Here is a 57,154-nt window from a genome sequence, read left to right on the forward strand (position 1 = left end):
GCTGTGATTTCTGAGTGCTGCAATTTAGTTCGAGAGGCTGTGGCATTGTGAGTATTGTCGCCCATATAACGGGCCCATTTCGGTTAGAGACCGACCAAGGCATTGATCTTACGCCCAGATCGGCGAAGGTCTGTGGCCTTTTGCTGCTGCTGCTCACTTCTCCTAATGGAAGTCGCGAAAGGGTGTGGCTGCAAGACAAATTGTGGAGTGACCGGGGCAAAAATCAGGGCGCAGGTAGTCTTCGTCAGGCGGTATATCAGTGCAAAAAGTCGCTTGGCGCTCAAGCAGCGCTTGTGACTTCGACAAAGCTCAGAGTGTCTTTGAACCTTAACGAAATACGGATCGATGACAGCAATTTCGGAGAGTTCGCTGAAGGGATTGATATACGTGATCCCGAATTCGAAAACTGGCTTTCATTGGAACGGTCGAGCCGCTCAGTCGATCAAAATGTGGTTCCATTGCGGCCGGCGAGCGCTCCTGAACCATCGGTGAAGCCACCTACAATCACTTTAGCCATCGAAACACTGCCCGGCCCAAACCCGTTGGCCGATTGGTTCACCGAGGTGACGGCGGACCAATGCTCTACAATGCTACATCAAGTTATCGGTGCAAATGTCATTGGACCAGAAACCGAAACTCAGTATGAGCCGGAGTTTCAACTGACGTTGAGCGCTGTTCAGAGCGACAATGGCTGGGTTTTCATGCGCGCCAGGCTGCGCGAAGCACCGTTTGGGCTGCAAATCTGGTCGGGACATCGGATCATCAAGTCCCTTCTGGAAAATCCGTTACAAAACAAAGATATGTCGCAAATGGTTTTCGAAATCACAGAGACCATTCGACATCGATTTAGTCAGCGTCGCGACGACAATAATGCTGGATCTCCTTTGATGAGCTCAAAGGCGATTTCAAGTATGTTTGCAATGACCGAACAGGGCGCGGATTACGCTGACCGCCTGTTGGCCTCTGCGTATGACAATGATCCCCACGCCACGCACCTTGCCTGGCGAGCGCAGGTTCGTGTTATCCAGTTCTTCGAACGCTACAAAAACGGGAATGCAAATATTCTTGAAGAAAGCCGCGAACTCGCGTCCCAAGCGCTCGAGAAAGAGCCCAACAACTCAATGGTTCTTGCGTTAGTTTCGAACAGTTTAAACTACCTTGAAGGTCGATTTCACGATGCGTTGTCCCACGCCGCACGTGCCGTCGAATTGAACCCTGGAAACCCTTTCGCCTGGTGGACACTTGCTGCTGCACAACTAAACAATCACGAGTTGGAATTAGCTTATGAGTCCTCTCAAAGATCAAGAGAACTGTTACGCGGTTCAACACTCGAGTTTTTGCCCGAAGCGCTGTTAGGCGGGTCTGCTTTGGCGCTGGGTATGGAACAAGTTGCCCTTCGGCATTTTGAGCGTTCGCTGAGTTTCAGACCAACCTTCAAACCTTCTCTTCGATATGCAATTGGCCTTAACGCCAAACACGGAAACTTGGACCGGGCGCGAAAGCTCGTTATTTCGTTGAGCAATCAGGAAGAGGGGTTCAAACCTGACCAACTCGTGGAGGATGGAAAGTATCCCACTTCATTGCTCAGGCGGGATGAGAGCGTTGATTTTCAAGTTTTCCGAGACTTGTCCTGACTTTTCCTGCAAGGCCATTCGCAGGAGCCATGAGGCAGGGGACCCGACCCATCACAAATTGTATGTTCACAATGGCCCCCTGAAACACAGCACAAAACCTTAGAAATCAAGATTCATCAATTCCGCCATGTCCGGCGTCCATGTTCCGGTTGCAAAGCCAATGGTGTCATTTTGAGCACTGGCGAGCAGTTCTTTGGTTCGCGGGCCAAATTTGCCGTCGCTTAACGCATCGATTTGTTGCTGAAGCTTTGCCACCACCTCACCCTGCGAGCCATGTCGCAAGCAGGCCAAACGCGGCCAGTCAACCGGATTGGTGAGTGAATAGGCTGCTGCCTCGTGCCCGGTCAGCAACATCACATCATAACGTGACCCGTGTCGTTCCCCATCAAACCCGGCGGCCTTGCGGAACCGGCGCCATTCTCCTGTCCCGGTCGTATGGGATGAACCGCTGCCATGTTGGGTGCCCGGCAACGTGAGACATCCTTGCGACGAAAAGCTGACTGACAGGAATGCTGGATGGATATTGTCACCGGGTTTGGTCCGGTCCCAATAGTCTTGAGTTCCATAGGCCAAGTCATTGTGTGTGCGCAATGTCGTGACAGTGCTGGAATTGACTGGAAGCGGCCCGTTTCCCTGGCGCAAAACGAATTTTACCTCGCCATTCACCGTGGAAAAATGTGAGCCGACACAATATTCGTAACACCCGGTCGGCAGCATATTGCACAATACTTTCGATGTGCCGAAATTCACGCGGTTATAGTATTTGAGCATCTGCGTTCTGCGCGGCACGGTCGAGGCCGAGTACAGCGACAAAACACCCGTTACGACATCCGCGACGCCGATCACGCAGCGAAAGTTCTCATGATCAGGCGAGATCGGTTGAAGCTGTGCTTCGGTGACGCCTTCAAGGCGGGACCCACCATTACGAAGCTTGCATCCGCGCAACCCAAAAATCAGCTTATTATGACCATCTGTCACTGGCGCAAACCCGTTGATTTCGGCCAAGCCTTTCAGGGTCGCCAAGGTGAGCTCGAAGGGGTGATCCGCAAACTCTTCCGGAAGATGCCAGGTATCCGGAGCGTTTCGCGGCGACGAGGGCCAATAGGCGTCATGGGCCGACAATTTCGGTCGTGCCACTTGTGTCTCAAAGGCGCTGGGCAAAAGGATGGTCGTATCAATATTCTCCATCCATGCGTCTTCATCCATACGTTCCGCTGGCGTGAGGGGACCAATCGAAGCGGCCGAAACCGGAGCATTCAAAGGCAATGGATCTGATCCGTTCCTGGCTTGCAACAGCACTTGATCGACCTCAGCCGCCATGGCGCTGCCTACATTTCGTTTGTTCAGGATGTCTTTGAGAATTTCGCTGACACGTATACCCCGATTGGCCACGAACTGGCCTGGATTTGCCGGATCGGGCACCGCCATGTGATGCAGAGCAACTAACTGAAATTCTTCATTAAAGACTGGCGCTCCGGAAGATCCCGGTTCAGTGTCTGTGACATAATACAGAAACTGCCGCCGCCGCCCGAGAACCAGGTTTTCCCGCAGCGCAACTTTCTTCAGGTCCCCACGCGGATGTTGAATGATATTGACGTATTCGCGTTTCAAGGCCTTGCCGGACCGGGGCAACATTTCGATGTGGCCGAACTCTGAAAGGCTGCGGCCATTGCTGGATGTCGGCTCAACACTCACAATTGTATAATCGTGCGACACTGACGTCAGGAAGACTTCCTCTGTCATGCGAAACGTCGCCGGTTCGTTGAGCGTGCCATCTATGTCGAACTCATGCCCAAAGGTCACCTGAGAACTCCGCGCCAGACTTGGGTCGCCCAGTACATGGTTGTTTGTCAAAAGCAGATTGCCGCCAATCAAAAAGCCGGTTCCAAAGCTGGACCCGAACCCTGGCGAGCGTACAAATAGTCGTGCAACGGCGTTGCCCATCAGCGCACCGCGTGAAAGAACATAAAACTCGTCAAGGTTTCGGTCACCGATGACACGCTCATACGCGGAGGCTGCGTTTGGAAGGCGGTAATCCTGCCGTGCCCGTACGAGCTCCGGGTCGTCCGGCAGGTGTATTTCCTGCTCCAACTCCTTGAGATCAGCATGAGCAGCGGCCACGTTCTCAGAGCAAAGCGCAAATTCTGCGTCGGCATTTTTTGGATGTGGCACAGATTGTTGCTTGAGCCGATCATACAACGCGTTGCTAACTATGGCTTCCGGCTGTGGCGTGCCAAAACCAGGAATTGAGGCAGAATGACCTGCCAAACCTGAAATCGATAACCGCGTGCCAAGATTGCCAAGAACCAACAAGACTTTGTTTGCAACACGCTCGAATCCGGGGTTGCGCGGGTGAATCTCATCATACCAACTGGAAACGTTGCCTCCGACTGAGGTTCGCACATCGACATAACGCACGTTACCGGCAAAACCGGACGCAAACGCTGCCAGCGCGTCATTAAAACGCCCGACGATCAGCTCTACGATTTCACGTCCAATGCCGAGCGGGATACCTTTTTTATCCAATGGCTTGCCCAACCACTTACCGTTGTTCTGCGGCAAGGCGTTATCGTAACCGTGAACCAATACGACAAGCGAAGGCTTTGTGGCCAACGCGCTGTCGACCATGTCGCGGTAACTGTCCATTACTGTCTTCAGTGCCGAGTTGAATGCGTTTTCGTTCAACAGCGCTTTGGCGGTAGATCCGGGTTGATATGGTTTCAGAAGCTTTACAAATCGACCGTCGCCCAACAAATCATTCCCACCCATCGACAACATGAAAATGTCCGGATCCAGCTCGTGAATTTTATCTACGTGCTCGGATGCCAGCGCCATATTCGATGCAAGATCACTTGGCGCAGACAGCGAATAGGTCGGAAAAATCCGAGACACATTGTCGATCACGTCCCGAAGAAAGACAGGGTATTGGTGCCAGCTGTCCCCCTCTTCCAAGATGCGCAGCTTGTTCGGATGTTGCGCGATCATCCTTTTGTATTGTCCGTTTCGAATTCGACGCGCCCATTTCGTCACAACGCCAATCAGATCAACGCCTTCAAGCAGCTGATCTTCGAAATCTAACCCCTTCAATGTGACGGCGGCAGAGTAGGGCTGAATTTGATCTTCGGGTGCCAGCTCTTTGACATGTTCAGCCAGTAGCGCTTCGGCTTCTTCGAATTTTTCTGCATTAATAAGGTCTGACAGTTTCTTTTCGAACTCAGTGAGTTTCATAGGAATACCTTTTTTAACAGCATCAGTTCTGCGCAATTGGATCTTTTGAAAGCGCGAACGGCGTTCTGAATTGGTCACAAAAACCTCGACAGCCCAGCGAGGGACTGCGCCAGCTACCGTGTGTTTACCCTTGCCGATCGCGGAAAAAAAAATCAGTGGTTCTATTGGAAAGACGCATTAGACGCGAGATCCGCAGCATTGCGTATCGGGTCGATGAGAAAATCCACCAGCAATCGGGTTTTGACACGTTTCGCGCGCTTTTGTTGCAGGCGCAAACCCTCATCAAAACGCGTGTTGGGGACTCACTCGTATGCACAACTCCACTGGTCACCGTAATCTCCTATCCCACACAGATTTCGCAATGACCACGATTCTAGGGACAGGCCGTCAGCGCAGCGTCAAACTGGCGTTAAAACGCCATTCGCTGACCCAAAGGGTTGAATTTTTGTTCAGCTAGATGTGAAAAGCCCTTTGCCTATGCCGCACTTTTCGTTGGGCATTCAGATAAATGAGGCCGATCATCACGGCCTTCTCGTCGACGTACTCGGCTGTCACACCGACCGTCATCCACGCGGGGCTTACCCTGGGACTTGAAAAAAGATTGAGAGTCGCGTCATTTGCGCGTCTCTCAACCAGAAAAGATCATACATGTGCACCGCTTGTTTTAGACGCGAAGACTCATGTGGTACGGCGAAGAACAATGGGTCCTTAACCTAGTTCTCCGGAGTATACCAAATCGGGGAAGTATACGCTCGTTCCTGCGTAGACGTGGGAACGTCATTCGGAATCTCATCGCCAAACCGGACTGCCTCATAGACTGTCCATCTTGGCGTTGGGATTTCCAGAACCCGCGCGTAGTAGAAAGCCTTTTGTTCGGGATCAAATTCCGGGTCGGTCCAGACGATTATCAATTCCGGCGCTCCGATAGAGTTCGTGAACGTGCCTGTCTCAACGTCTACGGTGTTGCCAACAGATGGTAACTTACCAGCGTCGTCGATAACGCGGTCATCAGACCAAACGACGTTAAACACTTGCTCCTGCGTCTCGCCGTCAGCCGTTAGCCAGCCCTTGACGATCTGAATTCTATCAAGATTGCCAGAATATGGATCCTTGAGGGCAGCGACGAGAAAGGACGGCGCAGAGGCATCGTCTGGCGCTGCTTGCAGATCTCCTCCCATTGGCACGCCTTTTTCATAGCCAATTTTCGCGGGAAGCCGGGATTGAGCATCAGACGCGTCGAAGTCCCATCCGCCAAAGAAACGTACGGTAATACGGCTGCCGGTTGTGCCGTATACTTCCTTGCGCTCCATTGCGTCAAAAATAGAATCCCGCGTGTTCTCCTGGGCCCAAACAGCTGCATAACCCGACGCCGCCATCTGCCAGCCTAAAATTCGCGTCGCTTCAAATTCGCCGACCACATGTTGCCAGCGGCCCGGTTCCGGCTCTACCCCCGAGTGTTTGCCGAAAAAGTTGTCTTCCTGCGCCGTGGCCAATGCAGTGTGGCTATCAGTCGATCCAACGACACCAAATTTGTAAGGGTTTGTCCCAAGCTGCTGTTCCAGTTTCAAACCATTCTTGAACGCTTCGCGCGCATATTCATACTGCAACATCCAGTCTTCCTTTGGCACAGGGCCAAGGTTCGCGACGTCCCAGGTTTCGTAATCTGCAAACTCATCGTTGGGACTCAGAAACGGATGGGCTTCACCGTCACCCTTTATCTGTGTGATCTCATAGAGAGGCTCCCATTTGGCACGCCGTTCCGCATAATCTCCTGTCAGCGGTTCCCCGGTGTCTGGATTTGTCTCGACCGGAAACATCAGACCGTTCGAGACATTCCCATTGTGCGCCAGCGCCAATACACGGCCGCCGGTCTCTTCTTCGTACCGCTCCATCCAATCCCACAGGTCTTCCGGATTGAAGGTTTCTGCTGTGGTGAACGGCAGCATTTGGCGGGCTCGAATTGCATCGTCGCGATAGATGACATTGCGGTGGAGGTTGTTACCGCCCTCGGTCGACGTCCATTCATACCCGATAAAGGCTGTGAAAGAGCCGGGATCATCAAACGCGTCAGCGGTTTTGGTAAAGTCATCCCAAACCGATTGCACAAAACGGCGGTCCGCTATTGCTTCTGGCAATGCACCACCGGATATGCCCGCAAAAGTCTCGATAACTTCCATGGTTGCACCCAAAGCGACGTCGCCGCCCTGATTCAACCGGTCATTCCAATCACGCAAAGTCGGATCACGCATGAGTGTGGCGTTACCAGCCACGATTTCATTCATCGCACCCATGGCGTCGGAATGGTCAGAGACCACGAGCCAATCAAGCGGACGGGATAATTTCGCCTGCAACCCGTGCGATGTTGTCACTTCTTCGCCGCGGGCAAAACGAAACGCGTCGGCAGGCGACAACAACACCCCAAAGGCACGCGCATCCAGCGAAAGTGAGGTGTGCAGATGTGTGTCACCCCAAAGCGGTCGGGTCGGGAAATCCCGCCCGGCATAAGGTGAAAATGTATCCGCTGCCTGCGCGCGCATGTCGGATTTCGAAATCGTCATCTCACCAACTTGTCCACCTTCTACGGCGTCCTGCGCGAGAATGGATGTTGCGGACATGAAGAAGCTAAAAACTGTGGTCGTGCTATACAGGATTCTCATAACGATATTCCTATCTTTGCAAATGATACCTGATGCGACCATTTTGAAACCGCTGCTGTCAAGTTAGTATCGTGTGCGCAACTCGGGCGCACGCTATCAGTGTGTGCGATCCTACTCGCGGGGTCTTCCAAGCTCGCTATGGTGTTTCAAACCGTGATCTTAAGGAAATCATGGATGGTGTTATATTTTGACTGAATCGCTGGGTGACAAGATATTCAGGCACAATCGCTGAGGCAGGGCATGCCACCTTTGGCCCGCAGGCCCGGATAAATTGCAAGTCGCTACCGCGCCGAACGACTGAGATTGTCTCAGTCAGAAGACTGCCCATAGCTTTGACTGTTCATCTTCTCAATCACAGCCGCCATTTCCTTGTCTGACAGAACAGGCGGTTCCCCCAAAGCCAATGCGTTAATGTAGATTTGCGAAAGTGTCTCGACCTCTGTGGCAAGCCACAAAGCAGCGCTCAGGCTTTTGCCGATTGCGATTTGCCCGTGTTGCCCAAGCAGACAGGCACGACGCCCCTCTAACGCGGTCAGAGCTTTGTCCGATAACTCTTGCGTTCCGAAGGTGGCATAGCCCGCACATTTGATATCGGTGCCTCCGGCAACTGCAGTCATATAGTGAAAACTTGGAATACTTCTGTGATGGCAAGCCAGCGCCGTCGCGTGGACAGAGTGGCAATGCACCACGGCATTTGCATCGGTTCGTGCCTCAAGAATGTCCCGATGAAAGCGCCATTCAGACGACGGCCTGGGACCCTGATAAGATCCGTCAAAAGCCATGTCCACGATGTCTTCCGGTGTCATCGTGTCATAAGGCATACCCGAAGGTGTAATCAGAAAACCGTCCCCAGCGCGTACAGACACGTTGCCAGACGTGCCCTGATTTATTCCGCTCGCGTTCATGGCGCGGCAGGTTGCGATCAGAGCCGTGCGCAGTTCAAGGTTTTCCACGTAAAAACTCCCGATGAATTTACCCAGCCACGTTTCCAGAGCAAATCCAACATTTTTTGGTACAAGATGGCAATCGTCTTTCCTGTATGAGCTTATAGCTTGATGCCGGTCATTATCTGTCACCTGCACTTCGTCAAAGACTTAGCATCTGCAGGCCGTGCATTACGCAACATATCAAGGCTTCGCTGGATTTCAGGCCGGTTTAGGTTTCGGCCTATCAAAACGATGCGGGTACGCCGGTCTTTGCCGGTCCAATTCTTCAACGGGACCGGCGGGTCAAATACGTGCTGGACGCCATGGAAAGCAAACGGCGATTCAATTCCCTCGAGAAACAAAATACCTTTCACACGCAGGATATCCCGGCCCTTGTAGGCAATCAAAGTGTCGAACCACTTATCAAAGACTGCATCATGCAACGCCTCGTCCAGAACAATCGAAACAGACGAGATATCTGTATCATGGCGTCGAAACTCGGAAGTGGTCCCAGGTTTTGTGTTTGAGGTTGACATGAGCCCTGAAAGGTTGCCCAGAGGATCATTTGCAACCTTGGGCGTCGTCCAGGAAATAGCATCCTGTTGACGGGCGTTTTCGCGCATGCTCGTCAGGTTCCGCAAGCTTTTCGGGCCAAAATCATGATCAGATGGGCGAACAATGTCGGCTGTTGGATTGAGACCGCGCAGCCGTTCGGTCACAGCTTTATTAGATGCTTCAGATACTAGGTCCGTTTTGGTTAGGACGATCAGATCGGCCACCGCGACCTGCGAAACGGCCTCGAACTGGGCATCCAATGTTGCAGGCCCATTCACCGCGTCCACCACCGTCACGACGCCATCCATTCGCGTATTTCGCGCGAGAAAAGGATCGACAAGCAGCGTCTGAAGGATTGGCCCCGGATCTGCGAGACCAGTGGTCTCGATCACAATGCGGCCAAAGTTGAGCATGCCTTCGTCGCGCCGTGCGAGCAACTTGACAAAGGTGTCCGAAAGGTCTCCGCGGATTGAACAACACAAACAACCTGACGACATCAGCATCACATCGCCGTCCACCTTTTCAATCAGGTCATGGTCCAGACCCACTTCGCCGAACTCGTTCACAATGACGGCAGTTGGCTCAGAAGTTGGAACGGCCAGCAATTGGTTCAGCAAGGTGGTCTTACCCGCCCCCAGAAATCCGGTTAGCAGCGTTACAGGTATGCTCGGGTCATCAACCTTTTCTGACCGGTTTTTTGAGGCATGGGCCATGAACATCACAAGCTCAGTTTTGAAATAACATTACATCAGTATGGTGAATCAATTGGGCTGTCCAGTTAAGCTGCGCCGTTACATTCCTTCTGCCATATGTTCACCACCCGACCAGTTACAAAACAAGGGTTAACGCCCTGATGCAAATCTTCGACTGCGCGTTCCATTTTAACCAAGAAGTCCGACAGGGTTGGTATTCCCTGCGTACCGGCGTGCCGTTCCAAATCCTGACCTTGTTGTCACTGCGAAAGGCGAAATGTGCGGCAATCAGAACCCTAAAGAACTAACAAAAAACCTGTTTCTTAGAACCTAGGAAAGAATTTCAAAAATGAGGTTGCAAACCTACCTATTGATAGGTAGAGTTCGCATATTGCAATCCCAAACGGAGGCATTCCAATGAAGATTTATGATGTCGAGGGTTTCCCGAATCCCGCCCGCATTCGCATCGCGCTGGCCGAAAAAGGCGTTTCAGATAAAGTGGAATTCATACCGGTGGATGTGATGGGCGGCGAACATCGCACGCCCGAATTCAAGGCCAAGAACCCCGATGCGGCTGTGCCCTGCCTGGAACTGGAAGACGGATCACATATTGCTCAGTGCAACGCGATCACCGAATATATCGATGCAATGTTCGACGGCCCTTCGCTGACAGGTGTGACCGCACAGGAACGCGCACGCATCTCAATGATGAACCTGCGTGCGGAAAACGGTCTACTGAATGCGGTTGGAACCTATTTTCACCATGCCACACCTGGCTTGGGCCCGGATCTTGAAACCTATCAATGCGCCGAATGGGGCAATAAGCAGAAAGAGGTCGCCGAGAATACCATGGCGTATCTGGACTCTGTTCTGGCCGAAAACGACTACTTGGCCGGTGACACATTCTCGGTGGCTGACATAACAGCCTTTGCAGGATTGGCGTTCGCCGATTTTGCCAAGGTTGAAATTCCCGAAAGCCTGACCAAACTCAGGGCTTGGCGTGCGAAAATAGCGACCCGCCCGTCTATTGCAGCCTAAGCGAAACCTGACATTTAAGTCGAAAGGACCTTTCCCCATGGAACTCAACTCGGATTTCACGTCCCGTGTCGTTGTTCACTCCGACCAAATTGAGTGGCAGGCCTCGCCTATGAAGGGTGTGGACCGGCGCATGCTGGACAGGATCGGTGGCGAAGTCGCCCGCGCCACCACCATTGTGCGTTATGCACCGGGCAGCAAATTTTCGGCCCACACCCATACAGGCGGTGAGGAATTCATAGTCTTGGACGGCGTCTTTCAAGACGAACACGGCGACTATCCCGCCGGCACCTATGTGCGAAATCCTCCGACCACGGAACACACACCAGGCTCGGAACCCGGATGCACCATCTTCGTCAAACTCTGGCAGTTCAACATGGAAGATCGCACCCAATTCCGCAAAACCATGACTGAAGAGTTGGCTTCACCAGTGAACGGTGTCGCAAGCGCAACCCTGCACAGGGACGACCGCGAGATCGTAACGTACAGCCATCTTGACCCAGCTGCGACCTTGGCTTCGGACGCGACGGGAGGGATCGAGCTTTTGGTCATCGACGGCTCAATCACAACCGGGGGTGACGTTTTGGGGAAAAACGGTTGGTTGCGCCTACCCGAGGGTGAAGCTCTTTCCGCCGTAGCTGGACCAGAAGGCGCAAAGGTCTGGATGAAAACCGGGCACCTTCCCTTTGCCCAACCACCGGCGGTGTAGCATATGAAATCCGCTAATCCACTGGCGCTTGTCGCAGGTGCTGGGGCTGGCCTCGGCCAGTCTCTCCTTTCCCGATTTCAAGCTGGCGGCATGACCGCCGTTGGCCTCGGCCGAAGTCGACCGGAAAGCCCAGTCGGCACTTTTCATGAACTTGATCTGAGCGACCCTGAGGCTGTCGGCCCAACCATCGCGGATCTGATAGCGACCTATGGCCCGCCAAAAATCGTGGTCCACAATACTGCTGAACTGGTGATCGCACCCTTTCCCGAAACCACATTAAAGGATTATCAGCGGGCTTGGACATCAATGGTGCAATCGCTAGTGGTCCTTGGGCAATGCGTGCTGCAACCCATGGTGCGTGGCGGCGGTGGTACGCTGATCGTGTCTGGAGCGACTGCATCGCTGCGGGGTGGCCCGCGTTTTTCGGCTTTCGCGTCCGCCAAGTTCGCTTTGCGCGGGCTGACGCAATCACTCGCGCGAGAATATCAACCAGCCGGCGTGCATGTCGCTCATGTGATAGTGGACGGTATCATCGATACACCTCGTTCTCGTGATTTGCATAGTCTCGATCCGGCGAAAATGATCAAACCCGGCGAGATTGCCGAGGCGTACTGGCAACTTGCACATCAGCCGCAATCGACCTGGACACATGAGCTGGACCTACGACCTGCTTCGGAGGGGTTTTGACATATGCAAACTGAGACGTTGATCATTGGCGCTGGCCTGTCGGGCTTGTCGCTCGCGGTGCGGATGGCCGAAGAGGGTCGCGACTTTTTGCTTGTCGAGGCGCGGGACCGACCCGGCGGACGCATTCTAACCCAACGGGTCGGCAAAGGTTACTTCGATGTAGGACCCGCCTGGTTTTGGCCCGGCCAACCCCGGATTGCGGCGCTGATCAGCCAGTTGGGGTTGACGCTGTTCGAACAATACTCCATGGGCGCGCTCAGCTTTGAAGATGAAAATGGACGCGTCGAGCGCGGTCGAGGCTTTGCGTCTATGGAAGGGTCATATCGTCTCAAGGGCGGTTTGAGTGCACTGACCGACGCGTTGGCAGCCCAACTGCCCAAGGCCCGCGTGGTTTTGTCCTCACCCGTTGTGTCGCTGGCGCAGACCCACAAGGGAATAACGGCAAACACAGAGTCGGGGCAGGAATTCCAGGCCAAAAAGGTGGTATTGGCCCTGCCGCCCCGTGTGGCCAGCCAGATCACCTATTCCCCTTCTCTACCGCGGGAAACGCTTACCGCGATGAAGGACGTTCCCACGTGGATGGCAGGCCAGGCAAAGGCTATTGCCATCTATGACCGACCATTCTGGCGCGAAGCCGGCTTGTCCGGCGACACCATGAGCCGCCGTGGGCCAATGGTCGAGATACACGATGCTTCGCCTGACGAAAGCGGCCCGTATGCCCTGTTTGGTTTTATCGGAATACCACCTCACGCCCGCCGGGATCAGCGCCGCTTGCGACAAGCCGTGCAAGACCAATTGACCAACCTGTTCGGACCCAACGCCGCAAAACCGGAAACACTGCTGATCAAGGACTGGGCCTATGATCGCTTCACCTCTACCGAAGAGGATCAACTACCGCTATACGCACATCCGTCATATGGATTGCCACAGGCTTTGACGCAGATTTGGGGAAATCGCCTGATATTCGCCGGAACCGAGGTGGCGTCGCATTTCGGAGGCTATATCGAGGGTGCCCTGGAAGCAGCGGAAAACGCGTTTGCCCTGATCAACGCGTTTGCCCTGATCGCTGAAGAAAAGGTTTGAAAGCATGTCGGATACCAAAACTGCGTTACTGGATTTTGCTGAACATGCAGCACGCGCGCGAGGGTTTGACGGGTTTAGCTATGCTGACCTGGCAGAAGCAGTTGGTATTCGCAAAGCTTCGATTCACTATCACTTTCCTACTAAGGCCAATCTGTCCGCAGCGTTGATGGACCGCTATCACACTGTACTTGAACGCGAATGCCAGAAGATTGAGGATAAGTATGAAACTGGATCTGAACGCCTTCAGGCTCTTGTCCAGCTTTACCGGGATGCACTCAACGATGGTAAAACACTTTGCCTGTGTGTCTCGCTGATCAGTAGTCGCGAAAGCCTGTCTGATGAAGTTATCGAAAAAATCCGAGCTTTCAGGGCCATGATGGTCCAGCGGATTCAGTCGATCTTTGAACTTGGCCAGAAGGATAAAACGATCTCGGGCGTGACCAACCCGGCATCCGAGGCCCGCGCCGCTCTGGCATTGCTCGAGGGCGCGCATCTCACCGCCCGGGCGGAGGAAAACATCAAAACTTTTGATGAAGCCATAGGTATTTTGAAGTCCCGTTGTTGACCCAACGTTCCACCTGAGCGATCGCCAAGGCCGTCGGCGGAATGCTAGGTAATGAGTGTCTGCCGATACACCAGAAATCTATGAGTGGAAGACCACACCGGAAGAGTGACAGTGAGTCTGGCTTGGCCGCAATTTCTTCCTCTCTGTCTGAAGTGGGGTCCACATTTTGATGCCGTCATGAATTTCGGCCTTCAGCAATTCGAGAACCGCATCATGTTCAGCGGTAGATGGCAGGTGGGTCATTCGGGGCCGGGTTCCGGGCTCGCCGACAGTTCGTTCAGCAAAGCTTGGGCATGTGAAGCGAGAAAGGCATCTTCGCGCGCGCAAAGTGGCCGGCTTTGCCGCCGAGCATAGAGAAGAGAAAACAGTCATGATTGACGCGACATCAGTTCCTCCACTCTCACCCTTCTAAAGTTGGGCCGCAGTATGGGGTGTGGATCAGAACACCCATCACCACGCCTGAAAGGTTCTGAGCAATTGGATTTCCATGCCACCTTTTCTAAATTCGGAAACTGGAAAATCAAAACCCTGCGTTGGCAACCCAACTCTCAAGGTCAACCCCGGAGAACAGCCGAGTAGTGGTTTCGATGTTGTTGCCCCCTTCAGGTATCGAATTCTAGATGGAAATGGCCGGGGAACCCGGCGATACCTGGTTGGATCTGTCCGGCAGCGCCGGGCGCACGGCGCAGGTTTTTTTGGATCAGAAGCGGTTTCAAGATGGCAGGGATGACCGCCTGATTGATGGTATCACCAAAGCAGCGGTGCATGCCGTAACCCCAGATGATGTAATCCTTCCATGGGCGGTCAGTGCGGAACTCGTTGGGGGCTGGTATGTCAAGGCGGTCAAAACAGGCTGATGCGTTCGCGGCGAAAACGATCTGGCCTTTGCGGATTTTGGCGCGACGCAGGGTAGACGGTGCGATCTCGGTATCGTGCAAGGCTCGGCGGTAGATCACTGGGTTGAACGGATTGAAGCGTAGTGCCTCCCAAATGTGTTGGGCAAGAAGCGCGTCGTCGTCAGCGCGTGCGGCGCGTCGGGCTGAGACGAGCACTTCGGGTCGGTTAAGTAGCTCATCGAGTGCGAGACAGCTGGCCTTTGAGATGGTGGGAATGGCACCGATCAAAAGGCCGAGTAGGTTGTTGCGGATGCCCAGATCGCTCATCCCCGGCGTATCCGAGGATTGTAGCGCAAGGCAACGATTGAGGATGTCCGGAGTTTCGGTAGGGTTGGCCTTGCGTTCCGCGATATGTGCATCAAGGTAGGCACGCAGGAGATCGGCTTGTGCCAGCGCACGAGCTTCACCCGCAGCGTCAGCTCCAAGGTCCTGGAACAGGTACCAGAACAGGTTGGATGTCCATTCCTGCATTTGCGCGGGCTTTGCACCGCAGCCAAAATAGGTTTCAGTCATGTCCCAAGGCACTTCGAGCGTGAGGGATGGGACGATGTCGATCTTGCCCTTGCATTGTGCGATGATACGGTTGGCAAGATCTGCGGCGCGGGGTTGCACGATCTCAGCCACATCGCTCATCCGCGCGGCAAGGCGCATGGCGGACGTGTCGCGGGTATAGTCCCAGCCCGGCTGCATCCCGAGAAAGAAGTTTTCGCCTTCGGTCAGTTTACGCATGCGCGAACCGTAAACGACTTCAAAATCTTCGTTGCGGTTCAGCACATCAAGACAATCGGCGCGGCGGGTGACAATAGCAGTGCCGGTGTTTTCGTAGCATTTCATCAGCACGCGGTTGAACGTAAGATTAGGCCAGAAGGCGCGCAATACGGCAAAGACGCGGCGCTGGGACGCTGGCTTTTGTAGGTAAACGCCGATTCCGCCGGACATAAGCGATCCAAGGCAGCCCGGCAGTAGGCAGGCGAAGGAAAGAAGCCCCTCGCCCCACAAGACGAGGCGTTGAAGGATGCTGAGGAAGATGTTGGCAATGGCGGTAATCATGCACTGATGCTCCGATCAGGTGGGATCAACAATGCCCATGGCCATCATTCGCAGCGCGGTCATGGAAGGCACAAAGAAATAGTCACCTCCGCGGCATTCCACGAAGGTTTTGAGCTTACTCATAACATAAGGCGGTTTGTTGGAACTCGGGTCGGACGGAATCGTGTGGCGTGTGTGGTGGTCGTGATTTCCAAGAAGTGGACAAGTGTTGTTGCCCTGATGGAAATCGAGCCCGTATTGAATCCACTGTTGCTGTATGAACTCGAACTGCCGGAACAAGCTGGCCCCCATGATGATCATGATCACGCCTTGTTCGGTATCATCGTCCTTATGTTCAAAATTATGTGGCCCATAAGGCAGACCGCGCCGCAGAATGCGGCGGCGTTTGTTGAGAGCGCTGGTGGCTTCGGGGTTTTCGAAAGGTTTGCCCGTGGTTTCGTCAATGCCGCCCTTGTTCAGCGGGTCGAGATAGTCGCGGGTGTTCATGCGGCGCATATGGGCACCGCCTGGGCATTTGAAGCCCGTCATGTCATCGCCGTAGCGGAAATCCCGTGCCTCTGGAGACGCAATATAGGCGAGGTTTTTCTTGTAACCTTCGATCGGGTCGACACCCTCACCCCGGAAGCCCATCTTTTCGCCAAAGGCGACCCATTCGTCATAGGTGGGCACCTTCGAGAGCGGTACGCCATCGGACCACCGCCCGCACATTTTGGCGCGTAGGGTTTCCTTGGCTTCTTCGATGGGAACGTTCATCACCTTGGCATATTGTTCGGCCTCCTCGGCGACGACGGCATCGAAAGAACCGACATTTTCGTGCAATTTTCGAAAGGCGAAGAACGTGCCATTTCGCATGAATTCAGGAGGTGTGGCGGTGGGGGCAAGTTCCTGGCTTTCGTCTGGATGGCCAAGGATAAACTCTCCGGTGGCCAATGGTTCCCAGCCATTTCCCATCAACTTACCGCGCCCGATGACGGCAGATTTTTCGTCCTCGGCGCGCAGTTGGCCTTCGAAGACCGGATTGCCAATACCGTCGGTGAAACCAAAATGTTCCTTTGGGGTGGGAAGGATCGCGCCACCGATCTCTTCAAAGACGGCTGAGGCATCCTGATAAGGCTGGTCGCCCTCGGCACCGACACCGGTCAGGTGAGTTACGCCGCATTTTTTGGCGGCCTTGAGCAACCAATCTGTGCGCTCTTCCAGCTCAGGATGTGGGGTTGCAAGGTCGGTTTTGCTTTTGCTCTGCACATTCAGAGTGACCAGCACATGTACGTCGTCATCGCCAAAACCCAAAGTGCCAGGGGCGCGGCTTTTCTGCCAGATCGGGTCCCAGTGCTTTAACCAACTTTGGTCTTTGGCATCTTCGACCTTGGTCTGGTCGCGGTCACCAAGAATAAACGCCCGCTGGCGCATGCCCTCGATGAATTCGGCTGGCATTGCCTGCAGTGTGCGCACGGGCAATTGCAGGGCAAGCATTCCGGGAAAGGTAAGGGCGATATTTGTGGTGCAGGTCGGCTTTAGGTTTTTTTCATTCCAGCGGACAGCGGTTGTGACCTTTTGGCGAACTTCTTCAAGGAATGCGCGCCCGGCCGCGGGGTTGGGGAAATGAAAAAATACATAGCGGGCAAAGGGGAAGGAATGGCGGCCATAGGCGCGGATGACGTTCCCCTGAATGTCATTGAGATTAAGATTGCGTGTCATGTCGTGCTCATGTCTTTAAGAATTCACATTGCCGGGGTGGGTCGAGGAAATGACGCCTGGTTTTTGCGTTTTGACTCTGGTGTTCAGAGGTTCGTGCTCTGACATGAAGTCGCCAAAAGCCGCGTACAGATCTGTATCGGACTTGGCCTGGTTTTCGACAAAGAAGTCAGCGAATTTCTGTTGTAAATAGAGCGCCTTCAGAACTGAAGGTAGATCGTCATACTTGGCCGGGGCTAAGGGTTTTTCACCGTTTTGGATGGCGTAGCGAATGAAGATCACTGCAAGAACAAGTCCAAGCAGAATCGCGAAGAGACCAGTGGCAAGGCTGGAAAGACCCAAGAATGGCACGGTTGCGATACCGAAGAGCCAGAGCACTAGCGAGAACAGACCGATCGCCAGCGGGGCAACCGCGCCGATGATCAGTTGCGTAAGTGGCAGATTGTGGAATTCTGGCAGCTCCAGGTAGTAATCATGGAACGGCATCGTAGTTTCGACATGGCATTTGTCGAGGTAATCCCCGAACTGCTCTGCCGAATTGACGTGTTCGAAGCCGTAGCAGTTAGAGTACACCGCACGAAGCTCTTCTTCCATTGTTCTCCAGAGCTCGCCTGCATATGAAGCGCGCACTTCGCGTTGTTGTTCGGCGCTCAGAGTGGTGGGTAGCCGATCGCCATCTTTCAAAACCGCGTCCACATCCGCGCAGAATACCAAATAGGGCGTTTTCAGTTCATCCACATGCTGGGGAATGATCGGGGGAGGGCTACGCCTAAGGCGGGCGACCAACGTATTTTGCGTGTTGCGTCCGTTATAGACCACATCGCTAAGCACAAACATACGCGCCAAGTGGTTGCGGGTGTTACGGGCAAAGGGGCTGTTGAATTTGGTATGTTCGGTGGCCGGTGACTGATGAGCTGTGGGCAATTCGGCAAGCGCGATGCGAGCGCGTTGCTCGAAAGAGGTTTGAGGATCGTCCTTTGGGGCACCGGGTTTGATCGGGGCAAGCGTGGTCAGGAAAATATGGCCGGAATCGAGGTCGGGCATCAGCGATCTCCCTGTGGCTTTGGAGCGGCTTTGGCTGAAGCGCGTAGGGTGTCAAAGCCGGATTGTGCCTTGTTGACGAATTTCTCACGATTAACGTCCGCACGTTCGGTATCGAGGCTCGCGACGGGTCCGAAGCCAGGATCACCAAGGCCCTTTTGCATAACATAAGCGGCGTCGCGGTAGGCATCGGCGAATTCTTCGGGGGAAGATCTTCCATGTTTTTCAGTAAGGTCGCGCAGTTGGTCATAGATCAGCAGGCTGGTCTTGATGTCACGTTGGGCAGAGCCGGGCGTGGCGTTGTAGTAATAGTCGGTATCGATCTGGTTGTAGGTGATGTAGTTCTTGAACGGCGTAATCGGGATCGACTTGGGGTACTTGATCGAGGAAAACCAGAACAGGTCAAGACCTGACGGGATACCGTCGGAAAAGGCATCGATATACTGGTCCCATGTTCCGTTGAAGTTTGAGCAGAAAAGCACATAGTCGTCTTCTACCTGCTCTTTACCTTGGCCGAGATCGGGCCAGTCCTTGGGTTTGATGATTACCCAGCGGGCGAAGTGAATAAGTGACAGCCCTAGCAGTCCAAGCAAATTTGATGGAACTCCGCGTGCCGCCATGAACAGCAAGCGGTTGATCCAGGTTATTCTTGGATTGCTGGGCGTGACCACATTCATTGCATAGGCTTTACCGGCAATATTCGACATGGCGATCCCTTTCGTTAGCAAATTGATTTTAAAAATTGCGCATGCATAGCGATCCTAATTGAACGTTATCACTGCTGTAGAATGAGTCGAGGAATAATGGCGGTAGCTGAAGATGCTAGGTTCAGGACTCATAACGCGTAAATAACAACTGCTGCGTGGACGATTGCTTAAGGATGTGTCGCAAACTTTGGGCCTGGATTAACGAGCATATAGATTTCGATCTTTGGTGTCCGCGTATTGTTCTCCAACAGGTTTCAGCATGATTTCCTTGAAAGGCTGTCATTTTCCAAAGGATGCAGTTTTGTGCGCCGTTTACTTCTACCTGCGGCACACGGTTTCTTATCGTGACTTGAAAGAGATCATGGCGCATGGACGAAACCAATATTCGTGTGCGCGGGAAGTGGATGTATCTCTATCGAGCGGTCGACGAAGTGGAAAACACTCTTGATTTCACGCTGTCTGAGCGGCGAAATCGTCCAGAAGCCACCAGGTTCTTTGCCAAAGCACTGTCGTCAAACGGAATCCCAAACAAAATCGTTATAGACAAGAGTGGTGCAAATGCAGCCGGCAGTCGAGAAGTGAACAGAATCCTGAAGCGGTTCGGATGCTCTGCCAAAGTACAAGCGATCAGGTCCAAATATCTAAACAAAATGATCGAGTAGGATCACAGTTTCATCAAACGACACGTGCGGCACATGTGCGGGTTCAAGCCGTTCAGATCCGCCTCGGCTACTCTGGACGGCATTGAGGTCGCCAACACGATCCGCAAGCAGCAATTTCCCAGCACTACCACGTCGGGCTTTCTGCAATTTGTCGAGATCGCAGGATAGTCGTGTCCGGCAGGTCGCTGGCACGGGCCGTTCTAAAAGTTTGCGACACATCCATGCTCCTGACCCTAGATAGGATCTGTTGCAAACTTTTTGTCATTGACGCTCAAGAACACAGAGAGTGAATAGCGGCCGGTGTAATTCAGCCGAAAGCCAGCTCATGATCTCCTTTAAAGGCGCTCAATATCCCAAGGATGTGATCCTCTTTGCTGTGTTCTTCTACCTTCGATACGGCGTGTCATATCGGGATCTGGAAGAAATCATGTCCGAGCGCGGCGTTGCGGTAGATCACACGACGCTGAACCGTTGGGTGACGAAATACGCTAGTGCAATTGCCGATGTTGCGCGCAGACGAAAGGGACTGTGCGACCGTTCTTGGAGAATGGAGGAGACTTACATCAAGGTAATAGGCAACTGGGTCTATCTCTATCGAGCCGTCGACAAGCACGGCAAGACGCTTGATTTCATGCTTTCCCCGCGACGAAACAAACCGGCTGCGACAAAGTTCTTCTCCAGGATGCTGGAGATCAACGGGCTTCCGAGGAAGATTGTCATCGACAATAGCGGAGCTAGCACGGCCGGCATCAAAGCCATAAACAAGATGCTGAAAGGCTTTGGTTGTCCGATCCCAATCGAAATGGTCAGGCGGAAGTATCTGAATAACATCGTGGAACAGGACCATCGCTTCATCAAGAGACGCACTCGGCCGATGTTAGGGGTCAAAGCCTTCGCTTCAGCGGCGGCTACACTGGACGGGATCGAAGTGGCACACATGATCCGCAAAGGCCAAATCAAGCCCGGAATCTGCCCGTTTCGTCAATTTGCAGAACTGGCGGCATAAGCCGCGGGTTCGGTGTCAACTCTTCGGTCAGTAAGAAACTTTGCAACAGATCCGTAGCGGTTATTCGCTGCACTCGGCATAAACGACCGCTCTGCGGACAAAGCTGCCGATTAGTCAGTTTGCCGGGATGTGTGACAACGGCCCAGAGCCGACTTTGAGCACTTCGTTGGATTTCGCAGCCGCAGCCCGCATTCCGGCCATTCGCTGCACGCGCGAAATCTAAAAAGCCCGCCGACGGGGATCGCGTAAGAGATTAGACAAATGGCCCCTGGTTGTGAATGCCGATTGCATTTGTACATTCTAAATTGGTCGTCGAGTTTGACTATCCCGAGAAATATTAAAGTACTCACAGAAGAGCTCTTTCATTTAGTCAGAACGACGAAGGAGTGCAGGCGCTGATCACTTTACATGGCGTATCACCGGCATTCCGAAACCTGTGTGGCAGTATGCTTGAGAAATAGTACGCGTCCCCTGGACCTAATACCCTGGACTGCCCATCTACCGTCACTTCAAGACGGCCCTCTATCACAACCGCACATTCCTCTCCTTCGTGCGACAGTTCAGATCGACCCGAGTCGGCACCAACCTCGTACTCTTCTATGAGCATCTGGAGTTTTCTGTCTCGGCGCTCACCTGCGACAAGTAAATAGGAGACACCGGGCGATCCTAGGTCGCGCATTCTTTCGTGCGGGTAAAAAAACGACTCCTCGTTTTGCAACTCAAAACTGAAGAAGAAGCCCAAATTGACGTCTACCGAGGCAAGGATCTTCTTTAGCAACGCCACAGATGGTTGAGTCGAACCGCTTTCGATTTGAGAAATCGTCCCGCTACCCACTCCCGCGCGTTTGGCCATTTCACGTTGACTGAGGCCTTTGGTCGTCCGAATCAACTTTAGACGACGGGCTGTTTCGAGATCTGATGACAAAACCGTTACTCTAGTGCTTTCTTGCTTTGGATCGAAAGCATTCTAGGGGTGCAATGATTTTTTTCAATAACTTACAGATTAAAATAAAACTGGATGTGCTGAAGGTCTGAACTCTGCAAGGATTTGTCATCAAATGAAAATCTGTTTCACGAGGAATGAACGTGCTCGATCAACCCAACGCAATGTCATCGTTTTGGATGCCGTTTTCGGCCAATCGTGATTTCCTTCGCGAGCCCCGAATGATCCAAGCAGCCGAGGGGATGTACTACACCAGTTCTGATGGTCGGAAGGTCATGGATGGCACCGCCGGACTGTGGTGCGTCAATGCGGGTCACCGTGATCCGCTGATCGTTGAAGCCGTGCAAAAACAGGTGCACAAGCTGGATTACGCACCAAACTTCCAGTTCTCCCACCCTCAGGCATTTGAGTTGTCGGCCAAGCTGACCGCGATGATGCCTGAGGGAATGAACCACGCATTCTTCACTAACTCTGGCTCCGAGTCCGTCGATACGGCACTAAAGATCGCGCTTCACTACCATCGAATGCGCGGCGATGGGGCGCGTACGCGTTTGATCGGGCGCGAGCGTGGTTACCATGGCACAGGGTTTGGTGGCATCTCGGTTGGCGGTATCGTGAAGAACCGCATGCATTTCGGCACGCTTCTGACCGGCGTTGATCACCTGCGCCATACGCATGATCCAGAGAAAAATGCCTTTTCCCGCGGTTGCCCGGAACACGGCGCGGAACTGGCGGATGATCTGGAACGATTGGTCGCGCTTCATGATGCCTCGACCATTGCGGCTGTGATCGTTGAGCCGATGGCCGGGTCCACCGGTGTTCTCCTGCCGCCGAAAGGATACCTAAAACGACTGCGTGAGATCTGCGACCGCCATGGCATTCTGCTGATCTTCGACGAAGTTATCACTGCATTCGGTCGCTTGGGGGCAGCGACGGCGTCAGTGTATTTTGATGTAAAGCCAGACATCATCACAACCGCCAAAGGCCTGACCAACGGAGTCATCCCGATGGGTGCGGTCATTGTATCCGACAAGATCTATGACTCGGCGATGGAAAACGCCGATGCGCCGATTGAGCTGTTCCACGGTTATACCTATTCTGCCAATCCGGTGTCTTGTGCTGCCGCGCTGGCAACGCTGGAGAGTTACAGGGAGAACGATCTGTTCCGCCGCGCTGCATTGCTGTCGCAGCCCTGGGAGGATCAGCTTCACAGCCTCAAAGGTCTGCCGAACGTCATCGATATCCGCAGTCTGGGATTGGTAGGCGCGGTCGAGCTTGCACCACGAGATGGCGCGCCTGGGGCGCGGGGTTATGATGCAATGAAACGAGCCTGGGACGCCGGAATAATGATCCGTGTCACAGGTGACATCATCGCCTTGTCTCCACCTCTGATCATCTCGGAACCTGAAATAACGACACTTTGTCAAACACTTGGAGAGGTATTGGCGGATCTGCCATAACCCCTGACTTCTAAACCCAAAAAGGACTGACATCATGAAAGATGCATCCCCGATCGCGTTGATCGGCCACTACATTAATGGCCAAATCACTGTTCCTTCCGGCGAAAATACGCAGCCGGTTTTCAATCCCGCAACCGGTGCGCAAACCGGAGAGGTGTCACTGGCGAACGTCCAGACTGTCGACGACGCAGTGGCCGCTGCCAAAGCCGCGTTCCCGAAGTGGTCAAACACACCGCCAATCCGCCGCGCCCGCCTTATGAACAACTTTCTGGCCCTGGTACGCGAGCATAAGGACGATCTGGCGCGCGCCATCACGGTTGAGCATGGCAAGGTGTTCACCGACGCCCAAGGCGAAGTTGAGCGCGGTATTGATATTATCGAGTTTGCCTGCGGCATTCCACAACTCCTCAAGGGCGATTACACGGAGCAGGTCTCCACTGGCATGGACAACTGGACAACCCGTCAGGCTTTGGGCGTTGTCGCCGGGATCACTCCCTTCAACTTCCCGGTCATGGTGCCGATGTGGATGTTCCCGATCGCCATCGCCGCAGGCAATACCTTTATCCTGAAGCCGTCGCCGACCGACCCGTCCGCTGCGCTGCTGTACGCGGATCTGATGCAGAAGGCCGGTTTCCCCGATGGCGTATTCAACGTCGTACAAGGTGACAAGGTCGCCGTGGACGCGTTGTTGGAGAATGACGACGTAAAGGCTGTGTCCTTTGTCGGTTCGACCCCGATTGCGAATTACATCTACGAGGTTGGTGCGCGGCATGGCAAACGCGTTCAGGCTCTGGGTGGCGCGAAGAACCACATGCTGGTGATGCCCGATGCCGACATGAACAAGGCCGCGGACGCATTGATCGGCGCAGCCTTTGGCTCGGCAGGCGAACGCTGCATGGCAATCTCGGTTGCTCTGCTGGTTGGTGATGCTGCCGATAAACTCATGCCGGTCCTGAAAGAGCGCGCCGAAACTCTGAAGATCAAGAATGGCCTTGAACTGGACGCCGAGATGGGCCCGATTGTCACCGCCGCTGCGCGTGATCGGATTAAAGGCTACATCGACTCTGGCGTCGATGAAGGCGCTGACCTGTTGGTCGACGGTCGAGACTACACCGTCGCAGGGCACGAGGCAGGCTATTTCCTGGGCGGCACCCTGTTCGACAACGTCACCCCCGACATGAAGATCTACAAGGAAGAGATCTTTGGCCCGGTTTTGTCCTGCGTCCGCGTCTCGAACTTCGCCGAAGGTCTGCAACTGATCAACGACCACGAGTTTGGTAACGGCGTATCACTGTTCACCCGTGACGGCAACGTAGCTCGTGAATTTGGTAAACAGGTTCAGGTCGGCATGGTCGGCGTCAACGTTCCGATCCCGGTTCCAATGGCTTGGCACGGTTTTGGCGGCTGGAAGAAAAGCCTGTTCGGCGACATGCACGCCTATGGCGAAGAAGGCGTTCGTTTCTACACCAAGCAGAAATCCATCATGCAGCGCTGGCCCGAAAGCATCTCGGAAGGTGCCGAGTTTGTCATGCCAACGGCAAAATGATCATCCGATCCAAGGAGTGAAGAACATGTTCATTGGTGTTCCCAAGGAAATCAAGAACCATGAATATCGGGTCGGCCTGACCCCCGAGAGCGTCGCGGAACTGGTTTCTCATGGTCATAACGTCATCGTGGAAACCAATGCCGGCACTGGCATCGGGGCTGATGATGATGCCTATCGTGCCGCTGGCGCAGAGATTGCCGAAACCGCAGCCGATATCTTTGCCAATGCAGAGATGATCGTGAAGGTTAAGGAACCTCAGGCCGTGGAACGCGCCATGCTGCGCGAAGGTCAGATCCTTTACACGTATCTGCATCTGGCCCCCGACCCGGAACAGACTAAAGATTTGGTCGACTCGGGCGCTGTCTGCATCGCTTATGAGACCGTCACCGATGATAATGGCGGTCTTCCCTTGTTGAAACCGATGAGCCAGGTCGCCGGTCGCATGTCGATCCAGGCGGGTGCCAGCGCGTTGGAGAAAGCAAAGGGCGGTCTGGGCGTATTGCTGGGCGGTGTGCCCGGCGTGAAGCCCGGCAAGGTTGTGGTCATCGGTGGAGGCGTCGTTGGTTTCAACGCGGCTCAAATGGCTGTTGGATTGCACGCGGACGTGACCATTCTGGACCGCAATCCGGCAGTGCTTGAGAAGCTGGAGAACCATTTCGAAGCGTCCGCCAAGGTTGTCTATTCGACCAAAGCCGCGCTGGAGGAAGAAGTCACCAATGCCGATCTGGTTGTCGGTGCTGTTCTGATCCCAGGTGCTGCTGCGCCCAAGCTGGTCACACGCGAACTGATCTCAAAAATGAAACCCGGTGCGGTCGTCGTGGACGTGGCGATTGACCAGGGCGGTTGCTTTGAAACGTCCAAAGCCACCACTCACGCCGAGCCCACATATATTGTCGACGATGTTGTTCATTATTGCGTCGCCAATATGCCGGGCGCAGTCGCCCGAACGTCAACCTATGCACTGAACAACGTCACGCTGCCGCACGCTCTGGCTATAGCCAATAATGGATGGAAGCAGGCGCTCGCAGACAATCGTCACCTGATGAACGGCCTGAACGTGGCCGACGGGAAGGTGACGTACAAGGCTGTGGCCGATGACCTTGGAAACGAGTTCGTCGCCCCGGAACTTTGCTGATTTGAAGCAAAGAAATGTCCCGCCGCGCGTAATGCGGCGGGACACCCACCACTGAGGAGGAAACCTTAATGATTACGAAAATTAACCGCCGCGCCCTCGGCGCGATGGGTGGCGCTGTATTGCTTGCTGCAACCACACTCTCAACAGCAGCCGCAGCGGAAGACATGACACTGCGCTTTGCCGGCGTGTTCCCGATTGACCATCAGGGCACGAAAATGATGGAGCAGGTCGCAGCGGATGTCGCTGCAGCAGACGTCGGCCTGAAGATCGAAGTATTCCCGGCAAACCAACTGGGTTCTGGTGAAGCTCTGTTCGAAGATGTTGCACGCGGCAACATCGATCTGGCTTCAGCGTTTATCTATGCCGATACCGATCCACGCCTGGAATTCCTGTCAATGCCATTCCTGCTGGGCGGCTGGGATGACATGGAAAGCACGCTTCTCAACATGGATTCCGAGTTCAACACCATCCTACAGGAAATCACGGACGAATATGGTGTGCGCGTTATGGCGCAGAATCCGGAAGGGTTCATCGGCATCGTTTCGTCGCAAGAGCCCGAGAACTGGAATACCTTTGACGACAAGGGCATGAACATTCGCGTCTGGTCGTCCAGCGTCGTGAAATCAATGGTTGAAGAACTAGGGTATCAAGCGACTACCATGGCATGGGGCGACATCTTCCCCGCACTTCAGGCCGGCATTGTCGACGGAGCAATCTGCTGCACGAAGACCGCGACTTACTCGATCTTCGCCAAGTCGGATGTTGGCACCCACTTTGTCGAATACAATTCGATCTCAGAGCTGACAACTTTCTACGCGTCGCAGCGGACACTCGACAAGTTGACCGACGAACAGCGGGCCGCGCTGCAAGCCGCGATGACCAAGGCGTCCGAAGACTTCTTTGCCTACAACCGTGAGAATGACGAAGTATTCGGTCAGAAATTGCTCGACAAAGGCTACACCATCCTGCGCCTGAGCGACGAAGAACAAGCTGCGATGGCCGCTCATGTCCAGGAAACGGTCTGGCCCGCGATGGCACAAAACGTCGGTCAGGACATCATCGACCGCCTGCTGGCAGCCAAAGAACAGCAATAAACACTGAGAAAGGGCCAGCTAATCAGTTGGCCCTTTTTGCGTCTCTAGCTCAACAAAGGGAGGGAGAAAGATGTCTAGCACTGAAGCTGAGCGTCCGTTGGTCGTCGAAAGTGCAGAAAAGAAGAGCTCGCAAAAAATCACTGACGAGTTGCCAGTCATTATTGGGTATCCGCTGAAAGCAGTGGCTTTTGTCATGAGGCAGATCGTTATGTTTGCCGGTTTCCTTATGGCTTTCACATTTGGGGCAGTTGTTGTCATCCGGTATGGATTTGGCGGTGATCTGTTTGCCTACGAAGAGTGGCTTTTGGGAATCAGCATCATCGGCTTTTTTGCAGGTGCTGTTCTGGCCTCTGCCCGCAACCTGCACATCAACGCGGATATTCTTGGCATCGTGATCCAAAATCCTCGGTTGGTTTGGTGGCGCGGCTTTGTCGTCCTGACCGTTGAGGTGCTGGTGATCCTATTCCTCATGTACGCCTGTTATGTCTCGCTGCTTGATGACTTCTCATTCCCCCGGCTGCGCGCAACCCCGGTGCTGCGCATTCCGTTTGTGACCTGGCGGATTGCGATCATGATTGCCTTTGGCCTCATGGCGACGTTCACGGCGGCATATCTGTACGTGCATATCCGCAAGGGGCTCGGGCTTCCCTTGAGATCAGAAATGCAAAAAGGAGAAACCCAATGATCATCGGAGGAAGTCTCCTAATCGTCTGCTTTATGCTGCTGTTGGGCGTCAGCGTTTATGTAGCATTCGGATCGGTTTTGATTTTCATCGCCCTTGTTGGAGATCAATCCATCACCGGCTACTTGCCCACCGGCTCTACAGGTATCCGCTCACTTGTACTTCTGGCGATCCCACTCTTCATGATCGCCGGAGGCATCATGGAGAAAGGTAAAATCGCGGCCCCTCTTGTCTCTCTGGCTGAAATGTTCATTGGCCATATCAAAGGAGGTTTGAGCGCGGCTGGAGTTCTGGCCTGCGGTGTGTTCGGCTCCATTTCCGGTAGCGCCAATGCAACGCTGACCTGTATCGGCGGCATCATGATGCCCCACCTTAAAAAGGCCAACTATCCGGGTGGGCAATCGGCGGCTTTGATCGTAGCGGCCAGCCCCTTAGGTCTGTTGATCCCACCGAGTTCGTCGCACATCCTTTATGGCTGGGTCGCACAGCAGCATGTACTAAAGTGCTTCTTGTCCACGGTCATTCCGGCGATCATCCTGATCACGCTATTGATAATCGTTAATCAGTTCATGCTGCGGAAGTATGACGACATCAACCTGACGGAACGTCCTAAGCCGTTCCTGCCGACATTCGGAGTTCAGGCGCGCCTGGCCGGACCTGCGCTTATGATGCCGTTGATCATCCTTGGCGGTATCTATGGCGGTATCATGACACCGACCGAAGCCGCCGGTATCGCAGTGGTCTACTCGATCCCAATCGCGATCTACTTCTATCGTGGCCTGACCTGGAAAACTCTGGCCCAGACGATCCAGAATTCCGGTGTTACGATTGGTGTGGTCATGGTCATGATCTTCATGGTTCTGATCGTGTCGGACAACCTGATCTCGCAGGGTGCACCTCAGTTGGCCAAAGATCTGGTCTATTCCGTTTCGGACAATCCGGTCGTCATCCTTCTGATGATCAACGTCGTGATGATCCTGATCGGGATGCTGATGGACGATATCTCGGGTTTGCTGCTGGCGACACCGATCTTGCTGCCCATCGCGCAGAGCACTGGAATGGATCCGATCCATTTCGCGGCCGTAATTGGTGTGAACCTGGGTATGGCGAACATCACTCCACCAACTGCGCCGCTACTTTATCTCGGTGCTCAGGTCTTTGATGAACCGGTTTCGCGCATGTTGTGGCCGACTTTGATCTTCATTGTCTTTGCATGGCTTCCGACGCTGATGCTGACGACTTTTGTCCCAGAGTTGGCCCTGTTCCTGCCTGATCTCCTGCTCAGCCGGTAGTGGCAAGAAAGCGCAAAAGCCCGAGACGAAATAGCACGCACCCCAACCTTACGGCTGGGGTGTCTCAGCGCCCTCCTAAAGATGAAGTGGGAGAGGCCAGTTCGCAGAAGAAAACTGAAAACCTAAATACGGAGGTTTAAAATGTACAAAAATATTCTAGTCGCGCTGTCTCTGGAGCATGGCATCAGTGAACACGCGCTTGCGGCGGCACATGCCCTTGTATCCGAAGGTGGAAAAATCACTGCCGCGCATATCCATGAGCCCCCAAATAGACAGATAATGTACTATATGGATGAAGGGATCGCAGAAAAATCTCTCCAAAAAGCAAAGGCGCGCTTGGCCGAGCGCCTAACAAGTGAGACCGACGTGTCGTCTATCTTGCTCGAGAGCCAATCGGCAGGTCGCGCAATCACCGAATACGCCAACAAACATGGCATCGACTGTATCGTCCTCGCTTCACATAAACCTGGGATGAAAGAGTTCTTTTTGGGTTCCACGGCTGCTCTCGTTGTTCGCCATGCTCAGTGTTCGGTGCATGTACTCCGTCTGTGACGCTGGTACCCGCAACATGTTAGCAACTTTGCCCTGTGAAATCTGGGGTGATAAGCACGTCTCATGGCAATCTAGGTCTAATTTTGGCGTACCAAAAGAGTTTCATTTTGCGGCATTTGGGAGGTAGGACTCGCAGCCGACCTCGGCGGCAACGCGCCATCCTGTGATACCCTCTTTCGTCAACGTCGGGTTGTCGTTGTGGGCGGGAATGGCGGAAAGGAGGATCAGTTATGGAAACACCAAATTTACCTGCCATTCGCGCGCTTCGCCCTGCTTGGAACAAGGGACGCATCGTCGGTCAAAAACGGCCGTTAAAACCCAAACACGTCTGGGCAATTCGAGTAAGATTGGAGCTCGCAGAGAACCATCGCGACCTCGCTCTCTTCAATATGGCCATCGACAGCAAGTTGCGCGGCTGCGACTTGGTTAAGATGAAAGTCGTTGACATCATGGCCTCTGGTCAGATCAAGGAGCGGGCTTCCGTGCTGCAAAGTAAAACTCAGAAACCCGTCCGCTTCGAAATTTCTGAAGGAACTCGGGCCTCTGTCGAGAAGTGGATGGAAGACGAGCTCATGGTTGGGTCCGAATACCTTTGGCCAGGGCGTTTCCATGAGCGTTTGCACATTTCAACGCGCCAGTATGCCCGGATCGTGCGTGATTGGGTCACGTCTATAGGTTTGGAAGCAAGCGCTTATGGCACACATTCAATGCGTCGAACCAAGGTCACCCAAATTTACAAGAAGACGGGCAATCTGCGCGCGGTGCAGCTCTTACTCGGACATACTAAGATGGACAGCACCGTTCGGTATCTCGGTGTTGAGCTTGAGGACGCACTTGCCATAGCGGAGGCCATTGAAATCTGAATACTACGGGCCGCTTTCGTTGGCGGCCCATATCAGTCGTTCAAGAACCCTGTGGCGAACGGCCGGTTTGGCCCGAAATATTCGATCTTGTATTCTTTCGGCATTGCCCGCAGTCACAGAAACCAACCCACAAAAAAGCTATCCACAACAGCAGTCCCCTAACTGGATAGGCGGACACGGAACGGTAGCGTAAGAGCAAAAGACACAGCAATCGCCTTCTAAAGGCTTCAAAACTGACTTGCATGATTTGCATTCATAAAACCACTGGCACGAGTCAGTTGGCATTTTCTCGGTTTCAACATGCCCACACCGAGGGCAGGTCAAAGTGCTATCCAGCACCACAGTTTGTTTTGTCATTGTCTCACATCTGCATGATTAGATAATCGTTGATTTGAGCCTCATTGAACACGATGACCCATGCCAGTGCGGTGATCGCCGTGCTTCCGACAAGCCACCATTTCAGGTTTGCCAACGTCCCGTCTCGATGCGCTACGAACCACGAAACCGCGATCAGCGCTGTTGAGATGGCGAGAACATAGTAGCTTGCTGCCGCTATTTTTCCGAATATCGCCAACCAACTGCCACCCAAGCCGAGCAACATCATGGCCATTGGAAGAACACAGCATGTCGCAACTCCCAGAGCGGAAACCGATCCCAGGTAGCTGAGGGTCAAGTACTTCTTCATCTTTCGCTCCCTGGGTACTCGATTTGAATGTGTTGAGGCACCGGCATTCAGAGCGTATAACTCCTGTAGTAACTACAGGATCAAGCGGAGGCACTTCACATGATTGCGATAGGTGAGGCTTCTCGGCAAAGCGGGGTTGGAATAGAAACTATCCGCTACTACGAACGCGAAGGTATCGTACCAAGACCCGCACGAGCTCTGAACAATCGTCGCCTCTATTCAGCAAACGATGTGGGTAGACTTCGGTTTTTGAAGAAATGCCGCGACCTGGGGTTTCCTCTATCTGACGCAAAGGCGCTTTTGGAGCTGTCAGAAGGGAGTACCGAAGACTGCCGATCAGTGAAAGAACTGGCCGAGGCACACATTGCCAGCGTTCGAAGCAAGATTGATGAGCTCAGACGTTTGGAGCGCGCCTTGAGTGAGCTTACGGCCAATTGTGATAGCGGAAACGTTCAATGCCCGATGCTGCAAAGACTTAGAACGATGGATGATATCTGACTCTGGCCGCTGGGCGGAATCAAAGAGTCTGAGATTTAGCCAGATCGCGTCAGACCAAGGTCTGTGGTGCGGTAACAGATTGTAGTTCATAGTCGATTTCACGATGAGAGTGAAAGTAGCTGACCTGACGATTGGCAATTGGTCGTTGTCGCGAGTGTTTCTTGCGGCCAGCATCGTTGTGATGGGCACTGCTACTGCAATCGTCGGGGTGTGGGTGTCAAATCGAATCCAGAACGCAGTCGTGCAAAACTCCGCTAACTCTGCGGCTCTATATATGGAAAGCGTAGTATCCCCGCTCAGCCAGGAATTGGCACATGGCGATCGCCTTTCAGAGCAAGCGAGCCTGGCGCTGGACGAGATTTTTATGACCCAACCAATGCGTGACCGCATCGTTTCCTACAAATTCTGGAAGCAAGGCGGTGTGATTGCGCATGCCTCGGATACAGACATCATTGGAAACAGTTTCAATCCAACAGATGACTTAAGGCGGGCGTGGAGCGGTGATATCTCCGGCTCTTTCGAAGAGCTTGATCATGCCGAAAGCGCCGCAGAGGCGGCATTGGGAATACCATTACTTGAAGTTTACAGCCCCATCCGCGAACTCTGGTCCGGCGAAATCATCGCAGTTGCTGAGTTCTACGAAAGAGCTGATCAGCTTGAGTTAGACTTAGCCCAGGCCAGGCGAACAAGTTGGTTGGTCGTCGGTTCCGCATTTCTGGCATGTACGATTGTTCTGTATTCCATCGTTGCAATTGGCGACAAAACAATTCGACGACAGGGGGCTCTTCTTAAACAGCGCCTGACAGAAAGTGAGAGGATGGCTGAGCAGAATGCGCTGCTGCGGTCGCGTGTGGTCGAGGCGTCAGAAAGATATGCCACGCAAACAGATCGGTTCCTCAAGAATCTTGGAGCTGAGCTACATGATGGCCCTGCGCAATACCTGTCGCTCGCCGCCCTTAGACTGGAGGCGGCGTTTTCCAAAGGGTCCGAAAGACCTAAAGAGGCAGAGGAAATTCAGCAATCCCTGCAAAAATCTCTTGCTGAAATTCGTGCAATATCGCGAGGGCTGTCCGCGCCAGATATCGACAGCCTGTCATTCGCCGATGTTGTGAAGAGAGCAGTGGAGGATCACGCCGAACACAGCCCGTTGCGACCGGAGATTTCGTTCTTGGGTAGCCAGGCCCCAGAGTTGTCATTGTCCGACAAGCTGTGCATTTTTCGGTTCCTTCAGGAAACGCTTTCCAATGCCGCGAGGTATGCCCCAGATTCCAACTGCACTGTTACTTCTGAGGTGCAAACCGACCGCATAATTATAAAGGTCAAAGACGACGGGCCTGGATTTAGAAAGTCAGAAGAATCCGCATTGCGTGACGATGGAGGCCAGGGGCTTATGGGCTTGCGAGATCGAGTCGAGAGCATTGGCGGCAAGTTTGAAGTCGTATCGAGACCGGGCGAAGGCACCACCATTGCTATGACACTCTTTCCCAGAAAGTTAGGCACATCATGACTACATCCGTCGTAATAGCTGATGATCACCCGATATTCAGGGATGGTTTGCGACGCACACTAGATGAAGCTGATGGTTTCAAAGTTTTGGCTGCCGGTTCCAATGCTGAAGAGGCAGTGTCGCTGGTCGGCACGCATCAGCCGGACATAGCTATTCTTGACCTCTCGATGCCCGGTGGCGGGATAAGCGCGACACGTAAAATTGCGGCAATGGAAAATCCACCCGTCATTGCAATCTTGACGGTCTCAGAGAACAGCAGCGATGTCGCGGACGCCTTGGAGGCGGGCGCTATTGGGTACATTGTGAAGGGAGTAACCGCGAGCGAACTAACCGCTTCCTTACGCAGCATCGCCGCAGGTGAAGGGTTCGTTTCTCCGGGCTTGGCCTCGCGGGTATTGCTGCAAATCAATGCTGACACCGGCATGTCTATTAACAGCAGCATTCTCGATGACCTTACGCATCGTGAGGAAGAAATACTTCGACGCGTGGCCAAAGGACTGAGCAATCGTGAAATCGCTGACGAGTTAGACCTTCAGGAAAAGACCGTGAAGCACTACATGACGGCAATCCTGTCCAAGCTTCATGCGCGAAATCGGGTAGAGGCTGCAATCATCGCCCATGATGTATGGAACAAAGCAGAATAACTTCTTTTTCTTTCAAGACGATGGCGGCCCTCACCAAGAGAAGCCGCCAACGAATCTTCGACTGGAGTTGCTGTTCAGTTAGCAACCGCCTGTAGCCTCCGGCGATCAGATGCCGTTGCGTTTCTCTCAACAACAGTCCGGTTGTACGGGTCTTTCAACTCGTAGCGCCCGAACTCGATCTCTTCCTTCCAACCATTGGCATAGTTAACTTCGATGTTGTTGCCTTGGATTTCCACTTTCGTGGGCCGACTTCCGGCAGTGCCGCCTTGCCCAGAGGAACGCACGCTGTCGATTGAGATACCATTCGCTAGAGACCGAAGCCTAGAGACGTCAGCGCCAGTCGCGGGGCGCTCCTCAACGGTTCGGTTCTGAGCATTCTTTCTCTCATACCGACCGTTTTCGATCTCTTCCTTGGTTCCGTCGGCGTAACGCACTTCAATGCCGTTAGCGCTTGTTTCGACCTTCGTTATCCCCGCCGAACCCGACGGTTTGCCCCCTGCTTGAGACCGATCCTTCTTTCCGCTAGCTTCATTGGAACGTTTGGAGTCATCATCGTCATCATCATCGTCATCATCATCGTCGTCGCGACCACTTTTTCCTGACCCCGAATTGTCATCACGGTCATCATCTCTGTCGTCGTCGCGATCATCATCTCTATCGTCATCACGATCATCATCCCGGTCATCGTCTCGGCCGCTGCTACCGGACCCTGAGTTGTCGTCTCGGTCATCATCTCTGTCGTCGCGACCATCCCCGTCGCTTCCCCTGCCGCTCTTGGCAAAGGCATATGACGGTTCAAAGTGTAGGCGACCATCGGCATCAAACGCTGGCACATAAGGCGTCGCCGCAATCAACGAAGCCAACGCCGCTGTACTAAGAAGTTGACCCAGCTTTCTTTGAATTTTCATTTTCGCCTCCAATTCTGAGCATCACGTTTCGTGACGTTGGAGACAGGTTACTTCTGGTTCGGCTGTCCCACATCGGGCTTAAGTCTGACGAATTTCAAGCCGAACGTCTTAATCAGATCAGTCAAGCCGATAGTGTTTTTGTAGAGCCAAATGACCAGTTTAGTGGGATCTAACTCCGTCACCCTTCAATTCGTCATCAGGTTCGAGATGAATGACAAAGACCGAACCCGGGTACAAACGCTCCAATTCTTCCTCGATGTCGTTGCATATATCGTGTGCCGCGCTGACTGGCATCGTGCCGTCCACAACAAGATGAAACTCCACGAAGATGACATTTGCGGACCTGCGCCCTTTGAGGTCGTGGTACTCTAAGGCTGCGCCGAGATTTGCTTCGATTGCATTAGAAACGGTCTGCAAGTCATGATCCGAAAGGGTCGCATCCATGAGGCCATCGACGGACGCCCGAATAACTTTCCAGCCCTCCCACAAGATGTTCAGCGCAACAAGAATTGCCAAGATTGGGTCGAGGATCAACCAGCCGGTGGCAAGCGCCAGTATCAGACCTGCGACGACACCAACTGAAGTCATGACATCTGTAAAAATGTGCCGGGAGCTTGCCTCCAATGCAGGCGAACCCTCGCGCCTGCCGATTTTGAGCAATAGGCAGGCCCATGCGCCATTCACGCCCGTTGCAACGACGTTGACGACGATTCCAAGAAGCGGCGCATCCTCAAGATGCGGGTTTGGGAGTGCCAATACAGCTTCTCTGATGATCAAGAACGCCGCCAGCACAATCAGTACGCCCTCGACGACAGCGGAAAGATACTCGGCCTTTTTGTGACCAAAGGGGTGGTTTTCATCAGGGGGTTTATTGGCAACCCGAACCGCAAAGTATGCCAGCAACGCCGCAACGACATTCACGGTAGATTCCATTGCGTCCGACAACAACGCGACCGAGCCTGTCAGCCACCAAGCGAGAAGTTTCAGAGCCAGTACGGCAATGGATATCGGAATGGACCAAAGAGCGATTTTTTGTGTCATTTGGCCACGACCCTCAGTCAATCATGAACAGAAACTCGGTTGTTTGGTGAGCTCCGACGTTCAAAACCTAAAACAGGTGTTTGATGAAAAGGGAATAGGCCTTACGGCTTCCTACCGGCGACAGCATCAGATCCCCGCGGCATGGCGCCAAACGACTGTTACTCAGATGGAAGCCGCGTCGACGAAACGGGAACAGCTTTGAGATACGCGGCAATCGCCAAACGATCCTCATCCGTGAGGCGTGATGTGTTCTCGATGACCTCCACCATCTCGCCACCTGCGCTGTCATAGTCCGGCGTGAAGCCGGATTTCAAGTACTCGGCGATGTCAGCCTCGGACCAATCAAGCTGGTCTGAGGTAAGGCCGGGGATGCGACCTTTCCCGTTTGGATTTGGTGCACCTGTCAGCCAAAGGTCTCGTTTCAGACCACCTAAGCCATTTCGCGGCGTGTGGCATTCGGCGCAGTGACCCAACGCCTCCACCAGATACCGGCCTTGCCTTTGTTGGTTGGTCAGATCACCTTGGACTACCCAACCTGGCGACATGAACAAAAGCTTCCATCCCCCCAGTCCGCGTCGAATGTTGAAGGGAAAGTGAACCTCATGCGGAACGCTTGCAGTTGTGGCTGGTGGCAGAGTGCTGAGGAATGCTTGAAGCGAAACGATGTCATCCGCTGACATGTTGGTGTAAGATGTGTAGGGAAACGCTGGAAAATAGTGCTGCCCTTCGGCTCCGGTCCCATGGATCAAGGCGTTGGCCAGATCAAGGGCAGACCAGAACCCAATACCAACTTCTGGGTGACTGGAAATGTTGGGGGCGATGAACGTGCCAAACTCCGTCTCAAACCGGCGACCACCAGAGAGCATGAGCTTTTCTTCACCAACCGCGTCCGGCGCTGAATGACAGGATGCGCATCCTGCGGCGTGGAAAACGATTTCACCTCTGGCGAGATCTGGGTTCAAACCGTCAAGTTGAGATCGATCCATTCTTTGTGGTCGGGTCAGCACCAAACCGGCCAACCCAACCAAAAGTGCAACGAAAGCAGTGAAAAGGAAAAACCGTTTCACAACTATCTGCCAATTAGTCTTTCGGTGCTCTGTACGCTTTGTGACATGCCGAACAGCTTCCGCCCAGATTGCCCATCGCAGCTTTCAGGGCATCAACATCTTGTCCGGCCGCAGCCTGCATCGCAACAGCTGCGTCTGCCATGGCTTGCCCTTTCGCACCAACGTCAGGGAAGTTTTCCCAGATTGCCGGCAGCGCTCGGGTGGACGGATCGGACACATTGTCAGATCCCTGGGGCCACATCGCGGATTGGTCGATCTGCGTTAGCACAACAAGGTTGTTTGCAGCCCGTGTTGCGGCCTTGGCGTCATAATCCACCTCGCCTTTGGCCATGCCGCCAAGCGTACCAAGATTGAAGGCATAGAGCTGCATGATTGAGGTTCGAGCTTTCACAGCCGGGTTTTCACTTTCGTGGGCGATGGCTGTGCCAATTGCGGTCAATGACAAAAGACCCGCTGCGAAGATTGAGAACTGCTTCATCATGATGTGTCTCCCTGTTCAATGCTCCGAATGTTAGCTTGAACGAATTTTCTTGTAATTGTTTGTTATTGGTCGTCTCTTGTTAATTTATGAACAACGAAAACTGGGACGACATTCGATACGCGCTGGCGGTAAGCAAATACGGCTCACTTAATGCAGCCGCAACGGTCATGGGCGTCACGCACGCCACAGTCTTGCGCAGAGTGGCCGCTTTCGAAGAGCGCAATGGCTGCCGGATTTTTCAAAAAAACCCGTCAGGATATTCCGTTCTGCCCGAAGCTAGTGCGATCTTTTCTGCAATGGAAAGCGTCGAAGACGCAGTGCTGTCGGTGGAGCGAGCGGTTGTCGGGGCAAACCGGTCTCCTATAGGTCACGTGCGAATTACGTCTACCGATAGTCTTTGTCAGATTGTTCTCCCTAGAATACTCAACGAAATCTCACGCCTTTACCCAGGTTTGAACCTGACTCTGCTAAGCCAGAACAGCCACCATGATCTTTCCCGACTGACAGCAGACATTGCTGTGCGCCCTTCGATAAAGCTCGGGGAAGGGCTGATCGGGGAGCGTGCAGGAACGCTGTCCTTCGGTGTCTTTGACGATGGTAGCCCCAATCGCAGGTGGATGAGGCTAGACGGGGCGTTGAGTCGTTCACTTCCTGCCAAATGGCTGGCGCAGAATGTAAGCGCCGACGAAATGACCAATGGAGCAGACAGTTTTCTGGTGCTACAGCAGATGGCGGCCTCGGGAGCTGGTAAAACCTTTCTGCCGTCATTTTTTGGCGACGTGGATACCCGCCTTAAACGGTCACAGGACGTGAATCCTAAGATCGAGGTTCCGCTGTGGGTCGCAACGTTAGAAGAAATCTCGAAAACTCCAAGGTTTGCTGTAGTTCAGAAGGCACTAGTCGAACGCATATCGGAAGCGCTAGCTAAGTGATTTTGGGCAACTGAGACTTTCGAGTTCCTAAATTTTTGACTTTCCAAGTTTGCAAAGCCCAGTCGGAAACGTTCGCATTAGGCTACTCCAATCAACTATGATTGCTACGGAGAACGGCAAAACTGAGCCCAAACTGCACACGAGAAGAATCTAAGGCGATCCGGCTTGAATTGATCGATTCACAAGTTTCTAATCTTCGGGAATTTGGGAGATTTGCGAGAATGAGTATCCTCCGCAGTTTTGCCGCGTCACGGGGCGCAACAGTCTTTCAACCAGGTCAAGCATGTCCAGGCTTCATCATTCTGTCAGAGGGATCAATTCGTGTAACGCTTACAGGCCCGAGCGGACGCGAAGTGGTCCTTTATCGTGTCACGCCGGGCGATGTATGCCTCCAGACTTTGTCATGCCTGATAAAGGACGAGGCCTACGGCGCCGAAGGTGTTGCAGAGACCGACCTGACCGGGCAACTCGTGCTAGCGCACGAGTTTCGAAAAAAGCTCGCCGAGGACGCTGAGTTCCGAGATATGATTATGTTGTCCGTTTCCTCGCGGTTTTCGGAGTACCAGCAGTTGATTGAAGATGTGGCGCTTACGAACTTCGATGCGCGGCTCGCCAAGGCGTTGATAAGGCTTGCCTCTTCAGACAGCAGGGTGAAGGCAACCCACTCCGAACTCGCAAGCGAAACAGCCTCAGGTCGCGCCTACGTTACTCGCAGATTGGCGGCGTTCGCAAAGAAAGGCTGGGTAAAGCAGCATGAGGACGGCATCGCCATACTTGATCGCAAGGAACTGGAACATGTTGCCGCAAGTTAACGGTGACTCTGTCACCGTCTGTCGACGACGCAAAAGGTTAGAATTGGGCATCAATCAACCAAGGAGGATTTAATGATGTCCAGAAATGAAGGAACACTTGATCGCTCACTGCGTATCATTCTCGGCCTTGTGCTGCTGTCTTTGATCTTTGTCGGTCCTCAGACGATGTGGGGGCTTATTGGCATCATCCCACTCATCACAGGTCTATTTGGCGTTTGCCCGATCTACTCCGCTCTAGGGATCAAAACGTGCAGCGTGAAAACGAACTAATGGAAGCTGCATATCTCGGTATTGGGGGCGATGTCACGCCCTCATAGATTCTCAAGTTGAAGCCCAGTTCACCTTGGCGTTGTCGATCCCAACTGGACTGAGGGCGATCTCAGAATCTTGCGAACCTCGTAAGTCCGCTTCGTCCCGCGAAGCCACATTCGCAGGGTCTTGTTTTGAATGTCCGCTTCGGGCTGCGAACAGTCATAGGCGCGGGAAGCAGCGAAGGTCGAATGCGAGCCCAAAGTGCCGGATGCTGCGGTTCGCACAAATGTCCGAAACGCGCTTTGAAGCGGCTATTAAACTTTGCTTTGTAGTCTTTCCAGTAATGGATGCTGACGATTGTGTCGTATTTTCACTTGATTACAGAGACGCGTGTGTAGCTTGTGTTCATTGATTGTTGTGCTGGTGCAAACTTCAGCTAGGCTGACCAGCGTCGCTCGTTGACGCTCATCCACTACCGCTCCTTAATCGTCGGCGTGGCCTGCGTCGCCATCAATTGCCATTGGGTGTCGGCGGCTGAGGCAAAGCTTGCTCGATCAATGCCGAAGTCCGGATCATCCTTGTTGCAAATAGTGGGCTGTTGTTCACCTAGGGCAGCGGTTCGTCGCGCAGCGCGAAATTCGGCACCAAGTCCGAGGCACACCCAGCGTTAACTGCAGTGTCAGGTTGATCGAAGAAAGCGCCAGCTACATCTCTTGCACATTGCGAGAACAAGGTTGCACCGTGTCCTGTATTCGGGAAGCGCACGAACTGTGATCCGACCAGATTGTCGGCGGCCTGTTCCGACCAGGACGTCGCGGTCTGGATGTCGTTCGTTCCGGTGAAAACCATGGCAGGAAGGGACCCATCGCCGGTGACCGGTGCATGGAAGTCCTCTCCAAGGGTGCCAGTCGGAAACCCGTCACAGGCACCGAGCTCGTAGGCCATCGTGCGCGCCTCCCGCACTGTCAGCCCCGGGATGCGATAGCTTTCGATGCGCTCGCGGACGCGTTCCGCGCTGTTGAAGGGGACAGAGTCATTGCAGGTGAACATGCGCAGTGCGAAGGCCAGTTCGTGGAGCTGCTCGCTGAAGCGGTCCAGATTCCGCAGTCGGCGAAAGATCTCGGAAATGTCGTCCGGCGTCATTTGCCCCACGAGCGATGTCAGGATCTCTGCATCGATCCCGGAGAAGTGTCGGCCCACGAACTGCCCGAGTTCGACGGGCGTTGCGGGGCGCAGGGGCAACGCGACGCGGTCTGCTGCATAGGTGTCATCGAGTGTTGTGCTGTACGGAACATCCTCGAGCTCGCTGAGTGTACGCAGGAACACCGCCGCCAGTGACTCGTCGGCCTCGCTTGCCATGTCCTGGGCCTGCCGGGCCAGAGTCTCGGCGCTTTGCCGGAGTGCATCGCTTTGAGATACAAGTGCGTTGGCCCGATTGAGCATCAGGCGCGCCGGAATACTTGACACGTCTAGTTGAAATGCTGGCGGGGAAGCAGTTTCCGCTTCTGCATAACGCATGAGGGAAAGGGCTTCGAAGAGCGCAGGGTCGCCTTGCGCTAGGTCGTGGATCATGCGCGGCAGGTACCGAACCCGCCACTCACCACCCGCTTGGTTGGCCGACGAAAGGATCAACTGTTCCAGGCTCGCTGCTGTGACCGGTAATCCGCTCTCGGTGGTCAATGGCTGTGCGGAAAGGGCCGTGAATACTCCGTTGAGCGTTTCAACGAGATCGGGATAAGCCTCGGCGCAGGTTGGATCGGAAAGACACATCCCGTAGATGCCGAGGAACGCTTCCTCATTGGTTTCGGGAAGTCGCTCGCGCCAGGCCACATCTGTCGGCAGCACAGAGTCGAGGAGGATCGCGCGCAGACCCGGCGGGTTCTGCCGCAGAACCTCCAGCCCAAGACGTGTGCCGTAGGAATGACCGTAGAGGTTGAAACTGTCGAACCCCAGCGCCTCGGCCACGTGGACGACATCGCGGGCATTGGTGACCGTGTTGTACTGCGACAGGTCCACGCCTTGTTCATTAAGGTGAGCCGCGCACAGGGGGATAAGGTACTCGCCAGCCGCGGCGCCCGGGTTCATCCCCGATGCTTCGGCAATTTCTCCGGCGGCGGCGAAGGCCGCATCGCTGTTGGCTGCGAAAACCTCGTTGCACTCGATCTCCCCCGGGGAGAAGCCCGATCCGCGCTGATCGAAGACAACGATATCGCGTCGGGCGCGCAAGGTTGCCAGTCGTTCCGCGAGCGTGTTCGTCAAACTGGCCAGTTCACCGCCGCCGGGTCCACCATGCAGGTAGATGATCGGATCGGCTGCGGGTGACAGGCTGGTCGACCGCAAAACTCCGTACATCAACTCGATCTGACTGCCGTCCGGGTTATCATAGTCGGCGGGCACGCGAACGATGCCGCAATCGAAGGTTTCGCCTTCAATCTCGGTCACAGTCTGGGTGATGACGTCCGGGCAGGGAACGGGCTCTGGGCGCACCGACGACGTTTGCGCGTTGGCCGCGCCATGGCAGCAGACCTCAGCCATCAGAGCGATAAGTGTAATCGTCGCCCCACGGCGAAACGAACCGCTACAAAGTACAACCAAACTATTGGTTGAATGACCACTCCATTTAAGGATGCCTTGCGAGATGTTTACAAGTTGAAACAAGTAACTCTTATTCCTGCGTTATACGCTAAGCGGTTGGTGGCTTTGCGCAGCCTAGACTGGTCACCTCATTGACTCCCCTAATTTGCAGTAAAGCAATTTCGCAGTTTTTTTTCGCTACTGTTCACTCCCAAGGAAGCTCTCGGGCAATGCCTTTTCGCAAATGAAGGAGCCGGATCCCCGTGCGCCCTCAACCTTTATGGGAGCTTCCCGAGCGTTCACCACCATGAAGACGCCCTCCATGCCATACACGGCCTGGCCACTGGTAAGGTCGGCTTGATAACGCAGCCGAAGCACATTTGTGGTGACGGCCGCGCGAACGGTCGCGTGAGCCATGCAGACACCGTCGACGCAAGCCCAGACATCTTCACTCGTGAAATCTTCCTCGCTCAGGAACAGGGCTACGTTTGCCGCGTCGTCAGCGTCCCGCACCGCGAGGCGCATGGGCTCGACACGAGTGGCGCTATTGTCATCCTCGGTCCATGCAATAGCACCGGTGCAGGTCGTGAAGGGGCCTCCGAGTGCGTCTTCTATCAACTCGTTGCCCGATGCAGTCGTCGCCAGAGTTGTCGCCGCGAAGAGTGCGCCGATACGCAGGGGGGAAAACAATGATTTCATTTCGTACTCACTCTCTCAGATTCTAAAGAACCTTGGCGCAATTATCTTCGCCGCCAACGACCTCGCCAGGTGCGTCAGTGTCAAAGATCGCTGCCGCATTCGCCGCAGTTTGCGTCAGGCTCTGATCGATTTCTTGGCGCGTCAGTGGCCCCTTGTCTTCGGTTGCCTGTACTGTCATGCAGATGCCCGCCGATGCCCCTGTCGCGATACCGATCCCGGCCGCCGTGCCGCCGATCAGCGATCCATCGAAAATCGCGCCACCGATAAAGCCGATGATCAAGCCAACAATTCCAATAATCACCTTACCCAAATCTTCTCTCCCTGCTAGAACGCGACGGCTTTCAGGGCCAAACCAAGTTAAGGATGAACACGGCCGCACCTATTCCGAAGAACAGCGGCCAACTCCATCTTGGGCCACCCTCCTTGTGCGGCACGTAGAGACCAGCTTTGTGCATGCCGATCATCACGACAAATATGAGAACTCCCGTTAAGAGCGCATGTGCAAGATCAAAGTGCATCTGACCCTCCCTTGTCTGGTTTTGTTTTTTGAGCTTTGTCGCTTCTAAAGTAGCGACAAAGCAATGTCAGGATAAGAATATTGAGCAGCGGCACAAAGGCCGCCAGCGACGGCAACAAAACGTCCGGAACGCCATCTGACCACAGGAGCCATGGCAAACCTAACGGCAACAAGAAGATGCCTGAAAGCGGATCCTGCTCCTGACCGAAGAGTCCGAAGGTTCCGATCAGAAGCAACGCCAAGGCCACGAGGTACAATACCCCGACGATCCGAATGACCCAATTGCATAGCCCGGCCATCTATTCGTCAGTTCGCAAACTGAGAGAACGCCGTGAAAATGCCGTTGTCTTCCTCCCGGCACCCCCAGCTTTCACCATCGACCATCATGCCGACGAAAACACGATTATCCGGTCCGGCTGTGATCACCTCACGGATTGAAATAGTTGCATATGGTCGTCCGACCCTGATCTGTCGAGTGCACTCTTCAACCATGCCCGATGGTGCCACGATATCTTCGTTGCTCTGCGATATCTCAACGCATCCTGTTATGGACATGGCTATCGCAGACGCAACGAAGGCTCGCTTCGTCAGTTGCACGCAGGATAGTTGGCGCGATCCGCTTCCGTCACATCTACCGGGCACTCAGTGTTCCGATTTGCTTCCGAGATATCTGCTTCGGTTGTGAAGGACTGCTCTTCGGCGCATCCCGCCAAGGCAATGAGGACGAGAGAAGTGGCTAGGATTTTGTTCATGGGTTTTCCTTTCAGGATTTTGGGAACGGTGTTTGCCGGCTGAGTGACTCAGCAATCTCCGGCTGGAAGCATGGTCACATCGGAGTAGCGACCATCGGATGTGGTGATGCGAGCACAAGCGCCTGTGCTGCGATTGAACCAAAAGGCCGTGAGGCCATCTGTTCTGATCAACTCATAACCGAGATTCTGAATGCCCATCTCAGCTTGACCGGCGCGCGCGCCTTCGAAGGCCGTCAGATCCGATGAGCTTCCGACGGACGGTTGCCCGGTGGCAGGGCTGGAGGTGTCCGCGCATCCTGACAACGCCACGAGAGCGGCAGCGCCAAGCAGCTGTTTTGAGTACGAAGTCATTCTATCCCCTTCTTTTGTATATCAGATTTGTCGGCTAAGTCTTTTGGCAGAGAACCCCAGGTTTCAGAGGCAAGGTGAAGCGTCCGTCCTAGCAGGAAGCAGACCCGGTTCGCGACCGCCTTTCCGCTTGCAATTCAACGAGCGATTCTTGAATAGAGCTTTCTGTTTTGGCTGCATCGCTTGCTGTTGCATTGGTAGCGTCGTTCCACGCTGCAAGTGCGGTATTGGCCTCTGCTGTCCGCTGAGCGTCCCGGAGGAAAACCACGCGCTGCAATTGCGAAACATTGGAAGCCAGACCTCCTGAGGCCTCCGCCTCTTCCAACGCTTGTAGCGCACCAGGGAGGTTACAGGAAATTGCAAGCTCATTTGCGCGCTTCACCGCATCGCTATTGCCCATGCTGAGTTGTAGGGCGTTGCCCGTCGTGCAAGCGGAAAGCGCGATGGCCGCGGCGGAAACAGAAAGCAATCTGAGCGACGGCCAAAGGCCAATGCCTTTCTTTCGCATGTTTTGGCTCATTCAATTCCAAAGATCACATTGAAGGACTGAGCGCCGTTCGATGTATTGTAAACTTGGACGACATGATCTCCCGATTGCCACAACTGGCCCCGGTACTCCTGATCGGCGCTCATCTCGTCTAGCAAGACGGAGCCATCAGGATTGTAGATGACGTAGGTCATTCCTGGCCCATTCGCTGCGAGCCGGAAATAGAAAAACTGACCGTCGCGCGCGCCTAGAACATAGCGTCGGCTTTCCTGCGGTAACAGTGAGCCTGTCAGTTCCGCTCCCGAGGTTCCTGAAGCGAATGAGACGCGTTCTGTACCAGAACCGGAGGCCCCGGCCATCGCGCCGCCTCCGTCATCAGCAGCCTGCGCAACGGTCAGTTCGGCCACGACCCCGTCGTTCGAGACCAGACAGCGCCAGACGGTATTGCCCGCATCTTGGAACATGATCAGCGAGTTTGCTTCGGAATACTCCGAGGAGATGACGGTTCCGCTCTGGCCATCGGGACCACCGACACTGCGTATCTGGTCGATACAGCCATCTATAGCCGCTTGGCCGACATTCGCGGATGCAGGCCCACCAAGGGACAGCGCCAGAACGGCAGAGAAAGTCGTGACCAAAAGGGGCTTGTTCATTTTGTCGTCTCCTTAAACGCTGTTTTCGATACCGTTTCGGGTGCGTTGGCTCGCTGTTGTGTTGCGCCGCGTGGGGTCTTGGCGGCCTTCAGAAATGCAATATGTGCCACCATTTGCGGGATGACGAATCTTCGAAAAGCTTGCACAAGAAAGGGGAGCAGGATATCCAAAATTCGCTATGATTATCCAAAATCCGCAGTGTGCTAGTAATTTGCACGGCCCGACCGGAGACGGCGCCAACGCATTGATCGGGCTCGCACCTTCTGTGCTACGCAAGGCAGCCGACAATGCATTGCCAACTGCGGTCGGGAGCTTCAAGCTGAGTTCCTTCTACAAGGGCGATCGTTCAAATTTGACAAGGCGGCAGTTCTCAGGATCTGCTCCACTCCAACTGCATGACCCAGTCGATGGAGAGGCGGCGGTCGCGATCAGCGACATCGGCCTGATGAGCTTAGCCTACATCAGATCGACTGGGCATAACGTGGTCGTGCCAGAATACCGACGGCCCAACCTTCTTGTGTCGGTCACCGGCACTTTGTCGAGTAGTAACGGTCATATGCAGTTCAAGCGAAATAGCGAACCCTGGATCCTGTTCGGCCGCGGGAAGCGCGAGACGACTGTCATTTCTGAGCGGAACGCACCATACCAAGCCCTTGTACTGTCCATGCCGTCCAACTTCCTGGGCGACCGCCTGGACCGCGTGGAGGCGCGGGGCGGAATGATATGGGGTGACGCAAATAGTTCAGATGACTTGCATCTGGCCAAACTCACGGTTGCACTTGCAACGCAGGTCTCCGTTTCCACGGATCGGGAAATGGAAATGCACTTGGCGGATGCTTGGAAGACAGTGGTTCTTGCTCAGTTGAACCGCTGCCTCGACATGTGCTTCGGTCCGCGCAGACGCACTCACTCTACCATCGCGCGAGACCTGTCCAGTAGGCATGTCAAAAAGGCAGAGAAACTGATCTACGAACAACCCGATAAAATTGACACCCTCCGGGACATTGCGCTTCATGTTGGCGTTTCTGAACGAACATTGCAGGCCGCATTTCGCAAAGTTCGCGGGGCCACGCCGATGCAAGTGCTGGCCCAAGCTCGACTTCATCACGCTAGGCGAGCCCTAATTGACCCCGAAGGACCTGTCACAGTATCGGCTGTCTGTGCGATGTGTGGCATTGAGCATCACGGAAGGTTCAGCAGGCTCTACAGGCAGACCTTTGGCGAACTTCCTCGCACCACACTCCGATTGCGACGGAACAAATGACCGCTAGATATCTGGCTGTTTAGCTCGGGCAGTTTTCAGGAAGCGTGTTGCACGAATGAAGAGCAGAAAAACTGTCGGTTTGGTCTCTTGGTCACTTCGGCAATCGAGGTTGGTGAACAGAGTTTGTGAACCGTTGAAATGACCCTCCTTTGAAGAGTCAGCCCTCTGGACGTCGGTTTGATCGCCCTTGAAGGATCGGACCGATTGGCAAACTTATCCAATGGATTGGAAGTTTTACATATACACTCTGTTTGCGCTTCGCCCAGCAAGTCCACAAAGCAAGGTGGAGCAGACCTTTGTCATCGCCGCCCGAACGGCTGAAATGTCCGCGACTCGGACATAGCCGCATTTTTCGTCACCGTCCGCTCCTGCGCGAAACGGCCGTTCATGGTCGGAAAATTCAAATCTCGCTTGAAATGTCTGCTAACCGCACCTTATCAGTCACCTGAGCAAAAGACTCGGATGACAGGGTCGAGCCCAAAGCGGAAGTTCAAAAGAGCTTCTTAATGACCCTCAGTAGTCGGTGGACGCAGATGCTGGTATTTAGAGAATTGGATAGTTCTATGAGGTCATAGATGCAGCGATCATTTGCCTTAGTCTCAACACTTCTTTTTTCAATTTCCACGACGGCAGCTAGTGCAACGGAAGACATCCGCCTCGTTGTGCAAATCACAATTGATGGACTGCGCGGAGACTTGATTTCTCGTTATGAGGCCGCCTTCGGCGAAGCCGGCTTCAAAAGGCTTATGGAAAGCGGCGTCTGGTACACTGACGCTCATCATCGTCACGCCAACACCGAAACCATCGTTGGTCACGCGACCCTCGCTACTGGCGCCCATCCTTCCGAACATGGAATGATTGGTAATGCCTGGTTCAACAGGGCTGAAGAGCGATTGGGTTACAATATTGAAGATCCGGACTACCCGATGTTGCCAGTCCCTGGCTTCGGTGGAAACGTTGAACAAGTCGACCCGACGCAAGCCGCCGCTGCGACGTCGGGACGTTCTCCCGTTAACTTGTTGGCGACGACTTTCGGAGATGAACTGGTAAAAGCCAATGTTGGGCGATCAAAAGTTTTTTCCGTATCTGGTAAAGACCGTTCAGCGGTTGCAATGGCGGGACACTCTGGAAAGGCTTTTTGGTTGTCGACGGCCACAGGAGCGTTTGAAACAAGTGAATTTTACTACGACGCGTATCCTGATTGGGTTCTCGATTGGAACTCTAAGCGCCCCGCAGATGCGAAGATCGAAAGTGAGTGGTGGCCGGAGTGTTCAGACGCACCTTACATAATGGAAAGAATTGAACGCTCCTTCGTAACGAACCTTGGCACGTTCGGTCGCACTTTCCCGCATTTCTATGGGAAGCCGGACGACGGTCTCTACTACACACAGGTCTTGTTGTCGCCACATGGGGACCGGATCACGGCCAATTTCGCGAAAACTGTGGTCAAAGAGGAAGGGCTCGGTAATGACGAATGGCCCGACTACCTAAGCGTCAGTTTTTCAGGTGTAGACGCAACCAACCATTTCTTCGGACCATCCAGCCTAGAAAATGAAGAAATGGTGCGTTGTTTGGATGAGACACTGGCAGATTTCTTTGAGTTCATGGATCAAGAGGTTGGGCGTGCGAATGTGCTGTACGTGCTTTCCGCCGACCATGGCATGCCGGAAGCGCCAGAGGAGATGGCCGAGGCCGGGCTTTCGACATTCCGAAACTCCACCGAAGCATTGATGATAGATTTGAATTCGGTCATCGCCGATGAGTTCGGAGTGGAATCCGCAATACAGTTCTTTTTTCGTCCTTACGTATATCTGGACAATGCCGCGATTGAAGCGTCAGGCGCCGACAGGCGTGTTATCGAGCGACGCATCGTCGAAAACTTGATGGCTGCACCGGGCATTGAGCTTGCGATGCCAACTGAACCGTTTGCTGAACAACGAGGGCATACCCTTGAGGAGCACATTCGGCGAAACTATCACCCAACACGTTCTGGCGACATTTATGTTGTTCAGACACCTTATTCATTTCTCTTCGAGGAAGGTCCAATTGCCGTAATGCACGGTTCGCCTTGGCGCTACGACACGCATGTTCCAATCATTTTCGCGGGTCCAGGTATCAAACCAACTCGCGTCAGCCGTCCCGTTTCCACGGTGGACGTGGCCGTCACTCTGAGCACTATTTTAGGTATCAGCCAGCCAAGCAGTGCTGCGGGTGAAGCATTGAGCGAGATTGGCGTTACAGATCCATAAGCGGTCTTGTTTTTTTCGGATACCGGTCTGTTAAGCGTGTCGCTATGGTTGACTGTGATCTTTGGCCTAGGCTCCCGAGTTTGGCGAGATTTGGAGAACGACCTCAGCGAACGTCAGGTTTGTCCGCTGAGCAGTCGTTCAGATCTACTGCAGCGAAGGTCCGCATCGAGCTCAAAGCGGACAAGCACCAAATCTCATAATTTTCTCGCACCGGCGATAGCTTCAAACGTCGGTTAATTTTACCATAGTAGCAGGCTTGTTTTTTGCGCCTCGAAACCTTTTGGCGTCGGAAAAAGCGAGCGCATCCTGGCAACAAGTTCGATCTCACCATCCAGCATCTTTCGGACGGTGTTTAACCAGTTATTGAAAGTTTCAGATTCCCAATGATCCTGGACCGCGGCTTCGTTCCTGAACACTTCGTAGAAATAGAAACGATTTGGGTTTGTTTCATCCACCATAATATGAAACTGAAAGACTTCAGGTTCTTCACTGACAACATTTTGCGCTTGGAAGATGCTGGCGTCCAAAAAGGGCTGCCGATACTCAGGTTTTACGTTGATCACGAAGAACCCACCAAACATTGCATCTTCCATATTTGTCTCCTTCATTGATCTAAAAGCGGCGAATGTCGCAAATCACACCTGTCCTGCTGGATGGTGTTAATCTACAGCACTGCGATACCCATGAACCTAAGCGGGTATCCTTTCTTTATCTGCTTCACCCCATCCTAGCGCGCGAGCAAGTTCGTGTGACATTGTGATAAGTGTATGGCCAATCTTTTCTCGCTCGGAAGGTGTAAACACCCGAAGAGACGCCGTAGCGCCGATTGAAAGCGTCGCACCAACACCTGTCTTGGTCAGCGTTGTAGCGACAGAACTGATTCCGCGCTCGAGCTCTTCAACACATTCGGCATACCCTTTGGCTCGAATGACATCGAGTTCCGCGGCCAGATCCTTGGGGTCTGCAATCGTGCGATCTGTGTACTGCTTAAGCTGCCCATCCAATCGGTCTTGAGACAGCAGTTCAGGCGAAACGGCGGCGATTGCCTTGGCGCAAGAGCACGCGTGCATTGGTCGTTTGCCCATACCTGGATGAAGAAAAGACACGCCCGTCTGCGGTGTCTCCACATGAATAATCTCGACCCAATGGCCCCGTAGCCGAGACAAGAAAAACGCAGCGCCATAGTCATTCGCGGCGCTAGATAGGACAGGCGCAATCACTTGCAAAAGAGCGGGATCAGAGTGATCGCTCAACGTGATACGCTTTAGCCTATTCCCAATCGCGAACTCTCCGCGGGTTGGTGATTCAAGGAGGCCGGACGAAACAAGGTCTTGAACCAGCCTGTAGGCCGTCGGTTTAGGTATATCGGACTGAGCACAGATATCCGCTACGGACGCACGTCCTTTTTGACCCACGATTTCCAAAACCAGCGCTAATCGTTCGAGATGCATTTTTCTCACTTTATGATAACTAAGTTTTCGATATACGATACAATTTGGGGAATCAAGGGAGGAGCATACGATGGATGGACAATGCTGTGGACCGGGCTTCAAGAGTCCGCAAGAAGCCATCAAAGCCCCCCGCGAAAAGCTACTCTACACGATCGCCATCTACACCGGGACAGGGATCCAGAAACCTGATTACCTTGCTACAGTGGATGTCGACCCTGACAGCCCGACCTATTCTCAGGTAATCCATAGGCTGGAAATGCCGGGGATTGGGGACGAGCTTCACCACATGGGGTGGAACGCCTGTTCGTCCTGTCACGACGACGGCTCGATGTCCCGCAAATACCTGATCCTGCCGGGTGTACGCTCTAACAACCTTCACATCGTTGATACAGCCACTGACCCGCGTGCGCCGCGGTTGCATAAGGTCATCGACGGGGCCGAAATCAAGGCCAAGGCAGATTTATCGGGCCCGCATACGGTGCATTGTTTGGGCTCGGAAATCATCATTTCCTTCCTTGGAAATGCCAAGGGTGAGGCTCCTGGAGGCTATCTGCATCTCGACAAAGAGTTCAACATCGTCGGTCGCTGGGAAACCTCGATGGGCGAAATCAAATTCGGCTATGACTTCTGGTACCAACCACGCCACAACGTGATGGTCAGTTCCGAATGGGCTGCGCCCAATACCTTCATGCCAGGCTTCGATCTGGAAGAAGTGGGCCATCTGAAATATGGGCGGGAGCTGCATTTTTGGGATTTTGAAAAGCGCGAACCGGTCGAAAGCTTCTATTTGGGTGAAGACGGGCTGTTGCCACTGGAAGTCAAGTTCCACCATGACCCCGACAGCACGCATGGGTTCTGTGGCGCAGCTCTTTCGACCAATGTGATCCATTGGTGGCAAGACGATGCTAAAAAGTGGCGGTGGGAAAAGATCATCGACGTGGAAAACGAGATGCACCCCGAATGGCCGATCCCGTTGCCGGGGGTTATGTCGGCGATCCTGGTCTCGATGGACGACAAATACTTGTACCTGAACAATTGGCTGCATGGAGATATGCGCCAGTATGACATCACCGACCCGCATAATCCCAAGCTGACAGGCCAAGTGTTTATGGGGGGCCTTTTGGGTAAAGCTCCGATCGTTAACGGGGTCGAGGTCGCGGGTGGCCCGCAAATGTTCCAGCTCTCTCTCGACGGACGAAGGCTTTATGTCACGACCTCGCTGTTCTCGACTTGGGATAACCAGTTCTATCCCGATATCCGCGAAAAAGGCGGGGTTATGGTGATGATCGATTGCGACCCTGAAAACGGTGGTATGAAGATCAACGAGGATTTCATTGTGGACTTTGGCAAAGAACCGAATGGTCCATCGCGCTGTCACGAGAGCCGGTATCCGGGCGGTGATTGCACAAGCGACATCTGGCTATGACTATGTATACCGTGACGATCGCGAACAGAGATGGCGCGCAATACTGTGTGGATGCGCGGCGGCCACTTCTGGAAACGCTGAGAGAACAGGGCGTCGACTTGCCTTTTGGGTGCAAGTATGGCGGCTGCATTACCTGCGCGGCAAAACTACAGACTGGCGCGATCGATCAACGCCGACAGGTTGCGCTGAATAATCGGCAAATCGCGAACGGCTATGTGATCCTTTGCGTGGCACGTCCGACATCCGACATCACGCTTGAGATCGGGGTCGAGAGCCATGACAAGCTGTACCGCAATCCGTTTCTCGACCCTCTCAAACCCCACGAACTCAAGGCTGACATTGCGACGCCGAAGGAAGGTTAACCGATGCCCGAAGCAGATATCGACCGCATCTACGATTACGACCCCAAATACCTCGCCGACATCCTGCAGTCGGTTAAAACCATTGCAATGGTGGGGGCTAGCGCGGACAAAACGAAATTCAGCTATGGCGTTCTGCGACAGCTGAGTGAAATCGGCTATGATATTCTACCGGTGAATCCTAACCCGAATGTTTCGGAAATTAGAGGGCTCAAGGTCTACCACTCGCTGGAAGAGATCGACAAACATGTTGATATGGTAGACGTTTTTCGCCCGAAGGAAGAGTTTTATGCCTTTGCCGAGAAGGCTATCGCAATCGGGGCAAAAGTTCTTTGGGGTCAAATCGGTGTGTACGACGACAAAGCAGCGCAACTCGCTGAAGCGGCGGGCCTTAAAGTCGTGATGAACCGATGCCCCAAGATTGAACTCTTCCGCCCGTTTTGGAAGCCGCGCCTGGACCTAAAGATATGATGGAAATTCGATTGGTAGCTGCCTCCTCAACATCCAATAAGGGTGCCAATTGAGATATTGTGCTTACGGAAGAGAAGACAAATAATCCTGCCCGCTTTACGAAATCCGCATACTCTAAACCCAAGAATGGCCGTTTTGTATATAGAACCAACGGCCACCTTGTCCACGAACCAGATATTCAGGTTACATCCCAGCGCCGCGCAGCGGCGAACGGCAGCTTTGTGCGCTCTTCGGACCTCCGTCCCTCTTCCAGCCTCACTCGTGCAACGAGTATCTCCTTTGACGGGCCGCACCGCGGCGACAGAGGTCAAGGTCAAACGGCCGCTTTTGGTCGTCCTCGAAGGGCAGGGCGCCTTGTGATCACACATGCTGCACGGGCTCCCGTGTCTGTTGGGAGCCCAAAGCGATCGCGCTTTCTTGATGGGACCACTTTGCTCTAAATACCGGGCTGACAGTGCTCTCTCTGCAGGCTAGCTTCCAACAAGCGGGGAGAGAAACATGGAAAAGAGGCTTGCGGCTGTGCTTGCGGCTGATGTCGCTGGATACTCGGCGTTGATGGATCAGGATAGGGACAGAACACTCAAAGCGCTTAAGGCTTTCCGTGAGGATCATCTAATGCCCGCTTTGGCTATTCATGAAGGGCGATTGATCAAAAGCATGGGTGACGGCTGGATTGCTGAGTTTCGCTCCGCATCGGCTGCGACAGAATGCGCGATTGCTGTTCAGACGGCTGACCGACCACAGGAGATTCAAGTCCGCATCGGCATACATACAGGGGAAGTAGTTTCGGAAGGCGATGACATATTCGGTGACGGTATCAACATAGCTGCACGTCTCGAGGCATTAGCGGAACCGGGGCAGATATTGCTTTCAGACACAGCACACAACAGCCTAGACCGGAAAGCCGCCGCCTCGTTCTCTGGCGGTCGGAAGACTGAGTTGAAGAACATTGCACGCCCAGTTGGCGTGTGGCGGTGGCCTGTCGGTTCGACGGCTACAAGTGCAACTGTCAAATCTGAGAAACCCGGTATTGCTGTGCTGCCGTTTGACAATATGTCAGGCGACCCGGAACAAGAGTTTTTCGCTGATGGAATTACCGAGGACATCATAACAGAGTTGTCTCGTTTTCGTTGGTTGATGGTCGTAGCGCGAAACTCATCTTTTACTTTTAAAGGTAAGAGCACCGACATTCGCGAAGTTGGGCAGGCGCTCGGCGTGAGGTATGTGCTTGAGGGTTCGGTAAGGCGCGCAGGCCAGCGTCTTCGGATAACAGGACAGCTAATTGATGCAGAGAATGGCAGTCATCTTTGGGCCGATCGTTTCGATGGGATGCTGGACGATGTTTTTGACCTTCAAGATCAGGTCACGCAGGAAGTTGTTACGGCGATCGAACCGTCCGTTCGCCGTGCCGAGACAGTTCGCGCTCGGGCGAAACCGACAGAAAATCTCGACGCTTATGAACTTTATCTTCGGGCCCAGTCACATTTTCACCTGCTGACGGACGAAGACAACCGTGAGGCCATTCGCCTTACGCGTCTGGCGTTGGAGCGCGATCCTGATTATTCGTCGGCAGCTGGATTACTTGCGTGGTTGCATATCCAAAGGATGGTGCAAGGACTGAAACCGATTGACGAAGGGCCGAAGGCAGCTGTTGCTGCAGCAGAACGTGTATTGTTGAGCGATCGCGCAGATGGAATTGCGTTGGCCTACGCCGCACACTCGATCTCTATGCTTGCACAAGACTTGCCGCGAGCTCGCGCAGTTTTCAAACAAGCATTGGCCGAAAATCCAAACGCTGCGACCGTTCACATGCTCGCTAGCATCAATCTGAGTTTTCTCGACAGACCCGAAGAAGCCCTGGAACACGCGACACACTCAATCAATCTCAGTCCGAAAGATCCGATGCGGCACGCAGCCTATGTCGGGCAGGCCTCCGCATTTTTCCAACTTGGCCGCTATGCTGAAGCCGTTGAGGCCAATCGAAACGCCTTGGCCATTAGGGCGAAATTCGTGATTACGCATCTCATGCTCATCGCATCCTTGGCTCAAAACGGAGACCTAGAGTCAGCGAGGGCTGCGGTATCTGAACTGAAGGAGCTTCGTCCGGATCTAGACATTAAAGAACAAACGAGACTCCCCATTTTCTGCGTTCCCGAATGCTCGGAGCAATGGAGGGATGGATGGCTAAGAGCAGGCCTTCCAATCTGAGAAAACAAAATCAAGCAGGCTATGCAGTCCGGCGGCTTCGTCCGCAGAGCGGTCATTGCTGTACCGCACGGCGAACGACTGCTTCGAGCCCTGAGCGGTCGTAGGCGTTTGGACTAGGCGTAGAAGCTTACGATGTTTAGAATGGAAAACTTTTTCGGTTTTGGATAAACGCGAGTAAGCAGCGACAACTTTCTAAGTTATTGCTAGGGTCTCTTTGCAACGAGTGCCGTGAGCGCGAGTTAAAGGTTTGAGAGGGGCGCCGATGGTAGATCTGACTGAGTTTCTCGAGAGCTTGGCCCTTGGGCAGCATCTGAGTGTTTTCAACGATAACGATGTGGATTTCGAGACACTGCACCATCTGACTGATGATGATCTGATCTCGTTGGGCCTTTCCCTTGGTCACCGGCGAAAATTGAGTGCCGCGCTCAATTTCTTGGAAACGAACGAAACCTCTGAAAAAAAACAGCCAAGAACTGAGCAGGAAGACGTGCTGGCCGAACGGCGGCAATTGACCGTTATGTTCTGCGATTTAGTGGGGTCGACCAAACTGTCTGCCCAACTCGACCCGGAAGATCTCCGTCGCCTCATGCAGCAGTATCATCACGCAGTTTCCCAAACGATAGTCGATCATGGTGGCCATGTGGCCAAGTTGCTGGGCGACGGGGTCCTCGCCTACTTCGGGTTTCCGGACGCGAAAGAAAATGACAGTGAAAACGCTGTTCGGGCGGCGCGACATGTCGTCTCGAGTGTAAGCCAAGTCTCACCCGTCGGACCTGGCGCCCCGGACAGTATGGAAGTCAGAATTGGGATTGCAACAGGCACGGTCGTGATCGGTGATATGACGGGTGCGTCAGTGACTGATTTTGACTCGGTCGTCGGTGAGACACCCAATTTGGCGGCCCGCCTCCAAACCCTGGCCGACCCCGGTTCAATCGTCATCTCGGCAGAAACTCACGCGTTGGTCGGAGATGTCTTCGATTACGAAGCGTTGGGCGCGCAACAAATCTCCGGTTTTTCCGATCCTCTGCCCGCATGGCGCGTTTTACACGAGAAGACAGGCACCAACCGGTTCGATGTGCTGCGCGGCGCCGACATTACGGACTTGGTGGGCAGATCAGAGGAAGCCGACCTGCTTCGGCGCCGATGGGCTTCGGTGGAGCAGGGAACCGGTTCCGTTGTTTTCATTTCGGGAGAAGCTGGAATTGGCAAATCAAGGCTTCTCAAAAGCCTGCGACGCGAATTGTAAATGACGACATCACCCGACTGCAATTCCAGTGTTCGAATTTTCACAGGGGAACAGCTTTTGCGCCAGTTATCGGGTATTTTGAGCACGTGGCAGGGTTTGCCCACGACGACAACCCTGAAAGACGCTTGTCCAAGTTCAGGTCCGCGCTTAGTGAAAATCCAAACGAGATAATCGCGTCTCTCCTCCGTCTGAAAAACGCTCGTACGATGTCGGACATCGAACCTGATCCGGAATTGCGCCGGGAACGTGTTCTGGTTGAGCTAATGGAAATGGTTGAGTTGCGCAGCGCGAAGGGGCCCATGCTCATCGTGTTCGAAGATCTGCATTGGAGCGATGATTCAACACTGGAATTCGTCAATCGAGTTGTCGACGCCGCGTCCAGACTGCCGATTTTACTGGTCGTCACAGCACGTCCAGGTGTCGAAGTGGCTTGGACCAACGACCCGCATGTTTCATTCATGATGCTAAAGCGACTGGACCGGAAGGCGGTGCGAGCTCTTATTCAAGCGGTTACGCAAGGTCGTTCGTTGCCCGCCGGCGAGCAAGACCAGATCGCGCAACGTACGGACGGTGTGCCTTTATTTATTGAGGAATTGACGCGCTCGATACTTCATTCGGACTATCTGCGAGAGGATGGGAACCGCCTTGTGGTCGCGGGTGCCATCCCTCAGCAAGCAATTCCCATGACGTTGCAAGAGACACTGATGGCGCGGCTGGACAGATTGTCGCCTGTCAAAGACGTTGCACAGCTTGGCGCAGTCATTGGTCGTCGTTTCACAGCCGATCTTATTCTGGTTGCTTCTCAAGCCGATCAAGAAACACTTTTTTCGTCGCTAAGAACACTTGAACTGGAAGGGCTTCTGTCACGGCGCGGTTCGGGGCCAGAAGCCGTCTACGAATTTCGGCACGCTTTGATCCAGGAAGCCGCCTATGGGTCGCTTCTCAAGTCGCGACGGTCCGAGTTGCACGAGCGTATCGGACGCCATCTCATGGAACATGCCGAAAACAGTGATCCTGCGATGATCGCCTATCATTTGACGGAGGCTGGTCTGCGCCCGGAGGCGATCGATTTTTGGATCGCGGCGGGTGATCGATCCAATGAAACTGCTGGATTTGCCGAAGCACTTGAGAACTATTCGCGTGCTTTGGAACACTTGCGGGAGATTTCGGCGAGTGAAGCGCGTCACGCAAAGGAAATCGACGTCCTGCTTTCAATTGGACCGTGCCA

Annotated in this window: 55 protein-coding genes and 1 pseudogene (1 of these 56 cut by a window edge); 30 read left to right on the top strand and 26 right to left on the bottom strand. The window is 53.9% G+C overall.

All coding sequences use genetic code 11. From position 1 onward, the window contains the following. Positions 1–47 precede the first annotated feature (47 nt). The gene (locus I9187_RS09590) at positions 48–1,634 is read left to right on the top strand and encodes a hypothetical protein (protein ID WP_171237994.1); all 1,587 of its coding nucleotides are present in this window, start codon (positions 48–50) and stop codon (positions 1,632–1,634) included. Positions 1,635–1,733: 99 nt separating this feature from the next. On the opposite strand, the gene I9187_RS09595 is transcribed toward I9187_RS09590, so the two are convergent. The 4 genes from I9187_RS09595 to I9187_RS09610 form a co-directional block, all read right to left on the bottom strand. Beyond that, positions 1,734–4,862, bottom strand: coding sequence for a trypsin-like peptidase domain-containing protein (locus tag I9187_RS09595; protein ID WP_171237993.1), 3,129 nt, complete (start codon positions 4,860–4,862; stop codon positions 1,734–1,736). A 713-nt stretch (positions 4,863–5,575) separates the two neighbouring features. Then, positions 5,576–7,519: a DUF3604 domain-containing protein gene (locus I9187_RS09600; protein ID WP_245223164.1), complete on the bottom strand. Its 1,944-nt coding sequence runs from the start codon at positions 7,517–7,519 to the stop codon at positions 5,576–5,578. Positions 7,520–7,827: 308 nt separating this feature from the next. Next, on the bottom strand, positions 7,828–8,472 hold the full coding sequence (locus tag I9187_RS09605; RefSeq protein WP_171237992.1) for a class II aldolase/adducin family protein: 645 nt from the start codon (positions 8,470–8,472) through the stop codon (positions 7,828–7,830). A gap of 119 nt (positions 8,473–8,591) precedes the next feature. Beyond that, positions 8,592–9,713 carry a GTP-binding protein gene (locus I9187_RS09610; protein ID WP_171237991.1) on the bottom strand — a complete coding sequence of 374 codons (1,122 nt, stop codon included), beginning with the start codon at positions 9,711–9,713 and terminating at the stop codon, positions 8,592–8,594. Between the two features lie 396 nt (positions 9,714–10,109). Between I9187_RS09610 and I9187_RS09615 the strand changes: the two genes are divergently transcribed. The 5 genes from I9187_RS09615 to I9187_RS09635 are packed head-to-tail and all read left to right on the top strand — an operon-like array spanning position 10,110 to position 13,771. Beyond that, the gene (locus I9187_RS09615; RefSeq protein WP_171176329.1) at positions 10,110–10,730 is read left to right on the top strand and encodes a glutathione S-transferase; all 621 of its coding nucleotides are present in this window, start codon (positions 10,110–10,112) and stop codon (positions 10,728–10,730) included. Between the two features lie 37 nt (positions 10,731–10,767). After that, positions 10,768–11,436 (top strand): cupin domain-containing protein, encoded by a 669-nt coding sequence (locus I9187_RS09620; RefSeq protein ID WP_171176327.1) that lies wholly within the window; start codon positions 10,768–10,770, stop codon positions 11,434–11,436. Positions 11,437–11,439: 3 nt separating this feature from the next. Next, on the top strand, positions 11,440–12,123 hold the full coding sequence (locus I9187_RS09625; protein ID WP_171176325.1) for an SDR family NAD(P)-dependent oxidoreductase: 684 nt from the start codon (positions 11,440–11,442) through the stop codon (positions 12,121–12,123). 3 nt (positions 12,124–12,126) lie between these two features. Continuing rightward, positions 12,127–13,206 (top strand): NAD(P)/FAD-dependent oxidoreductase, encoded by a 1,080-nt coding sequence (locus I9187_RS09630; RefSeq protein WP_209940150.1) that lies wholly within the window; start codon positions 12,127–12,129, stop codon positions 13,204–13,206. 4 nt (positions 13,207–13,210) lie between these two features. Then, on the top strand, positions 13,211–13,771 hold the full coding sequence (locus I9187_RS09635) for a TetR/AcrR family transcriptional regulator (RefSeq protein ID WP_171176321.1): 561 nt from the start codon (positions 13,211–13,213) through the stop codon (positions 13,769–13,771). A 602-nt stretch (positions 13,772–14,373) separates the two neighbouring features. On the opposite strand, the gene I9187_RS09640 is transcribed toward I9187_RS09635, so the two are convergent. Genes I9187_RS09640 through I9187_RS09655 form a run of 4 tightly spaced genes read right to left on the bottom strand, consistent with a single transcriptional unit; the run spans position 14,374 to position 19,160 of the window. Further along, the gene (locus I9187_RS09640) at positions 14,374–15,717 is read right to left on the bottom strand and encodes a cytochrome P450 (protein WP_171176319.1); all 1,344 of its coding nucleotides are present in this window, start codon (positions 15,715–15,717) and stop codon (positions 14,374–14,376) included. 15 nt (positions 15,718–15,732) lie between these two features. Next, on the bottom strand, positions 15,733–17,415 hold the full coding sequence (locus I9187_RS09645) for a peroxidase (RefSeq protein ID WP_171176317.1): 1,683 nt from the start codon (positions 17,413–17,415) through the stop codon (positions 15,733–15,735). A 15-nt stretch (positions 17,416–17,430) separates the two neighbouring features. After that, the gene (locus tag I9187_RS09650; RefSeq protein WP_171176316.1) at positions 17,431–18,456 is read right to left on the bottom strand and encodes a phage holin family protein; all 1,026 of its coding nucleotides are present in this window, start codon (positions 18,454–18,456) and stop codon (positions 17,431–17,433) included. Further along, positions 18,456–19,160, bottom strand: a complete 705-nt coding sequence (locus I9187_RS09655) for a hypothetical protein (protein ID WP_171176314.1) — start codon at positions 19,158–19,160, stop codon at positions 18,456–18,458. Before I9187_RS09655 ends, I9187_RS09650 begins: the two co-directional genes overlap by 1 nt. A 259-nt stretch (positions 19,161–19,419) precedes the next feature. On the opposite strand from I9187_RS09655, the pseudogene I9187_RS09660 reads away from it, so the two are divergent. Further along, positions 19,420–19,990, top strand: a pseudogene (locus I9187_RS09660) (IS6 family transposase). A gap of 157 nt (positions 19,991–20,147) precedes the next feature. Beyond that, the gene (locus I9187_RS09665) at positions 20,148–20,828 is read left to right on the top strand and encodes an IS6 family transposase (protein WP_209940151.1); all 681 of its coding nucleotides are present in this window, start codon (positions 20,148–20,150) and stop codon (positions 20,826–20,828) included. Between the two features lie 370 nt (positions 20,829–21,198). Here the strand turns inward: I9187_RS09665 and I9187_RS09670 are convergent, their stop codons facing one another. Further along, positions 21,199–21,753, bottom strand: coding sequence for a cupin domain-containing protein (locus tag I9187_RS09670; RefSeq protein ID WP_171237988.1), 555 nt, complete (start codon positions 21,751–21,753; stop codon positions 21,199–21,201). Between the two features lie 155 nt (positions 21,754–21,908). Here I9187_RS09670 and I9187_RS09675 point away from each other — a divergent pair, with 155 nt between their 5' ends. From I9187_RS09675 to I9187_RS09710, 8 genes are all read left to right on the top strand, one after another. Next, positions 21,909–23,231 (top strand): aspartate aminotransferase family protein, encoded by a 1,323-nt coding sequence (locus I9187_RS09675; RefSeq protein WP_171237987.1) that lies wholly within the window; start codon positions 21,909–21,911, stop codon positions 23,229–23,231. A gap of 34 nt (positions 23,232–23,265) precedes the next feature. Next, complete coding sequence (locus I9187_RS09680) at positions 23,266–24,777, top strand: CoA-acylating methylmalonate-semialdehyde dehydrogenase (RefSeq protein ID WP_216599087.1); 1,512 nt, start codon at positions 23,266–23,268, stop codon at positions 24,775–24,777. 25 nt (positions 24,778–24,802) lie between these two features. Beyond that, positions 24,803–25,912 (top strand): alanine dehydrogenase, encoded by a 1,110-nt coding sequence (gene ald, locus I9187_RS09685; protein WP_209509411.1) that lies wholly within the window; start codon positions 24,803–24,805, stop codon positions 25,910–25,912. A gap of 104 nt (positions 25,913–26,016) precedes the next feature. Then, positions 26,017–27,006 (top strand): TRAP transporter substrate-binding protein DctP, encoded by a 990-nt coding sequence (dctP, locus tag I9187_RS09690; RefSeq protein WP_171238089.1) that lies wholly within the window; start codon positions 26,017–26,019, stop codon positions 27,004–27,006. A 70-nt stretch (positions 27,007–27,076) separates the two neighbouring features. After that, positions 27,077–27,691 carry a TRAP transporter small permease subunit gene (locus I9187_RS09695; RefSeq protein ID WP_245223165.1) on the top strand — a complete coding sequence of 205 codons (615 nt, stop codon included), beginning with the start codon at positions 27,077–27,079 and terminating at the stop codon, positions 27,689–27,691. Continuing rightward, entirely contained in the window at positions 27,688–28,980 is a 1,293-nt protein-coding gene (locus I9187_RS09700; RefSeq protein ID WP_171237985.1) for a TRAP transporter large permease, read from the top strand. The genes I9187_RS09695 and I9187_RS09700 overlap by 4 nt, the downstream gene beginning before the upstream one ends. Positions 28,981–29,121: 141 nt before the next feature. After that, on the top strand, positions 29,122–29,532 hold the full coding sequence (locus I9187_RS09705) for a universal stress protein (RefSeq protein WP_171176310.1): 411 nt from the start codon (positions 29,122–29,124) through the stop codon (positions 29,530–29,532). 230 nt (positions 29,533–29,762) lie between these two features. Further along, a complete protein-coding gene (locus I9187_RS09710; protein WP_171176308.1) occupies positions 29,763–30,395 on the top strand; it encodes a tyrosine-type recombinase/integrase in 633 nt (210 codons plus the stop codon). Between the two features lie 138 nt (positions 30,396–30,533). Here I9187_RS09710 and I9187_RS21925 read toward each other — a convergent pair whose 3' ends face one another. Next, positions 30,534–30,752 carry a GDCCVxC domain-containing (seleno)protein gene (locus I9187_RS21925; protein WP_245223166.1) on the bottom strand — a complete coding sequence of 73 codons (219 nt, stop codon included), beginning with the start codon at positions 30,750–30,752 and terminating at the stop codon, positions 30,534–30,536. 4 nt (positions 30,753–30,756) lie between these two features. After that, positions 30,757–31,080 carry a hypothetical protein gene (locus I9187_RS09715; protein WP_209509412.1) on the bottom strand — a complete coding sequence of 108 codons (324 nt, stop codon included), beginning with the start codon at positions 31,078–31,080 and terminating at the stop codon, positions 30,757–30,759. A gap of 99 nt (positions 31,081–31,179) precedes the next feature. Here I9187_RS09715 and I9187_RS09720 point away from each other — a divergent pair, with 99 nt between their 5' ends. The 3 genes from I9187_RS09720 (at position 31,180) to I9187_RS09730 (ending at position 33,729) form a co-directional block, all read left to right on the top strand. Further along, a complete protein-coding gene (locus tag I9187_RS09720) occupies positions 31,180–31,578 on the top strand; it encodes a MerR family transcriptional regulator (RefSeq protein ID WP_171176306.1) in 399 nt (132 codons plus the stop codon). A 109-nt stretch (positions 31,579–31,687) separates the two neighbouring features. Beyond that, a complete protein-coding gene (locus I9187_RS22190) occupies positions 31,688–33,085 on the top strand; it encodes a sensor histidine kinase (RefSeq protein WP_171721270.1) in 1,398 nt (465 codons plus the stop codon). Further along, a complete protein-coding gene (locus tag I9187_RS09730; protein ID WP_171091450.1) occupies positions 33,082–33,729 on the top strand; it encodes a response regulator transcription factor in 648 nt (215 codons plus the stop codon). Before I9187_RS22190 ends, I9187_RS09730 begins: the two co-directional genes overlap by 4 nt. 74 nt (positions 33,730–33,803) lie before the next feature. Here the strand turns inward: I9187_RS09730 and I9187_RS21935 are convergent, their stop codons facing one another. The 4 genes from I9187_RS21935 to I9187_RS09750 all read right to left on the bottom strand — a co-directional run bounded on the left by I9187_RS21935 (position 33,804) and on the right by I9187_RS09750 (position 37,226). After that, a complete protein-coding gene (locus I9187_RS21935) occupies positions 33,804–34,637 on the bottom strand; it encodes a hypothetical protein (RefSeq protein ID WP_216599088.1) in 834 nt (277 codons plus the stop codon). Positions 34,638–34,796: 159 nt separating this feature from the next. Beyond that, complete coding sequence (locus tag I9187_RS09740) at positions 34,797–35,678, bottom strand: cation diffusion facilitator family transporter (protein WP_209940152.1); 882 nt, start codon at positions 35,676–35,678, stop codon at positions 34,797–34,799. Positions 35,679–35,836: 158 nt separating this feature from the next. After that, entirely contained in the window at positions 35,837–36,745 is a 909-nt protein-coding gene (locus I9187_RS09745; RefSeq protein WP_348540081.1) for a cytochrome c, read from the bottom strand. Positions 36,746–36,758: 13 nt separating this feature from the next. Next, positions 36,759–37,226, bottom strand: coding sequence for a cytochrome c (locus I9187_RS09750; protein ID WP_171176297.1), 468 nt, complete (start codon positions 37,224–37,226; stop codon positions 36,759–36,761). Positions 37,227–37,312: 86 nt separating this feature from the next. Between I9187_RS09750 and I9187_RS09755 the strand changes: the two genes are divergently transcribed. From I9187_RS09755 to I9187_RS09765, 3 genes are all read left to right on the top strand, one after another. Beyond that, the gene (locus tag I9187_RS09755) at positions 37,313–38,158 is read left to right on the top strand and encodes a LysR family transcriptional regulator (protein WP_171176295.1); all 846 of its coding nucleotides are present in this window, start codon (positions 37,313–37,315) and stop codon (positions 38,156–38,158) included. 221 nt (positions 38,159–38,379) lie between these two features. After that, positions 38,380–38,970: a Crp/Fnr family transcriptional regulator gene (locus I9187_RS09760; protein ID WP_171237980.1), complete on the top strand. Its 591-nt coding sequence runs from the start codon at positions 38,380–38,382 to the stop codon at positions 38,968–38,970. Positions 38,971–39,045: 75 nt separating this feature from the next. Continuing rightward, the gene (locus I9187_RS09765; protein ID WP_170702973.1) at positions 39,046–39,240 is read left to right on the top strand and encodes a DUF2892 domain-containing protein; all 195 of its coding nucleotides are present in this window, start codon (positions 39,046–39,048) and stop codon (positions 39,238–39,240) included. A 588-nt stretch (positions 39,241–39,828) separates the two neighbouring features. On the opposite strand, the gene I9187_RS09770 is transcribed toward I9187_RS09765, so the two are convergent. The 9 genes from I9187_RS09770 to I9187_RS09810 form a co-directional block, all read right to left on the bottom strand. Next, positions 39,829–41,880, bottom strand: coding sequence for an alpha/beta fold hydrolase (locus I9187_RS09770; RefSeq protein ID WP_209509875.1), 2,052 nt, complete (start codon positions 41,878–41,880; stop codon positions 39,829–39,831). A gap of 114 nt (positions 41,881–41,994) precedes the next feature. Further along, on the bottom strand, positions 41,995–42,495 hold the full coding sequence (locus I9187_RS09775) for a hypothetical protein (protein ID WP_171237978.1): 501 nt from the start codon (positions 42,493–42,495) through the stop codon (positions 41,995–41,997). 22 nt (positions 42,496–42,517) lie between these two features. After that, positions 42,518–42,805, bottom strand: coding sequence for a hypothetical protein (locus I9187_RS09780; RefSeq protein ID WP_171721268.1), 288 nt, complete (start codon positions 42,803–42,805; stop codon positions 42,518–42,520). Between the two features lie 197 nt (positions 42,806–43,002). Then, complete coding sequence (locus tag I9187_RS09785) at positions 43,003–43,311, bottom strand: hypothetical protein (RefSeq protein WP_171237976.1); 309 nt, start codon at positions 43,309–43,311, stop codon at positions 43,003–43,005. 7 nt (positions 43,312–43,318) lie between these two features. Next, a complete protein-coding gene (locus I9187_RS09790) occupies positions 43,319–43,567 on the bottom strand; it encodes a hypothetical protein (RefSeq protein WP_170461186.1) in 249 nt (82 codons plus the stop codon). Between the two features lie 32 nt (positions 43,568–43,599). Then, positions 43,600–43,764, bottom strand: coding sequence for a hypothetical protein (locus I9187_RS09795; RefSeq protein ID WP_170461188.1), 165 nt, complete (start codon positions 43,762–43,764; stop codon positions 43,600–43,602). A gap of 48 nt (positions 43,765–43,812) precedes the next feature. Next, positions 43,813–44,115 (bottom strand): hypothetical protein, encoded by a 303-nt coding sequence (locus I9187_RS09800; protein WP_171237975.1) that lies wholly within the window; start codon positions 44,113–44,115, stop codon positions 43,813–43,815. Positions 44,116–44,203: 88 nt separating this feature from the next. After that, positions 44,204–44,620: a hypothetical protein gene (locus tag I9187_RS09805; protein WP_171237974.1), complete on the bottom strand. Its 417-nt coding sequence runs from the start codon at positions 44,618–44,620 to the stop codon at positions 44,204–44,206. Between the two features lie 8 nt (positions 44,621–44,628). After that, on the bottom strand, positions 44,629–45,252 hold the full coding sequence (locus I9187_RS09810) for a hypothetical protein (RefSeq protein WP_171237973.1): 624 nt from the start codon (positions 45,250–45,252) through the stop codon (positions 44,629–44,631). Between the two features lie 178 nt (positions 45,253–45,430). Between I9187_RS09810 and I9187_RS09815 the strand changes: the two genes are divergently transcribed. Both I9187_RS09815 and I9187_RS09820 read left to right on the top strand, forming a co-directional pair. Next, complete coding sequence (locus I9187_RS09815; protein ID WP_171237972.1) at positions 45,431–46,516, top strand: helix-turn-helix domain-containing protein; 1,086 nt, start codon at positions 45,431–45,433, stop codon at positions 46,514–46,516. Between the two features lie 575 nt (positions 46,517–47,091). After that, positions 47,092–48,765: an alkaline phosphatase family protein gene (locus I9187_RS09820; protein WP_171237171.1), complete on the top strand. Its 1,674-nt coding sequence runs from the start codon at positions 47,092–47,094 to the stop codon at positions 48,763–48,765. A 239-nt stretch (positions 48,766–49,004) separates the two neighbouring features. Here I9187_RS09820 and I9187_RS09825 read toward each other — a convergent pair whose 3' ends face one another. After that, a complete protein-coding gene (locus I9187_RS09825) occupies positions 49,005–49,358 on the bottom strand; it encodes an antibiotic biosynthesis monooxygenase (RefSeq protein ID WP_170789612.1) in 354 nt (117 codons plus the stop codon). Positions 49,359–49,454: 96 nt separating this feature from the next. Continuing rightward, positions 49,455–50,216, bottom strand: a complete 762-nt coding sequence (locus I9187_RS09830) for an IclR family transcriptional regulator C-terminal domain-containing protein (RefSeq protein ID WP_171181690.1) — start codon at positions 50,214–50,216, stop codon at positions 49,455–49,457. A 70-nt stretch (positions 50,217–50,286) separates the two neighbouring features. On the opposite strand from I9187_RS09830, the gene I9187_RS09835 reads away from it, so the two are divergent. From I9187_RS09835 to I9187_RS09860, 6 genes are all read left to right on the top strand, one after another. Beyond that, positions 50,287–51,642, top strand: coding sequence for a selenium-binding family protein (locus tag I9187_RS09835; protein ID WP_171181688.1), 1,356 nt, complete (start codon positions 50,287–50,289; stop codon positions 51,640–51,642). Then, on the top strand, positions 51,639–52,004 hold the full coding sequence (locus tag I9187_RS09840; RefSeq protein WP_010437915.1) for a 2Fe-2S iron-sulfur cluster-binding protein: 366 nt from the start codon (positions 51,639–51,641) through the stop codon (positions 52,002–52,004). Before I9187_RS09835 ends, I9187_RS09840 begins: the two co-directional genes overlap by 4 nt. Before the next feature lie 3 nt (positions 52,005–52,007). Continuing rightward, complete coding sequence (locus I9187_RS09845; RefSeq protein WP_170754812.1) at positions 52,008–52,472, top strand: CoA-binding protein; 465 nt, start codon at positions 52,008–52,010, stop codon at positions 52,470–52,472. 498 nt (positions 52,473–52,970) lie between these two features. Beyond that, complete coding sequence (locus tag I9187_RS09850; RefSeq protein ID WP_209940153.1) at positions 52,971–54,680, top strand: adenylate/guanylate cyclase domain-containing protein; 1,710 nt, start codon at positions 52,971–52,973, stop codon at positions 54,678–54,680. A gap of 262 nt (positions 54,681–54,942) precedes the next feature. Then, a complete protein-coding gene (locus I9187_RS09855) occupies positions 54,943–55,926 on the top strand; it encodes an adenylate/guanylate cyclase domain-containing protein (RefSeq protein ID WP_209940154.1) in 984 nt (327 codons plus the stop codon). 206 nt (positions 55,927–56,132) lie between these two features. Continuing rightward, positions 56,133–57,154, top strand: the 5' portion of a protein-coding gene (locus tag I9187_RS09860; protein ID WP_209940155.1) for a hypothetical protein. Its footprint extends 1,129 nt past the window's final position; 1,022 of the gene's 2,151 nt are visible here — the first part of the coding sequence; the start codon lies at positions 56,133–56,135; the stop codon falls past the right edge of the window.

The organism is Ruegeria sp. HKCCE4148 (assembly GCF_017872495.1).
Classification (GTDB): Bacteria; Pseudomonadota; Alphaproteobacteria; order Rhodobacterales; family Rhodobacteraceae; genus Ruegeria.

Bases quoted from the DNA above. Each gene is read 5' to 3' on its own strand.
- I9187_RS09600 (WP_245223164.1), bottom strand. From the start codon at position 7,519: ATGAGAATCCTGTATAGCACGACCACAGTTTTTAGCTTCTTCATGTCC.
- I9187_RS09640 (WP_171176319.1), bottom strand. From the start codon at position 15,717: ATGATTACCGCCATTGCCAACATCTTCCTCAGCATCCTTCAACGCCTC.
- I9187_RS09750 (WP_171176297.1), bottom strand. From the start codon at position 37,226: ATGATGAAGCAGTTCTCAATCTTCGCAGCGGGTCTTTTGTCATTGACC.
- I9187_RS09805 (WP_171237974.1), bottom strand. From the start codon at position 44,620: ATGCGAAAGAAAGGCATTGGCCTTTGGCCGTCGCTCAGATTGCTTTCT.
- I9187_RS09695 (WP_245223165.1), top strand. From the start codon at position 27,077: ATGTCTAGCACTGAAGCTGAGCGTCCGTTGGTCGTCGAAAGTGCAGAA.
- I9187_RS09800 (WP_171237975.1), bottom strand. From the start codon at position 44,115: ATGACTTCGTACTCAAAACAGCTGCTTGGCGCTGCCGCTCTCGTGGCG.
- I9187_RS09850 (WP_209940153.1), top strand. From the start codon at position 52,971: ATGGAAAAGAGGCTTGCGGCTGTGCTTGCGGCTGATGTCGCTGGATAC.
- I9187_RS09645 (WP_171176317.1), bottom strand. From the start codon at position 17,415: ATGACACGCAATCTTAATCTCAATGACATTCAGGGGAACGTCATCCGC.
- I9187_RS09815 (WP_171237972.1), top strand. From the start codon at position 45,431: ATGATTATCCAAAATCCGCAGTGTGCTAGTAATTTGCACGGCCCGACC.
- I9187_RS09710 (WP_171176308.1), top strand. From the start codon at position 29,763: ATGGAAACACCAAATTTACCTGCCATTCGCGCGCTTCGCCCTGCTTGG.
- I9187_RS09650 (WP_171176316.1), bottom strand. From the start codon at position 18,456: ATGCCCGACCTCGATTCCGGCCATATTTTCCTGACCACGCTTGCCCCG.
- I9187_RS09705 (WP_171176310.1), top strand. From the start codon at position 29,122: ATGTACAAAAATATTCTAGTCGCGCTGTCTCTGGAGCATGGCATCAGT.
- I9187_RS09675 (WP_171237987.1), top strand. From the start codon at position 21,909: ATGAACGTGCTCGATCAACCCAACGCAATGTCATCGTTTTGGATGCCG.
- I9187_RS09655 (WP_171176314.1), bottom strand. From the start codon at position 19,160: ATGTCGAATATTGCCGGTAAAGCCTATGCAATGAATGTGGTCACGCCC.
- I9187_RS09760 (WP_171237980.1), top strand. From the start codon at position 38,380: ATGAGTATCCTCCGCAGTTTTGCCGCGTCACGGGGCGCAACAGTCTTT.
- dctP (WP_171238089.1), top strand. From the start codon at position 26,017: ATGGGTGGCGCTGTATTGCTTGCTGCAACCACACTCTCAACAGCAGCC.
- I9187_RS09680 (WP_216599087.1), top strand. From the start codon at position 23,266: ATGAAAGATGCATCCCCGATCGCGTTGATCGGCCACTACATTAATGGC.
- I9187_RS09835 (WP_171181688.1), top strand. From the start codon at position 50,287: ATGGATGGACAATGCTGTGGACCGGGCTTCAAGAGTCCGCAAGAAGCC.
- I9187_RS09765 (WP_170702973.1), top strand. From the start codon at position 39,046: ATGTCCAGAAATGAAGGAACACTTGATCGCTCACTGCGTATCATTCTC.
- I9187_RS09840 (WP_010437915.1), top strand. From the start codon at position 51,639: ATGACTATGTATACCGTGACGATCGCGAACAGAGATGGCGCGCAATAC.
- I9187_RS09785 (WP_171237976.1), bottom strand. From the start codon at position 43,311: ATGGCCGGGCTATGCAATTGGGTCATTCGGATCGTCGGGGTATTGTAC.
- I9187_RS09615 (WP_171176329.1), top strand. From the start codon at position 10,110: ATGAAGATTTATGATGTCGAGGGTTTCCCGAATCCCGCCCGCATTCGC.
- ald (WP_209509411.1), top strand. From the start codon at position 24,803: ATGTTCATTGGTGTTCCCAAGGAAATCAAGAACCATGAATATCGGGTC.
- I9187_RS09810 (WP_171237973.1), bottom strand. From the start codon at position 45,252: ATGAACAAGCCCCTTTTGGTCACGACTTTCTCTGCCGTTCTGGCGCTG.
- I9187_RS09825 (WP_170789612.1), bottom strand. From the start codon at position 49,358: ATGGAAGATGCAATGTTTGGTGGGTTCTTCGTGATCAACGTAAAACCT.
- I9187_RS09740 (WP_209940152.1), bottom strand. From the start codon at position 35,678: ATGACACAAAAAATCGCTCTTTGGTCCATTCCGATATCCATTGCCGTA.
- I9187_RS09845 (WP_170754812.1), top strand. From the start codon at position 52,008: ATGCCCGAAGCAGATATCGACCGCATCTACGATTACGACCCCAAATAC.
- I9187_RS09635 (WP_171176321.1), top strand. From the start codon at position 13,211: ATGTCGGATACCAAAACTGCGTTACTGGATTTTGCTGAACATGCAGCA.
- I9187_RS09730 (WP_171091450.1), top strand. From the start codon at position 33,082: ATGACTACATCCGTCGTAATAGCTGATGATCACCCGATATTCAGGGAT.
- I9187_RS09715 (WP_209509412.1), bottom strand. From the start codon at position 31,080: ATGAAGAAGTACTTGACCCTCAGCTACCTGGGATCGGTTTCCGCTCTG.
- I9187_RS09630 (WP_209940150.1), top strand. From the start codon at position 12,127: ATGCAAACTGAGACGTTGATCATTGGCGCTGGCCTGTCGGGCTTGTCG.
- I9187_RS09755 (WP_171176295.1), top strand. From the start codon at position 37,313: ATGAACAACGAAAACTGGGACGACATTCGATACGCGCTGGCGGTAAGC.
- I9187_RS09720 (WP_171176306.1), top strand. From the start codon at position 31,180: ATGATTGCGATAGGTGAGGCTTCTCGGCAAAGCGGGGTTGGAATAGAA.
- I9187_RS09855 (WP_209940154.1), top strand. From the start codon at position 54,943: ATGGTAGATCTGACTGAGTTTCTCGAGAGCTTGGCCCTTGGGCAGCAT.
- I9187_RS09795 (WP_170461188.1), bottom strand. From the start codon at position 43,764: ATGAACAAAATCCTAGCCACTTCTCTCGTCCTCATTGCCTTGGCGGGA.
- I9187_RS09595 (WP_171237993.1), bottom strand. From the start codon at position 4,862: ATGAAACTCACTGAGTTCGAAAAGAAACTGTCAGACCTTATTAATGCA.
- I9187_RS09620 (WP_171176327.1), top strand. From the start codon at position 10,768: ATGGAACTCAACTCGGATTTCACGTCCCGTGTCGTTGTTCACTCCGAC.
- I9187_RS09610 (WP_171237991.1), bottom strand. From the start codon at position 9,713: ATGGCCCATGCCTCAAAAAACCGGTCAGAAAAGGTTGATGACCCGAGC.
- I9187_RS09665 (WP_209940151.1), top strand. From the start codon at position 20,148: ATGATCTCCTTTAAAGGCGCTCAATATCCCAAGGATGTGATCCTCTTT.
- I9187_RS09775 (WP_171237978.1), bottom strand. From the start codon at position 42,495: ATGAAATCATTGTTTTCCCCCCTGCGTATCGGCGCACTCTTCGCGGCG.
- I9187_RS09830 (WP_171181690.1), bottom strand. From the start codon at position 50,216: ATGCATCTCGAACGATTAGCGCTGGTTTTGGAAATCGTGGGTCAAAAA.
- I9187_RS21935 (WP_216599088.1), bottom strand. From the start codon at position 34,637: ATGAAAATTCAAAGAAAGCTGGGTCAACTTCTTAGTACAGCGGCGTTG.
- I9187_RS09820 (WP_171237171.1), top strand. From the start codon at position 47,092: ATGCAGCGATCATTTGCCTTAGTCTCAACACTTCTTTTTTCAATTTCC.
- I9187_RS09625 (WP_171176325.1), top strand. From the start codon at position 11,440: ATGAAATCCGCTAATCCACTGGCGCTTGTCGCAGGTGCTGGGGCTGGC.
- I9187_RS09700 (WP_171237985.1), top strand. From the start codon at position 27,688: ATGATCATCGGAGGAAGTCTCCTAATCGTCTGCTTTATGCTGCTGTTG.
- I9187_RS09790 (WP_170461186.1), bottom strand. From the start codon at position 43,567: ATGTCCATAACAGGATGCGTTGAGATATCGCAGAGCAACGAAGATATC.
- I9187_RS21925 (WP_245223166.1), bottom strand. From the start codon at position 30,752: ATGACAAAACAAACTGTGGTGCTGGATAGCACTTTGACCTGCCCTCGG.